Origin of the sequence: Sphingomonas metalli, assembly GCF_014641735.1 — a bacterium.
GTDB lineage: Bacteria > Pseudomonadota > Alphaproteobacteria > Sphingomonadales > Sphingomonadaceae > Sphingomonas > Sphingomonas metalli.
The window spans coordinates 222,939-278,723 of record NZ_BMIH01000004.1 but is presented as its reverse complement, the minus strand read 5'-3'; the positions used below and the strand labels follow the sequence as shown (position 1 = coordinate 278,723).

Below are 55,785 nucleotides of genomic sequence, written 5' to 3'. Positions count from 1 at the left end.
AGGCACATGCGCGCCTTTTCCGCATCGCCGTCGACGGCGACCAGCAACGTCCAGTTACGGCCGTCGCAATCATGCGGCGCGCAGCCATGCGCCGCGACCCGATCGCCGCGCGCGAAGATCGGCGCCTGCGTCGCCTCGCGCCCGGTCATCTCGCGACGGATCTTCTCCTCGGGCACCAGATCGATCAGCGCATTGGCCACCTCGGTCCGGTCGTAGAAGGTAACGCCGTCGACCGCGTCGCGCGGATAGCGGCCGGCATAGGCGCTGAGCGGCGTCGCGTTGCGCTGCCCCGGCATCGGGTCGGGCGCCTGGGTGACGGGCGGGACGAAGCCGCTCGCCGCCACCGCCCGCGCCTCTTCCTCGCGATCGGGCGTGCGGTGGCAGGCGCCCAGCCCCGCCATTCCGGTGATCATCACGCCCATCAGCACCAGCCGCGCCCGGATCATCGCATAACCCCTTCACCCATCGGAACGCCCGATCGGGCCAAGGGGTTGCCGAACCATGGCCCATGACCTCTCCCGCTTCGTCGCCGCGCAGGCGACGAGCTACGACACCGCGCTCGCCGAGCTGCGCGCGGGCCGCAAGCGCAGCCACTGGATGTGGTGGATCTTCCCCCAGATCGCCGGTCTCGGCCGCAGCGAGACCGCCCGCCACTACGCCCTCGCCTCCGCCGACGAGGCGCGGGCCTACCTCGCCCACCCGCTGCTGGCGTCAAGGCTGCACGCAGCCGCTGGCGCGGTCCTCGCCGCGCCCGGCAGCGCCGAAGACGTCATGGGACCGATCGACGCGATCAAGCTGCGCTCCTCCATGACCCTGTTCGCCGCAGTCGCGGACGACCCCGCGCCGTTCCGGGCGGTGCTCGACCGGTTTTATGGCGGTGAGGATGATCCAGAGACGGTTGGGCGGTTGTAGGCTGGTGGCCGTGTTGCGGTGGCTTCCTTAGGGTGGAGGCCCGTCTAAGCTCGGTAGCCGTCAGAAAGATCGTACACGTTTCAGCCGTACCAGTCGGCAACAGCACGCAAAAAAATTCACCTTCCGAAAATTGAGTGATTGCGATTGCGTGGGGGAGGCGAATCCAAATCGCCGTCCCGGCACATCGCTGCAAGGCAATCCAGTGATCGCTCCATCATATCACGAACGATTTGCAGGGTCTCACAGGTGCCGCCTTGCGCGAGAAGAACACCAACCTGATGAGCATGGGCGAGTTTGCCGCGACGAATACGTTCGAGGTTGATTCGCAGAGTAGCGAACGACACGCGCTTTCCATCCCAGAGGATATGATCTTCGGCACCGACAGTGATGAGATGGAACGTCTGAAGCTCTTCAAGGTGCCTGGCCCACGTGGACGGGGCAGAAGCGCAAGGTGGGCCTTTCACCTCGCGCCTAATGGCTGTCCTTGCACCCACTGATGCCGCTGTACTGCCGCATCCGATCGCGACTGCAAGTAAGACGCATCGCTTCGCCAGCCTCATAAGCGGACTTTGCACTTGATCGCCAATACGGCAACCTCCGCTTTTCGCAGAAGCAGGCACCTCCGACAGGTTTCCTGCCAAGAATTAGTGCAAAACCTCAGAACAATCAGTCGGATCATCCCCGTTCGACCCGGCGCAGCCCATCGACAGGAATTTTCCCCAAGGTGGCGCGGCCGCGCTTTGGCTCACGCACAAGCCGCGATAGGAGGTCGCGCCCTCCCCCGACCGAAAGCCTGCCCCATGTCCGTCCACACCGCCCGCCTCGCCGCCCTTCGCGAGCGGCTTCGTGCCGATGGGCTGGACGGCTTCGTCGTGCCGCTGACCGACGAGCATATGAGCGAATATGTAGGCAGCTATGCGCAGCGGCTCGCCTGGCTGACCGGGTTCGAGGGGTCGGCCGGCACCGCGGTGGTGCTGGCGGAGCGCGCCGCGATCTTCACCGACGGGCGCTATACGCTGCAGGTGCGCGAGCAGGTGTCGGGCGAGGACTGGGACTATGTGCCCGTGCCGCAAGTACCTGTCGCCGCATGGCTTGGCGACCATGCCCCTGCGGGCGCGCGAATCGGCTATGACCCGTGGCTCCATACCGCGGCCTGGGTGGACGAGGTGCGCGCCGCGCTGTCGGCGCGCGAGGCGGCGCTGGTGCCGGTCGCCGCCAATCCGGTCGACGCGATCTGGGCCGACCGCCCGGCCCCCTCGCCCGCACGGCTGACCGTCCAGCCCGATGCGCTCGCCGGCGCCTCCTCGCCCGAGAAGCGCGCGACGATCGGCGACTGGCTGGGCAAGCAGGGCGCCGACGCGCTGGTCCTCTCGGCGCTCGACTCGATCGCGTGGCTGCTCAACATCCGCGGCACCGATGTCGCGCACACGCCGGTCGCGCTCGCCTTCGCCATCGTCCATGCCGATGGCGCGACCGACCTGTTCGTCGCGCCCGACAAGGTCGATGCGACCGTGCGCCAGCATCTCGGCAACGCCGTCCGCGTGCGCGACCGGGCGGATTTCGCCGCGGCGCTGGGCGACTTCGCCGGGCAGCGGGTGGCGGTCGATCCCGCCGGCTCGGTCGCCGCCATCGCCGATGCGCTGGTCGCGGGCGGGGCGAAGCTGCTGCCGGCGCGCGATCCGGTGCTGCTCGCCAAGGCGATCAAGAACCCGGTCGAGATCGCCGGCCACCGCGCCGCCTCCGCCCGCGACGGCGCGGCGCTGTGCCGCTTCCTGCGCTGGGCGGAAGAGACCTGCCCCGCCGGCACCGAGACCGAACTCTCCGCCGCGGCGCGCCTCCTCGCCTTCCGGCAGGAGGGCGGTCGGCTGCTCGACACCAGCTTCGCCACCATTTCCGCCACCGGCGCGCATGGCGCCAGCCCCCACTATCACGTCACCGAGGCATCCGACGCCCCGATCCGGCCGGGCGACCTCTATCTGATCGATTCGGGCGGCCAATATGCCGACGGCACCACCGACGTGACCCGCGTGATTCCGATCGGCGCGCCGACGCCCGAGATGCGCGACCGCTTCACCCGCGTACTCAAGGGGCATATCGCCATCGCCACCGCCGTCTTCCCCGATGGCACGCCGGGCGCGCAGATCGACGGCTTCGCCCGCCGCCCGCTCTGGGAGGCGGGGCTCGATTACGGCCATGGCACCGGCCACGGCGTCGGCGCCTATCTGTCGGTGCACGAGGGGCCGCAGCGGATCGCAGCGCCCAACTATCCCGGCGGCCAGTCGCTCGAGCCGCTGCGGGCGGGCATGATGCTGTCCAACGAGCCCGGCTATTACAAGCCCGGCGAATACGGCATCCGCATCGAGAATCTCGTGTTGGTCGAGCCGCGCACGATCCCCGGCGGCGATCCGGACCGGGCGATGCTCGGCTTCGAGACGCTGACCTTCGCGCCGATCGAGCGCGAAATGATCGATCCGGCCCTATTGACGGACGACGAGCTATCCTGGATCAATGGCTACCATGCCGCGGTGACGAAGATCATCGGGCCGGAGCTGGATGAGGATGATCGGGCATGGCTCATGCGAAAATGTTCGGCCGTTACGCGTTGACCGCCGCGACGCTGATCGGCGGCTTCACCTTCGCCTCGCTCAGCGCCTGGCAGGCGCTGGGCTGGTGTCAGCACACGATGTTGCGCTGATCGTCGGTTTCGTCGGGTCTTCGTCCGCAGGCCCGGCGGCGTCCGGGCCGGTCGGCGTCGCCGCTCCGGCCGCATCGCGCGCCTGCGCCTTGCGACGATGCAGATTGGCCCTGAGCGCCGCCGCCAGCCGCGCCGCCTTGTCGTCGTCCTTGCCCATGGCCAAAGCCTAGCGCCTGCAACAGAAGCTTGACAATCCGCCCGCCCTCCGCTCTAGGCGCGCTTCCGTCCGCGGACGAGTGCTGCCGTAGCTCAGTGGTAGAGCGCATCCTTGGTAAGGCTGAGGTCGTGAGTTCAATCCTCACCGGCAGCACCATTTTCTCCTGACGGAACGCCGCCGCGGCCGGTCAGGCGCTCGACCAGGAAATCGACGAAGACCCGCACCCGTGCCGGCGTCGCCGCGCCGCCGACGAACAGCGCGTGGATCGGCTCGTGATCCTGCGGGTTGAACGCCTCCAGCAGCGGCACCAGCGCGCCGCTGGCGAGATCGTCCTCTACGGCGAACCGCTCGACCCGCGCGATGCCGACGCCCGCGCGGGCGAGCTGCGCCAGCGACTCGCCGTTGTTCGCCTCGATCGATCCCGTCACCGCGAGCGCGCGGTCCCGCCCGTCTTCGCGGAACGGCCAGCCGGGCTCGGCGCGGCGGAAGTTGAAGCTCAGGCAGTTATGGCCCAGCAGGTCGTCCGGCACGTGCGGCGTCCCCTTCCGGGCGAGATAGGCGGGCGCGGCGACGACTACCCGCCCGGTCTCGCCCAGCTTGCGCGCGGTGAGCGGACTGTCGGCGAGCTGCCCGAAGCGGATGGCGACATCCGCCTGGCCGCCGAGCACGTCGACGCTCCGGTCCGACAGGTTCAGGTCGACGACGATGCCCGGATAGCGGGCGGTGAAATCGCCGAGCAGCGGCACGATGGCGATCCGGCCATGCGCCAGCGCGGCGGTGATGCGCAGCCGCCCCCGGGGACTCGCCTGATCGGCGATGGCATCCTCCACCTCGGCCATGTCGGCCAGGATGCGGCGGGCGGCGCGCAGATAGGCCTGCCCCTCCGCGGTCAGCGCGAGCGCCCGCGTCGTGCGGAGCAGCAGCCGCACGCCGAGCCGCGCCTCGATCCGGACGACGATCCGGCTGACCGCCGACGGCGTCAGCCCGAGTGCGCGGGCGGCGGCGGACAGGCTGCCATGGTCGGCCACCGCGGCGAAGACCGCCATCTCTCCGGAGCGCCCGGCATCGTTCATCTGTGATCTCCGAGCAAAGCTGCTGGTCCCATTCTGCGGCTACACGGCGGCGGCGCAAGCCATCATCTCACGCGGCGCAACAACGAAAGGCGGCCGTATGCGCGTCCATCCACCCCTTCTGGCGCTGGCGATCGGCGCATTCGGCATCGGCGTGACCGAGTTCGCGCCGATGGGCATGCTGCCCGACATCGCCGGCGACCTCGGCGTGTCGATCCCGGCGGCGGGGCTGCTGGTCAGCGCCTATGCGATGGGCGTGCTGATCGGCGCGCCCTTGATGACGCTGACCACCGGCCGCATCGACCGGCGGACGCTGCTGATCGCGCTGATGGGCATCTTCACCCTCGGCAATGCGCTGGCGGCTTTGTCCGACGGATATTGGATGCTGCTGGCGGCGCGGGTCGTCACCTCGTTCAACCATGGCGCCTTTTTCGGCGTCGGATCGGTGGTGGCCGCCAGCCTCGTGCCGCCGGAGAAGCGCGCGGCCGCAGTTGCCGCGATGTTCACCGGCCTCACCGTCGCGACGATCGGCGGCGTGCCGCTGGCGACCTGGGCCGGCGAGGCGCTCGGCTGGCGCACCGCCTTTGCCGGGATCGCCGGCGTCGGCGCGGTGGCGATGCTGTCGCTGCGTCTCGCCCTGCCGGCACTGCCCCCGGCGGCGGGCAGCGACCTGCGCGCCGAGCTGCGCGTGCTGGCGCGCGGGCCGGTGCTGATGGCGCTCGCGCTGACCACCATCGGCTTCGGCGGCGTGTTCACCGTTTTCACCTATATCGTCCCGATCCTGCGCGACGTGACGCACGGCTCCACCGGCTACGTCACCGCGATGCTGATGCTGTTCGGCGTCGGGGCGACGATCGGCAACGCCCTGGGCGGGCGGCTCGCCGACCGTTCGGTGGACCGGGCCTTGCGGACGATGCTGTCGGTGCTGGTCGCCACGCTCCTCGCCTTCACGCTGGTGATGCCCTGGCCGGCCCCGGCCGCGGCCGCCATCCTGATCTGGGGCATGGCCAGCTTCGCGATCGTGCCGCCCTTGCAGATGCGCGTGATGGATTCGGCGTCGGACGCGCCGAACCTCGCCTCGGCGATGAACATCGGCGCGTTCAACCTCGGCAACGCCATCGGCGCGGCGCTGGGCGGCGGGGTGATCGGCGCCGGTCTGGCGCTGCCGCTCGTATCGCTCGCCGGAGCGGCGATGACGGCGCTCGCGCTGCTGATGATCGTGGCGCTCCGGCACCGACCCCGCGCCGCGACCTGCAAGGCCTGACCCGGCGGGACAGCGGGCACCGATCCGCCCTCGCCTCCGCCCTCGCCCCGTGCCATGGACCGGCACAGACAGCGCGCTTGCCGACTGCCTTCAATTGTCCTACTTATTAGGCAAAGGAGAGGGTGTTGGTATCGGGTACGGACGGGCGCGGGGCGGAAGCCGGCGCCTATATCGCCATCGACTGGGGAACGACGAACCGCCGCGCCTATCTGGTCGCGGCGGACGGAAGCGCGATCGACACGATGCGCGACGATCGCGGCGTCCTCGCCGTCGCCGCCGGCGACTATCCGGCCGAACTCGCCGCCATCCGCGCCCGCTATGGCGACCTGCCGGTGATCGCCGCCGGCATGGTCGGCTCGACCCGCGGCTGGCGCGAGGCGCCCTATGTCCCCGCCCCCGCCGACGCGGCGTCGCTCGCCGCGGCGCTGCTCGTCATCCCGGAGGAGCGGTGCGCGATCGTGCCGGGCCTGTCCCTTCTCGCCGGCCCCCGCGCCGATGTGATGCGCGGCGAGGAGGTGCAGGTGCTGGGCGCGGTGGCGGCGGGGCTCGCCCCGGCCGATGCGCTCTTCTGCCAGCCCGGCACGCACAACAAATGGGTCCGCACCGAGGGCGGGCGGATCACCGGTTTCGCCACGGCGATGACCGGCGAGCTGTTCGCGCTGGTCCGCGATCACGGCATCCTCGCCGGCATGCTCGACGGCCCGGTGGCCGATGGCGAGGCGTTCCGCGCGGGCGTCCGCCGCGGCGCCGGCGCGGCCGACCTGCCGGTCGCCCTGTTCGAGGTGCGCGCCGCGGTCCTGCTCGGCCGCCTCGCAGCCCGGGACGCCGCCGCCCATGCCAGCGGCCTGCTGATCGGCGCCGATGTCGGCGCGCAGGCGCTGGGGGGCGAGACGGTGCAGCTTCTCGCCGACGGCACGCTCGCCGCGCTCTATACGGCCGCGATCGAGACGCTGGGCGGCGCGGCACGCCGCATCGACAGTCACGCCGCCTTCCTGGCCGGCATCCATCAGCTTCAGGAGCTTCGTTCTTGACCGACCTTGCCGCGCGGTTCGCCGCCGCCTTCCAAGCCTGTCCCCTGGTCGCGATCCTGCGCGGCCTCACCCCCCCGGAAGCGGAGCCGGTCGGCGATGCGCTGGTGGAGGCGGGCTTCACCCTGATCGAGGTGCCGCTCAACTCGCCCGATCCCTATGACAGCATCGCCCGGCTGGTCCGCCGCCACGGCGACCGCGCGCTGATCGGCGCCGGCACCGTGCTGCGCCCCGAACAGGTCGCCGAGGTGCAGGCGGCCGGCGGCACGCTGGTCGTCTCCCCCAATACCGACACGCGCGTGATCGCGGCGGCCGTCGCCGCGGGGCTGATCGCGATGCCCGGCTATTTCACGCCCAGCGAGGGCTTTGCCGCGCTCGCCGCCGGCGCCCACGCGCTCAAGCTCTTTCCCGCGGACGGCACCACCACCGCGATGCTCAAGGCGCAGCGCGCCGTGCTGCCCAGGGAGACGAAGGTCCTCGCGGTCGGCGGCGTCGCGCCCGACACGATCGCGACCTGGCGCCAGGCGGGGGCGGACGGCTTCGGGCTCGGCTCGAACCTCTACAAGCCCGGCAAATCCGCCGCCGACGTCGCGCGCGACGCGGCCGCCTTCGTCGCGGCGGTGCGGGCATGAGCGCGCCGATCCGTCTCGCCGTGATCGGCATGGGCAAGATCGCGCACGACCAGCATCTGCCCGCCATCGCCGCCGATCCCGATTTCCAGCTCGTCGCCACGGTCAGCCGCCATGGCGGGCCGGTCGACGACCTGCCCTTCTTCCCCAATATCGAGGCGCTGATCGAAAGCGGCCTGGCGGTCGACGCGGTCGCGCTCTGCACCCCGCCCCAGGTCCGCCGCGCGATCGCCGCGACGGCGCTGGCCCAGGGCTGGCACGTCTTCCTCGAAAAGCCGCCCGGCGCGACGCTGGCCGAGGTGGTGACGCTGGAGGAGGCGGCGCGCGCGACAGGCGCCAGCCTGTTCGCCAGCTGGCACTCGCGCTACGCCAAGGGCGTCGAGCCCGCCCGGGCCTGGCTCGCCGACCGCCGGATCGATTCCGCGACGGTGACCTGGCGCGAGGACGTGCGCGTCTGGCATCCGGGGCAGGAATGGATCTGGGCGGCGGGCGGCTTCGGCGTGTTCGATCCCGGCATCAACGCGCTGTCGATCGTCACCCGCATCCTGCCGCGCCCCTTCTTCCTGACCGAAGCGGCGCTCGACGTGCCGTCGAACCGGCAGGCGCCGATCGCCGCGCGGCTCCAGTTCCGCGACACGGCCGGCGTCGCCATCGCCGCCGATTTCGACTTCCGCCAGGAAGGCCCCCAGCATTGGGACATCGTGGTCGAGACCGACCGCGGCCCGCTGCGCCTCGCCGATGGCGGCGCGACGCTGACCCTGCCGGATGGCTCGGTGCCGACCGCGGCCGAGGGGCTGCACGGCGAATATCCCGGTCTCTACGCCCGCTTCGCTGCGGTGATCCGGGCGGGCACCAGCGATGTCGACGTCGCGCCGCTGCGCCATGTCGCCGACGCCTTCCTGCTCGGCCATCGCAACCTCGTCGAACCGTTCGTCGAATGAGCGACCCCGCGCGCGACCTGCCGACCGAGGCGCGGCGCCGCCCCGCCCATGCGCAGGTCGCGCGCGAAATGGGGATCGCGATCGTCACCGGCCGCTATCCCCCCGGCTCCAACCTGCCGGGCGAGCACGAGATCGCCGCCCGGCGCGGCATCGCGCGCAGCGTCGTCCGCGAGGCGCTGCGCATGCTCGGTGCCAAGGGCCTGCTCGAAAGCAAGCCGCGCGCGGGCACGCGGGTGCGCGATCGGGCCGAGTGGAACCTGCTCGACCCCGATCTCCTCGCCTGGATGTTCGAGGGCGAGCCCCCCGCCGACTTCGTCCGCAGCCTGTTCCAGCTGCGCCTGATCGTCGAGCCCGCCGCCGCCGAGCTCGCCGCGGTCACCCGCACCCCCGCGCAGCTCGCCGCGATGGACGAGGCGCTCGATCAGATGGCGCTGCACGGCCTGGCGACGCCCGAGGGGCAGGCGGCGGACCAGCGCTTCCATCATCTCGTCCTGCACGCGACGCAGAACGAGCTGCTGGTCAGCCTGGCGGTGACGATCGGCTCGGCGGTGCGCTGGACGACGATCTACAAATACCGCAATTCCCGCCACCCACGCGATCCGATGCCCGAGCATCGCCTGCTCTACGACGCGATCGCCGCGCAGGATCCCGCCGCGGCGCGGGCGGCGACGGTGACGCTCATCACCGAAGCCGAAGCCGCCACCGCCGCCATCGTCGCGCAGATGGCGGAGGGTGCGGGCTGAGCCCCCCTTCCGTCATCCCCGCGCAGGCGGGGATCCAGACACGCTGACGGTGCGGCTCCTTCGAGACGTCGGAGGTTCTGGATTCCCGCCTTCGCGGGAATGACGGTCGAGGGAAGGAACAGGCCCCCCTCATCCCGTTCGTGCTGAGCTTGGCGAAGCACGGGGCCGGAGCATCGAAATCCCCGCTCCCGCCCACTCCAGCCTTGTCCGACAATAGCCCAGCCTCTATCTCGCGAGCCGAACGCCGGTCCGCCGGCTCTCCACGGAAAAGAGGAATCCCATGATCGACGGCGCGATACTGATCGGTGCGGAGCTGCGCCAGGCGGAGACCCGCTTCACCTCGGTCGATCCGGCCACGGGCGAGACGCTCAAGCCGAACGTCTCCTCCGCCGGCCCGGCCGATGTCGCCGATGCCTGCGCGCTCGCCGCCGCCGCCGCGCCCGCCTATGCCGCGACCGACCCCGAGACGCGCGCCGCCTTTCTCGAAAGGATCGCCGACGCGATCGCCGCGATCGGCGACCCGCTCATCGCCCGTGCGATGCAGGAGACCGGGCTGCCGCGCGCGCGGCTGGAGGGCGAGCGGGGCCGCACCGTCGGCCAGCTGCGCCTGTTCGCGCAGGTCGTCCGCCAGGGCGACTGGCTCGACGCGACGATCGACCCCGCGCTGCCCGATCGCCAGCCGCTGCCGCGCCCCGACCTGCGCCGCCTGAACCTGCCGGTCGGCCCGGTCGCGGTGTTCGGCGCGTCCAACTTCCCGCTCGCCTTCTCGGTCGCGGGCGGCGACACCGCCTCGGCGCTCGCCGCCGGCTGCCCGGTGGTGGTGAAGGGCCACCCCGCCCATCCCGGCACCGGCGAGCTCGTCGCCCGCGCGGTGCGCGATGCGGTCGCCGCGGCCGGCCTGCCCGCCGGCGTCTTCTCCTATCTGCCGGGCGAGACCAACGCGCTGGGCGAGGCGCTGGTCGCCGATCCGCGGATCAAGGCGGTGGGCTTCACCGGCTCGCGTGGCGGCGGCCTTGCGCTGATGCGCATCGCTGCGGGCCGCGAGGAGCCGATCCCGGTCTATGCCGAGATGTCGAGCATCAACCCGGTCATCCTCTTCCCCGCCGCGCTCGCCGCCCGGGGCGAGGCGCTGGCGCCCGCCTTCGTCCAGTCGCTGACCATGGGCGCGGGCCAGTTCTGCACCAATCCGGGCCTCGTCCTCGGCGTCGCCTCGCCCGAACTCGACCGCTTCGTCGAGGCGGCGGGCAAGGCGCTGTCCGAATCGCAGCCCGCGACGATGCTGAGCCCCGGCATCCATGCCAGCTTCGAGAAGGGCGTGGACGCGCTCGCCGGCCACAATGCCGTCACCCAGGTCGCGCGCGGCCAGGTGGGTGAGGGCGTCAACCAGGCGGTCGGCGCGCTGTTCGTCACCGACGCCTCCGCCTTCCTCGCCGACCGGGCGCTGGGCCATGAGGTGTTCGGCTCCTCCTCGATCGTGATCCGCTGCCGCGATCTCGCCGAGATCGGCACCGTCATCGCCAGCCTCGAGGGCCAGCTGACCGCCACGATCCAGATCGACGATGCCGATGCGGACGCGGTGCGCGGCCTGCTCCCGATCCTCGCCGAGCGGGTCGGCCGCATCCTCGCCAATGGCTGGCCGACCGGCGTCGAGGTCAGCCACGCCATGGTCCATGGCGGCCCCTTCCCCGCGACCAGCGACGGCCGCACCACCTCGGTCGGCACCGCCGCGATCTACCGCTTCCTGCGCCCGGTCTGCTTCCAGAACATTCCGGAAGGGCTGCTGCCGGAGGCGATCAGCGACGCCAATCCGTGGAGCATCGCCCGCCGGGTCGACGGCAAGCGCGAGGCCTCGACGCGCTGATCGGCGCGGGCTGACGATGACGAAGGGGGCGGTCCTGCGGGGCCGCCCTTTTTGTTTGGACGGCTGCATTAGGCAGGCGTCGCCAGCCACGTTCAAGGCCGGTCTTGGACCGTGGTCCATCCTGACTGAACCGTCCTCCCAGCGAAGGCGGAACCTCCGCGAAAGCCCGAGCCATCAACCTTCTCGTCCACCCCGGCGCAGGCCGGGGTCCAGCTGGGTGAAGCTTTGCAATAGCTTACCGCCGTCCCCCAACTGGACCCCGGCCTTCGCCGGGGTGGACCAGAAGCTTTTGCAAAGGTCCCGCGAAGACTGGGATCTACCCGTTATCGGGCGAGGCAAGAGCCGCAAATGGCTCCAGCCTGCGCTCGGGCGACGAACGCAGGTCAGCACCTCGCTGCCCATCCACGTACGCCACCCCAAAAGAAAGGGGCCGCCGTCTCCGGCAGCCCCTCTTCCCTCAAACCCGGAACCACCCGTCAGTGGTTATCCCGCGGCAACCCCTGCGTCTGGGCGATACGCTGATACTTCTCCGCGCCCTCCAGGATCGCGCCGGTCGCCATCTGGCCGACCACCGCGCGCTGGATCTCCTGCCACGGCGTCTGCGAGGCGGGGTAGCGATAGCCGCCTTCGGCCTCCAGCTTGCGGCGGCGCTCGGCGAGCTCCGCGTCGGAGATCAGCACGTTCGCCGATCCCGTATTGAGGTCGATCCGCACCCGGTCGCCGGTTTGCAGCAGCGCCAGCCCGCCCATCGCCGCCGCTTCGGGGCTGGCGTTGAGGATCGAGGGGCTGCCGCTGGTGCCCGACTGGCGGCCGTCGCCGATGCACGGCAGCGAGTGGACGCCCTCGGTGATCAGATAGGCGGGCGGGCGCATGTTCACGACCTCGGCCGCGCCGGGATAGCCGATCGGGCCGGCGCCGCGCATGAACAGCAGCGTCGCGGGCGTGATGCCGGTCGCCGGATCGTCGATCCGGTGGTGATAGTCCTCCGGCCCGTCGAACACGACCGCGGGTCCCTCGAACGCATTCAGGTCGTCGGGGTTGGACAGGTAGCGCTCGCGGAACTCCTCGGAGATCACGCTGGTCTTCATCACCGCGGCGTCGAACAGATTGCCCTTGAGGACGATGAAGCCCGCCTCTTCCTTGAGCGGCTGGTCGAAGGGGCGGATGACCTTCTCGTCCTCGATCGTCGCATCGCGGCAATTGTCGCCCATGGTGCGGCCGTTGACGGTGATCGCGTCCTCATGGATCAGCCCCTGGCCGATCAGCTGCGCGACCACCGCGGGCACGCCGCCGGCGCGGTAGTAATCCTCGCCCAGATACTCGCCCGCGGGCTGGAGATTGACGAGCAGCGGGATCTTGTGCCCCTCCGTCTCCCAATCCTCGACCGGCAGCTCGACGCCGATATGCCGCGCGATCGCGGCGAGGTGGATCGGCGCGTTGGTCGAGCCGCCGATCGCCGAATTGACCTTGATCGCGTTGTGGAACGCCTCGCGGGTCAGGATGTCGGAGGGCTTGAGGTCCTCCGCCACCATCTCGACGATGCGCTTGCCGGTGAGATAGGCGACTTCCTGCCGGTCGCGATAGGGCGCCGGGATCGCCGCCGAGCCGGGCAGCGACATGCCCAGCGCCTCGGCCAGCGAGTTCATCGTCGTCGCCGTGCCCATCGTGTTGCAATAGCCGGTCGACGGCGCCGAGGAGGCGACCAGGCGGATGAACTCCGCATCGTCGATCTCGCCCGCCGCCAGCATCTGGCGCGCCTTCCACACGATCGTGCCCGATCCGGTGCGCTCGCCCTTGTGCCAGCCGTTGAGCATCGGCCCGACCGACAGCGCGATCGCCGGGATGTTCACCGTCGCCGCCGCCATCAGGCAGGCGGGCGTCGTCTTGTCGCAGCCGATCGTCAGCACCACGCCGTCGATCGGATAGCCGTAGAGCGATTCGACCAGCCCCAGATAGGCGAGGTTGCGGTCCAGCCCCGCGGTCGGCCGCTTGCCCGTCTCCTGGATCGGGTGGACCGGGAATTCGATCGCGATCCCGCCCGCCTCGCGGATGCCCTCGCGCAGCCGCTCCGCCAGCACCAGATGGTGGCGGTTGCAGGGCGACAGGTCGCTGCCGGTCTGCGCGATGCCGATGATCGGCTTGCCCGAGCGCAGTTCGTCCAGCGACAGACCGAAGTTCAGATAGCGCTCCAGATAGAGCGCGGTCATGTCGATATTGTCGGGATTGTCGAACCAGGCGCGGCTGCGCAGCTTGCCCTGGGCGGGGTCGGTCGTCATCGAGAAAGGCTCCGGTCAGCGCGCCACGGAGACGCGGTAGATCATGCGGTGGTGATAGGGCTTGCCCGGATCGACCCGGGCGGAGCCGAAGGCGGGGGTGTTGGGCGTGTTCGGGAACACCTGCGGCTCCAGCGCGAAGCCGTCGCCCATGCGATAGACATGGCCCTGCTTGCCCGCGATCGTGCCGTCGAGGAAGTTGCCCGAATAGAATTGCACGCCCGGCTCGGTCGACAGCACCTCGAGCACGCGGCCCGAGGCGGGATCCTCGACCCGCGCCGCCAGCTGCGGCTCGCCGGTGCGGCCCTTGTCGAGCACGAAATTATGGTCGTAGCCGCGCCCGATCACGATCTGCGGATCGCGCCCGTCGCGCACGCTCTCGCCGATCGTGCGTCCGCGGGTGAAGTCGAACACCGTGCCCGCCACCTGCTTCAGCTCGCCGGTCGGGATCAGCGCGGCGTCGACCGGGGTGTAGCGCGCCGCCGGGATGGTCAGCACCTGGTCGTAGATGCCGCCCGCCGAGCCTTCGCCCGCCAGGTTGAACAGCGCATGGTTGGTCAGGTTGACGATCGTCGACGCATCGGTCTTCGCGTCCATGTCGATCGTCAGCGCGCCCTTGTCGTCGAGCGCATAGGTGACGGTGACGTCGAGCTTGCCCGGATAGCCCTGGTCGCCCGCCGGGCTGGTCAGCGTCATCGCGACGCTCGCCTGCGCGCCCTGCTTGACCGAGGTGATCTTCCAGATCGCCTTGTCGAAGCCCTTGGCGCCGCCATGCAGCGAGTTGGTCTTGTCGTTGAGCGGCAGCTGGTAGCTCTTGCCGTCGATCGCGAACCTGCCGCCGGCAATGCGATTGGCGTAGCGGCCCACCGTCTGGCCCCAGAAGTTCGGCTTGGTGACGTAGCTGACCGCGTCGTCATGGCCGAGGCAGATATCGGCGAACTGGCCGCTGCGATCGGGCGCCGACAGCGTCTGGAGCGTCGCGCCATAGGTCAGGATCTTCGCCGACACGCCGTTCGCGCCGGTCAGCGTCACCACCTCGACCGCGCTGCCATCGGGCAGCGTGCCCGCCGCCTCGCGCTTGGCGGTCGCCGCGAAGGCGGGATCGATCGCCAGCAGAGCAAACGCCACGCCCGTGAACCCCAGAAAACCTTTCCGCATTCGAATGCCTTCCTCTCCCGGCGTGCGTGCACCCCTTTGGGAGCATTGACGCCCATCGTTCGGGCTATATAGTCAGACAAATCATGGGGACGCAAGCGATGTCGCACCCAATGCGTCCAATGGGGAGAGGGTAATGCCAGGACCGATCGGTTCCTTCGACACCGGCACCGCGCCGGCCAGCGGCACGGGCAGCGGCGCGTCCTATACCAAGGCGCTAACGCTGCTTGCCAGCCTGTTTTTCATGTGGGGTTTCATCACGGTCATCAACAACACGCTGCTGCCGCACCTGCGCAGCGTGTTCGACCTCAACTACACGCAGACGACGCTGATCGAGAGCGTGTGGTTCATCGCCTATTTCTTCGCCTCGATCCCCTCGGCCAAGCTGATCGAGCGGGTCGGCTACCAGAAGTCGCTGGTCATCGGCCTCGTCATCATGGCGCTCGGCGCGCTCGGCATGACGCTGGCGGCCAGCCTGCCCTCCTATGGCGTGACGCTGGTCATGCTGTTCGTCATCGCCAGCGGCATCACCCTGCTCCAGGTCGCCGCCAACCCCTATGTCGCCGTGGTCGGCCCGCCGGAGACGGCCTCGTCGCGGCTCAACCTCGTCCAGGCGATGAACTCGGCGGGCACGATGCTCGCACCGCTGTTCGGCGCCTATCTGATCCTCGGCCGCTCCAAGGGCGGCACGGCGGAGGCGGGCGTGGTGCTGACCCCGGCGGAGCGACTCGCCGACGCGCAATCGGTGGTGCTGCCCTATGTCCTCGTCGCGGTGGTGCTGGTGGTGCTGGCGATCGTCATCGCCCGCTTCCCGCTGCCCGCCATGGGCCAGGCGACCAGCCGCGCCGCCAAGGCGGACCGCAAGAACCACAGCCTGTGGAAGCACCGCAACCTCGTCTTCGGCATCCCGGCGATCTTCATCTACCTGATCGCGGAGATCGGCGTCGCCAACCTGTTCGTGAACTTCGTCAGCCAGCCCGACATCGCCAATCTGACGCACGAGCAGGCAGGCAAGTATCTGACGCTGCTGTGGGGCGGGATGATGGTCGGCCGCTTCGCCGGCTCCGCGATCATGCAGAAGATCCCCGCCGAGACGGTGCTCGCCGCCTTCTCGATCGGCGCCTTCATCGTCATGATCGTCACCGTCTTCGCCACCGGCCCGGCGGCGATGTGGTCGCTGATCCTGGTCGGCCTGTTCCACTCGATCATGTTCCCGACGATCTTCACCCTCGGCATCAAGGGGCTCGGGCCGCTGACCGAGGAAGGCTCGGGCCTGCTGATCATGGCGATCGCCGGCGGCGCGCTGGTGGTGGTGCAGGGCAAGATCGCCGACACCTATGGCCTGCAGACCTCGTTCCTGCTGACCGCGGCGTGCGAGCTCTACATCCTGTTCTACGCACTCTGGGGGGCCAAGACGACCAACGCCCTCCCCGAACCCGCGGCGACCCAGCCGGCGGAATGACCGTGGCGCCGTCCTGCCGACAGGCGGGACGGCGACCGGCGGTGGTCGGACACCGCCTCCTTCACACCAGCCGTCATCCCCGCGAAGGCGCGGATCCAGACACGCTGACGCCGCGAGAGAGCCGGGACGTCAGAGGTTATGGGTCCCCGCCTTCGCGGGGATGACGTTTGTGGGTAGAGTGGCGCTACACCTGCCGATTTTCCGCGGCAGCCTTGAGGGCTGACGCGAAGGCGCGAAGGCGCGAAGGCGCGAAGATGGTCGGCTCAAGTACGCCCCTCCCGCGCCTCCTTCTGCCATGACCGGGTAGCGCCAGACGGAACACCTCCGCGCCTCCGCGCCTCCGCGCGAACGAATCCATCGCTGCCGGTGTAGAGCCGCCGCCGAGGGACGCGCCTCGCCTCGGGCGAAAACGCGGCGACAACAGCCGGCACAGCTTCGCGCCTTCGCGCCTTCGCGCGCGCCCCTCTACCGCGGCCGGCCCGCAACGAGCGGCGGCTGGAGCGATCCCCGCTTCAGGCAGACCGCAGGGACCCCGGCCTTCGCCGGGGTGACGCTTGCGGCGGAGACAGGAGACCGGACAAGCAGCCCCGCCCCGTCACTCCCCGATCAGATGCCGCACGATCGCCTCGGCCGCCGCGTCCGCGCTCATCGCGGTCGTGTCGATGCGGATCTCGGGATCTTGCGGCGGCTCGTACGGGCTGTCGATCCCGGTGAAGTTCTTCAGCTGCCCCGACCGCGCCTTGGCGTAGAGCCCCTTCACGTCCCGCGCTTCCGCCTCGGCGAGCGGGGTGTCGATATGGATCTCCACGAACTCGCCCGGCGCCATCATCGCGCGCACCATCTCGCGCTCCGCCCGGAACGGCGAGATGAAGGCGGTGATCACGATCAGCCCCGCATCGGTCATCAGCTTCGCCACCTCGCCCACCCGGCGGATATTCTCGATCCGGTCGGCATCGGTGAAGCCCAGGTCGCGGTTCAGCCCATGGCGGACATTGTCGCCGTCAAGCAGGAAGGTGTGCCGGTTCATCCGCGCCAGCTTCTTCTCGACGAGGTTGGCGATGGTCGACTTGCCCGCCCCCGACAGGCCGGTCAGCCACAGCACCGCCGGCCGCTGGTTCTTGAGCGCGGCGTGATGCGCGCGGGTGATGTCGACCGGCTGCCAATGGACGTTCTGCGCTCGGCGCAACGCGAAATGCAGCATCCCCGCCGCCACGGTCGCATTGGTCAGCTTGTCGATCAGGATGAAGCCGCCCAGCTCGCGATCCTCGACATAGGGCCGGTGGACCAGCGGGCGATCGGTCGCCAGCGTCGCCACGCCGATCGCGTTGAGGTCGAGCGTCTTGGCGGCAAGATGCTCCATCGTGTTGACGTTGACGACATATTTGGGCGCTTGCACCGTCGCCGAGACGGTCTGCGTCGCCAGCTTCAGCCAGTATGCGCGGCCGGGCAGCATCGGCTCGTCCGCCATCCAGACGATCGTCGCCTCGAACTGGTCGGCGACCGGCGGCGGATCGCCCGCGGCCGCGATCACGTCGCCGCGGCTGCAATCCACCTCGTCGGCCAGCGTCAGCGTCACCGACTGGCCTGCCACCGCCTGATCGAGGTCGCCGCCCAGCGTCACGATCCGCGCGATCGTCGAGGTCCGGCCGGAGGGGAGGATGCGCACCGCGTCGCCCGGCGCCACCCGCCCGCTCGCGATCGTGCCGGCGAAGCCGCGAAAGTCGAGATCGGGGCGGTTGACCCATTGCACCGGCATCCCGAACGGCCGCGCCTGCGCCGCCGCCTGGTCGACGTCCACCGTCTCCAGATGGTCGATCAGCGTCGGCCCGTCATACCAGTCCATCGCCGCCGAGCGGCTTGCGACATTGTCGCCCTTGAAGCCGGAGATCGGAATGGCGGTGAAGGCCTCGATCCCGATCGAGGCGGCGAAGGCGCGATAATCGGCGACGATCGCGTCGAACGTGGCCTGGTCGTAACCGACCAGATCCATTTTGTTCACCGCCAGCACGATGTGACGGATGCCGACCAGCTGCGCGAGGTAGGAGTGCCGCCGGGTCTGGGTCAGCACGCCCTTGCGCGCATCGATCAGGATCACGGCGAGGTCGGCGGTCGAGGCGCCGGTCACCATGTTGCGCGTGTACTGCTCGTGCCCCGGCGTATCGGCGACGATGAACTTGCGCGTCTCGGTCGCGAAGAAGCGATAGGCGACGTCGATCGTGATCCCCTGCTCGCGCTCGGCGGCGAGGCCGTCGACCAGCAGCGCGAAGTCGATCTCGCCCCCTTGCGTGCCGACCCGCTTCGAATCGCTCTCCAGCTGGCTCAGCTGATCCTCGAAGATCATCTTCGAATCGTAGAGCAGCCGCCCGATCAGCGTCGACTTGCCGTCATCCACCGACCCGCAGGTGATGAAGCGCAGCAGCGTCTTGCGCCGGTGCCGCTCGAGATAGGTCGCGATATCCTCGGCGATGAGGGCGTCGGGGGTGTAGCTCACCACTCAGCTCCTCCCCGCTCGCGGGGAGGGGGACCGCGCCGCGCAGCGGCGTGGTGGAGGGGGACGGCCACGCAGCGCAACGCCTGGGGAGAAGCCCCTCCACCATGCTGCGCATGGTCCCCCTCCCCGCGGAGCGGGGAGGATCGCAATTGCCCGCTCATCAGAAATACCCCTCCTGCTTCTTCTTCTCCATCCCCGCGCCGCCGGCGTCCTTGTCGATCGCGCGGCCCTGGCGTTCGGAGGTGGTGGTCAGCAGCATCTCGCGGATCACCGCGTTGAGGTCCGCCGCCTCGCTCTCGACCGCGCCGGTCAGCGGATAGCAGCCGAGCGTGCGGAAGCGGATCGAGCGCTCCACCGGCACCTCGCCGGGTTCAAGCCGGAACCGGTCGTCATCGACCATCAGCAGCATGCCGTCGCGCTCCACCGTCGGGCGCGGCGCGGCGAAATAGAGCGGCACGATCGGGATCGCCTCCAGCTGGATATACTGCCAGATGTCGAGCTCGGTCCAGTTGCTGATCGGGAAGACGCGGATGCTCTCCCCCTTGGCCTTCATCGCATTGTAGAGGTGCCACAGCTCCGGCCGCTGGTTCTTCGGGTCCCAGCGATGGCTCGCCGAGCGGAAGGAGAAGACGCGCTCCTTCGCCCGGCTCTTCTCCTCGTCGCGCCGCGCGCCGCCGAAGGCGACGTCGAAGCCGTGAAGGTCCAGCGCCTGCTTCAGTCCCTCGGTCTTCCACAGATCGGTGTGGAGCGCGCCATGGTCGAACGGGTTGATCCCGCGCGCCTCCGCATCGGGATTGCGGTGGACGATCAGCTCCATGCCGCTCTCTGACGCCATGCGGTCGCGAAGCGCGTACATCGCCCGGAACTTCCACGTCGTGTCGACATGGAGCAGCGGAAAGGGCGGCGGCGCGGGGTAGAAGGCCTTGCGCGCCAGATGCAGCATCACCGCCGAATCCTTGCCCACCGAATAGAGCATCACCGGCTTCTCGGCCTCGGCGACGACCTCGCGCAGGATATGGATCGACTCGGCCTCGAGCCGCTCGAGATGGGTCAGGTCGGTCATTCGCTCTCGTCGGTAGGGCGCGTATCGGCGGTCAGGAAGGGGCGGAGCGGCAGCGACGGATGCCCGCCGCTGGCGACGAAGCCGGGATTGAAGAAGCGCGGCTTGGCATAGGTCAGCGGATGCCCGTCGAGGCACAATGTATGTCCGCCCGCCGCGCGCAGCACCGCGTCGCCCGCCGCGGTATCCCATTCCATCGTCGGGCCGGGGCGCGGATAGACGTCGGCCTCGCCGCCCGCGATCAGCGCGAATTTAAGGCTGGAGCCGACCGACACCCGCTCCGCGCAGCCGCTCGCCTTCAGCCACGCCTCGGTCGCGGGGGTGCAGTGCGACTTGGAGGCGACCGCCACCGGCACGCCGCGGCAGCTGCGCACCTTCAGCGCCACGCGCTCGCCCAGCACGCCGTCGTGCAGGTGGGCCCGCCACGCGACGCCCCGCGCCACGTCGCCGCACCACAGCCGCCCGCGGGCCGGGGCATAGACGATCCCCGCGATCGGCGCCCCGCGCTCGACCAGCGCGACGTTGACGGTGAAGTCGTCGCCGCCGCGCACATATTCGCGGGTGCCGTCGAGCGGATCGACCAGGAAGAAGCGCGCATCGACCTCGGGCACCCGCCCTGCCGACGCCTCTTCCTCCGCCACCACCGGGATGCCCGGCGCCAGCCGCGCCAGCGCCGCGAGCAGGATCGCCTCCGCCGCGCGGTCGGCGGCGGTGACGGGCGACTCGTCGGCCTTGATCTCGGTGGCGACCCCCGCGTCGCGATAGGCGAGCGTCCGCGCCCCGGCATCGAGCACCGGTCCGATCATCACCTCTATGTCGAAGCCCGCGGCCTCGGCCATCGTCTGCCCTTGCCCATCGAATGATTCGGGCCAGCATATAGGAACGCCACGCCGCCCGCGCGCGGAGGAGATGATTGGCCGGTGCCAAGAAAAACCAACGGTGGGGCAAGCGTACTTCCCACATCCGTTCGCACTGAGCTTGTCGAAGCCTGTCCTGAGCGCCTGCCTTACAGGCAGTCGAAGGGTGCCGTTCTTCTTCGCGACAGGAGCGCCAGCGGCGAGGAAGAAGAACAGTGCTTCGACAAGCTCAGCACGAACGGAAGATAGAACAATCCCCCCTCCCCTTCAGGGGAGGGGCCGGGGGTGGGGCGCTTCCACAGGCGGTACATTCGGGGAGACGCCCCACCCCAACCCCTCCCCTGAAGGGGAGGGACTTGCTCGCCCCCTATTCCGCCCCCGGCCCCAGCGACGGATCCAGATCCCGCGGCCGCACGAACCGGGTCAGCGTCGCCGCGCCCGCCGTCGCCGCGCTCCATCCATCCGGCAGCGTCAGCTCCGCCAGCGCGCCGGTCGGATACTTCGCCTCCACCACATCGCGCAGCGCGCCGCTGTCGCCCGCCGCGCCGTCGGCGACGAGCATCAGCACCAGCTCCTCCAGCCCGGGATTGTGCCCGACCAGCAGCACCCGCTGCGCATCGGCCGGCAGTTCGCGCACCAGATCGAGCAGCGTCGCCGCGCTGGCCAGATAGATGGCCCGCTCCCACACCGCGCCCAGCGACCGGCCATAGCCGTCCTCCACCGCGCCCAGCGTCTCGGCCACCCGCACCGCGGGCGAGGCGACGACATGATCGAAGGCGAAGCCGCCGTCGCGCAGGTGGCGGCCCATGGTCAGCGCGGCGCGCCGACCCTTCGGGTTGAGCGGCCGGTCGAAGTCGCGCGCCACCCCGTCGTCCCAGCCGGACTTGGCGTGGCGCAGCAGCGTCAGCGTCTTCATGGCTCTCCGTCGGGACTGATCGGGATCAAGCGGGCCGCGCCCTCATGCCCGATCGCGGACGCCAGGGAAAGCCGCCCCGCGACCCGCGCCACCGCCTCGTCCAGCGTCACCCGCGCGATCGGCACACCGGCCGGAAAAGCGGTGAGCAGGCGCGACGGCATCGCCGCCGACAGCATCACGAACGCGCCGCGATCGTCCGCCCGCCGGATCAGCCGCCCGAACGCCTGCGCCAGCCGCGCGCGCACGATCCGGTCGTCATAGCCCGCACCCCCCGCCGCCAGCTTGCGCGCGGCGTGGAGCACGGTCGGCTTGGGCCAGGGCACCCCCTCCATCACCACCAGCCGCAGCGATTCGCCCGGCACGTCCACCCCGTCGCGCAGCGCATCGGTGCCGAGCAGGCTGGCGACCGGATCGTCGCGGAAGATGTCGACCAGCGTGCCCGTATCGATCGGGTCGACATGCTGGGCGTGGAGCGGCAGCCCCTCGCGCGCCAGCCGGTCGGCGATCCGGCCGTGCACCGCGCGCAGCCGCCGGATCGCGGTGAACAGCCCCAGCGTGCCCCCGCCCGCTGCCACGATCAGCCGCGCATAGGCATTGGCGAGCGCGCCCATGTCGCCGCGCGGCACGTCGGTGACGACCAGCACCTCGGCCCGGTTCGGATAGTCGAAGGGGCTGGCGGCGGCGAAATGCATCGGCGCGCGGGCGAGATGCACCGCCCCCGTGCGCGCCTCGGCGATATCCCAGCCCTCGGTTTCGCCGTGGCCGCCATTGGTCAGCGTCGCCGACGTCACGAGCGCGCCGTGCGCCGGCTTCAGCACCACCTCGGCGAAGGGCCGGGTCGGGTCGAGCCAGCGGCGGTGCAGCCCGACATCATATTCGCGCCCCTCGACCCGGTCGACCGCCAGCCAGTCGACCGTCTCGGGATCGGCCGGGCCGCCGACGCGCGCCAGCAGCGCCAGCCACGCCCCCACCGTCTCCGCGCGCCAGGCGAGCGAGGCGATCGCCCCCTCCACCCGCGCCCGCGCCGGCGCGTCGAGCCAGTCGGGTGCCTCGGCCAGCACCGCCTCCAGCCGCCGCCCCAGCGCCGCGAGCGGGCGGAGCAGCGCGTCGAGCGCGTGCGCCGCGGGCGCCGCCGCCTCGATCAGCTCCGGCGTCGGCTCGGCCAGCTCGGTCTCGAGGCCATAGCCGGCATCGCCCGGCTGCTCGGCCCGCGCATAGGTCAGGCCCCGCACGGCGGCGAGCAGCGTCTCGACCGGGCCGAACGGCGCACCCTCCGCCAGCCGCCCCAGCCAGCCGTCGGAGGCGAGCGCCTGCGCCGCCTGCACCGCATCGCCGATCGCGCGCGCGCCGCCCTCGTCATAGCTGGCGACGTCGGACAGGCGCGCCGCCAGCCCCCGCCGCCGCCCGCGCCCGCCCGCCTCCGGCCCCAGCACCCAGCGCCTGAGCTCGATCGTCTCCGCCCCGGTCAACGCCACGCCGAACATCGCGTCGGCGGCGTCGAACAGGTGATGCCCCTCGTCGAACACATAGCGGGTCGGCCGGGTCTGCGTCTCCCGCCCGCGCGCGGCGTTGACCATCACCAGCGCATGGTTGGCGATGACGATGTCCGCCTGCGCCGAGGCCCGCGCCGCCCGCTCGATGAAGCATGTGCGATAGTGCGGGCAGCCGGCATAGACGCACTCGCCGCGCCGGTCGGTCAGCGCCGCCGGGCCATTGCGGCGGAACAGGGTGGTCAGCCAGCCCGGCAGGTCGCCGCCGACCATGTCGCCATCCTGGGTGAAGGCCGCCCAGCGCGCCACCAGCTGCGCCAGCACCGCCGCGCGCCCGGCGAAACCGCCCTGCAACGCGTCTTCGAGGTTGAGCAGGCACAGGTAATTCTCGCGCCCCTTGCGCGTCACCACCCGCTCCTGTCGCACGGCGGGATCGGGGAACATTCGCTGCGTTTCGGCGGCGAGCTGGCGTTGCAGCGCCTTGGTATAGGTGGAGATCCACACCGCCCCGCCCGCCCGCTCGGCCCACAGCACGGCCGGCGCGAGATAGCCCAGAGTCTTGCCGATCCCCGTCCCCGCCTCGGCCAGCACCATGTTGGGCGCGTCGCGCAGCGCGCGCGGGGCGAAGGCGGCGCTCGCGGCCACCGCATAGGCGCGCTGCCCGGGCCGCTCCTCCGCGCCGCCGCCGGTCAGCCGCGCCAGCCGCGCCTCCGCCTCTCCCGGCGCGATCTCGACCGTGCGCGGGGCGGGGCGCGGCGCGGCCTCCTCCCATTCGGGCAGCTTGGAGAAGAGCCAGCGCTCGTCGCTGCGCGGGCGCGGGATGCGCGGGCCGATCACCGGCGCCCAGGGCCAGCGCAGCCGCCCCAGCGCCTGCGCCGAGGCCCAGGCCCCTTCCCGCTCGCGCCAGTCGCCGTCGGGCACCGCGAGCAGCGCCGCCGCCGCCTCCAGCAGGAACGCCGCGACATCCTCGTCGCGGGTCGGCGGCGACAGGTCGACCGCGCGCGCCATCCCCGCCGGCGTCGGCACCGCGAACCGGGCGGGGTGGAGAAAGGCGAACAGCTCCAGCAGGTCGAGCCCCGACAGCTCGGCATAACCCAGCCTTTGCCCGACCAGCGGCGCATTAAGCAGGATCACCGGCGTCTCCGCCGCAATCCGGATCGCCTCCCCCCGCCCCACCGGCCGCGTCCCGCCCTCCATCGTGGCAATCCAGATGCCGCCATGGCTGGCGTGGAGGGCGGGATAGGCGATCACCCCCCTATCTAGGGCGGAACGGGGCAGGAACGCCATGCCGGCGCGGCAAAAATCGGATGCCGGCTGTGGCGGGTTGTGATCTACTTCTACGATACGTCATCCCAGCGAAGGCTGGGATCTCCCGCGACCAGCGCGGGGCAAGAGCCGCACAAGGCCACAGCCTGCGCTGGGGCGACGCTTGGGGGTCATGGGAGCGGACTCACAGCCGCGGCCATCTGCAAATCCGCTTGATCTCGCGCCGCCCCCGGCGCTTGATGCTCACAAAGGGCAATCGGGGAGGGGGCATGTCATGCGGCACGGCTGGCTGATCGTCGCGGGCATCGCACTTGGCACCCCGGCGCAGGCCCAGCTCACCGCGCCGGTGAAGAACGGCGACCAGACGATCGAGGTCATCGGCACCCGCTCGCGCGGCCGCGGGCCCGACGTGCCGATGAGCGACTGGCGCATGGCGGAGACCCCGCACGTCGTCGTCTTCAGCCAGACCGACGAGGCGGTGCTGAGCCAGACCGCGCACAGCCTCGAGACCCTCCACTTCCTCCTGTCGACGCTGTTCGGCCGGGTCGATGCGCCCGACCCGACGATCAAGGTCGCGGTGACGATGATCGGCGACGCCGCCGCGTTCGAGCAGCTGCGCCTCACCGACCTGCGCTGGCAGTACGGTCCCTTTCCCAAGGCCTTCTCGAAGACGATCTATTACGACCCGCGCGAGGAAGGTTCGGTGATCGCCGCCACCCGCGAGGGCGTGAACCTCGTCCTGCAGCCCTCGACCGGCCGGCCGACCAGCCGCAATTGCGGCGACGACAGTCCGCTCTGGGACAATTTCCCGGTGGTGCGCGCGACCAATCCCGAATCGCCGGCCGACCCGGCCGAGTATCTCTCGCAATTCTCCGTCAACGAGATCGCCGTCTGCCAATCGGCCCAGTCGCGCCTCTACGCCGCCTTCGCGCAGAACTATATGATGACCTATTACCCGGCCGCCTATCCGCGCTGGTTCCTGCAAGGCTTCGGAGAGATCTTCGCGACGATGGTCGCGGGCGACGACCGGGTCGAATACGGCCACATCCCCACCGGTTTCGGCAAGGTCCTCGATCGCTACGGCGATTTTCCCGTCGCCCAGGTGCTCGACGGCCGCTACCTCTCGGGCCGGGGGCGCGCCTGGACGCCCTTCCACGCCTGGCGGCTCGTCCACTTCCTCTACTTTTCCGACGTCTGGAAGCCGCGGCTGCTCGCCTATCTCGACGCGATGGCCAAGGGCGCCGACCCGCAGGATGCCGCCCGCGCGCTGGGCGACACGGCCGCGCTGCAACGCGCCCTTCTCACCTATCGCGGCCGCAAGGTGGAGGGCGAGCGGATGACCTTTCCTCCCGAACGCTCGCCTGCGCCGACCATCCGCCGCCTGACCCGCGCCGAGGCCGGGCTGATCCGCGGCCGGCTCGAACTCGGCGCGCGGATCGCGGTGCCCGACGCGCCGGGGGCGGCGCGCGACGCGGCGCTCGCCCGCCGCGCCGCGTGGCTCGACCGGCTGCGCGACAATGCGGTACGCTTCCCCGACCAGGTCGAGAACCAGCTGCTCTTCGCCGAAGCCGAATGCCGCGCGGACCATCCCGCGCCCTGCCTCGCCGCCGCGGACCGCGTGCTCGCGCGAACGCCCACCGACACGAGCGCGCTGGTCTGGAAGGGCACGGCGATGACCCGCCTCGCGCTGGAGGCGCCCGCGGCCGAGCGGCCGGCCCGGCTGACCGAGGCGAAGCGCGTCATCGTTCAGGCCAATCGCCTCGACCCGGAGGGCATCCTGCCGCTGATCGCCTATTACGACCATGCCGTCGCCGCCGGCGCGGTTCCGGACCGCGCGGTCGACGGGCTCGCCAAGGTCGTCCTCTCGGCCCCGGCCGCGCCGGCGGGCCGGCTCAAGCTCGGCCGCGAATATGTCCGCCACGACCTGCCGGACGAGGCTCGCGTCACCCTGCTGCCGGTCGCGCGGGGACCCTTCGTCACCCCGGAGCAACCCGAGGCGGTCGCGCTGCTGAAGAAGGCGGGTCGGTCGCGATAGGGGCGGATGACCTCATGTCGCTCCGTTCGTGCTGAGCGAAGTCGAAGCACAGGTGACCCTCAGGCCCTTCGACTACGCTCAGGGCGAAGGGCTGGTGGTGGGTCGGCCTGAAGTCATCGTGTTCTGGAAATTACCCGATCCGTCGCCCCAGCGAAGGCTGGGGCCTCGATCGCCTCCTGCCGCGTGCTCTCACCGGGAGATCCCGGCCTCCGCCGGGATGACGGCGATTTTTTGTCCCCGGCCTCAGCCGATCCCCGCCCCGTCGATCGCCAGGTTCGGCAGAGTTGCGCTACGCAACTCGTCTTGCAGCGAAAATTCCCGCATCTCGCGATAGGCGCCATCGATCGGCCGCCAGAATTGATGCACCCGCCCCGCCTCGCCATCGACCACCCACAGCTCCGGGATGCCGCCCTGCGCATAGAGGTCGCGCTTGGTCGTCAGGTCGAACCGCAGCGTCGCGAAGGACACCTCGATCACCAGCGCCACATCCTTGCCGTCGATGTAGAAATCGTCCTCGGCGATGCGGGCGATGACGAGGTCGGGTTCGGGCGCATTGTGCGGCGGCAGGGTGATGGTCGGGGTCGTCACCATCATCAGCGGCGACCCGATCGCCTCCAGCGCCGCCGTTCCCCGCACCATCAGGCGTGAGGTGAGGACCGCGTGGCGGCTCCGCAGGGGACTCATTTCGGTGATTACCCCCTCGATCAATTCGGCCCGACGAACATGATCCAGCGCCCCCGCCCGGTGGAGCACCGCGAAGTCGTCCACCGTCAGCTTGACCGGCCGCGGTTCTGCGAAGGAGACCAGCTCTTCCATGGCGCCGACCATAGCATTTGCGCTTCATCGCCCAAAGCGCCAGATGCGTCCCACCATGACCGACCCCGCTGCTTCCGACCTGCGCGCCGCCGCGCTCGACTCCAAGGCCTGGCCCTATGAGGAGGCGCGCAAGCTGCTCGCGCGCTATCCGGACGGCAAGCCTGGCGGCGCGCCGATCCTGTTCGAGACCGGCTACGGCCCCTCGGGCCTGCCGCATATCGGCACCTTCAACGAGGTGCTGCGCACCACCATGGTCCGCAACGCCTTCCACGCCCTGTCCGACCAGCCGACCCGGCTGATCGCCTTCAGCGACGACATGGACGGGCTGCGCAAGGTGCCCGACAACGTCCCGAACGGCGACATGCTGCGCGAACATCTCGGCAAGCCGCTGACGCAGATCCCCGATCCCTTCGGCACGCACGACAGCTTCGCCGCGCATAACAATGCCCGCCTGCGCAGCTTCCTCGACCAGTATGGCTTCGACTATGAGTTCGCCTCGTCGACCGACTATTACACGTCGGGCCGGTTCGACGACGCGCTGCGCCTCGTCCTTCAGCATTTCGACGCGATCCAGGCGGTGATGCTGCCGACCCTCCGGGCCGAGCGTGCCGCCACCTACTCCTCCGTTCTGCCGATCTCGCCGACCAGCGGCGTCGTATTGCAGGTGCCGGTCGAGGTGATCGATGCGCAGGCCGGCACCATCGCCTTCACCGACGAGACCGGCGAGCGGGTCGAGCAGTCCGCGCTCGGCGGCCGGTCCAAGCTGCAATGGAAGGTCGACTGGGCGATGCGCTGGGTCGCGCTCGTCGTCGACTACGAGATGGCGGGCAAGGACCTGATCGACTCGGTCGTCCAGTCGGGCAAGATCGCCCGCGTCCTCGGCGCCCGCCCGCCCGAGGGCTTCAATTACGAGATGTTCCTCGACGAGCACGGCCAGAAGATCTCCAAGTCGAAGGGCAACGGCCTGTCGATCGAACAGTGGCTCACCTATGGCCCCGAGGAGAGCCTCGCCTTCTTCGCCTATCGCGAGCCGAAAAAGGCCAAGCAGCTCCATATGGGCGTCATCCCCCGCGCGGTGGACGAATATTGGCAGTTCCGCGGCAATTATGCCGGGCAGGATCTGAAGCAGAAGCTCGGCAATCCCGTCCACCACATCCATGACGGAAAGGTGCCCGACGAGTCGCTGCCGGTGACCTTCGGCCTGCTCCTCAATCTCGTCGGCGTGATGGGAGAGGCGAGCAAGGACCAGGTCTGGGGCTATCTCTCCAACTATGTCCCCGATGCCGATCCGGCCCGCTATCCCGCGCTCGACCGGCTGATCGGCCATGCCCTCGCCTATGCCCGGGATTTCGTGGCGCCGACGCTTCATCGCCGTGCCCCCGAAGGCGTGGAAATCGACGCCCTCCGGCGTCTCGACGCCGCGCTTGCCGCGCTGCCGGCCGATGCGAGCGCGGAGGATATCCAGAACATCGTCTACGAGATCGGCAAGACGGCCGGCTTCGCCGAGCTGCGCGACTGGTTCAAGGCGCTCTACGAAACGCTGCTCGGCTCGGCGCAGGGACCACGCATGGGCAGCTTCATCAAGCTCTACGGCATCGCCAACAGCCGCGCGCTGATCGCCGAGGCGCTCACCCGCGTCGGAGCGCCCGCGGCATGACCCGCCCCCGCCTGCCGTCCGCGCTCCGCCACTTCCTGGCGAGCGAGGCGGCGGGCGGGTTCGTGCTGATCGGCGCGGCGGCGCTGGCGATGCTGGCGGCGAACCTGCCGGCCACGCGCGACGCCTATGAGGCGCTGCTCCATTGGCGCACCGGCCCGGTGCTGAGCGGCCCGATCGGGCCGATGACCGTGCATCTGTGGGTCAACGACGCGCTGATGGCCGTCTTCTTCCTGCTCGTCGGGCTGGAGATCAAGCGCGAGCTGGTCGAGGGCGCGCTCGCGTCGCCGGCCCGGCGCACCCTGCCCTTCCTCGCCGCCGCCGCCGGCATGGCCGCGCCCGCCCTCGTCTTCCTGCTGGTGGCGGGGCGCGATCCGGCGCTGGTCCGCGGCTGGGCCATTCCCGCCGCGACCGACATCGCCTTCGCGGTGGGCGTGATGGCGCTGCTCGGCCCGCGCGTGCCGCCCGCGCTCAAGATCTTCCTCACCGCGATCGCGATCGTCGACGATATGGGCGCGGTCGCGATCATCGCGCTCGTCTACAGTCAGGGGCTTAACCTCGCCGCGCTCGCCGCCGCCGCAGGCTCGCTGGCGGGGATGGCCGCGATGAACCGGTTCGGGGTGCGCGCCCTCCTCCCCTATCTGGCCGGCTTCGCCATCCTGTGGGAGCTGATGCTCCTGTCGGGGGTCCATGCCACCGTCGCCGGGGTGCTCGCCGCGATGACCGTGCCGATGGCCGCCGAAGAAGCGCGCTCGCCGCTCCACCGCCTCGAACACGCCTTGGCCCCGTGGGTGGCCTGGCTGATCGTCCCGCTCTTCGCCTTCGCCAATGCCGGCGTCCCGCTGGCCGGGATCGGCCCGGACACGCTCGGCCGGCCGCTCGTCCTCGGCATCGCGCTCGGCCTGTTCCTCGGCAAGCAGGCTGGCATCCTCGGCGCCGTCTGGCTCGCCGAGCGCACCGGCCTGGCGCGGCGGCCGGGCGGCACCGGCTGGCGCGAGCTCCACGGCATCGCCCTCCTCGCCGGCATCGGCTTCACCATGAGCCTGTTCATCGGCCAGCTCGCCTTTCCCGGCGACCCCGCCCTGGCCGATCAGGTCAAGCTGGGGGTGCTGGCCGGCTCGATCCTGTCGGCGCTGGCCGGCTATGCGGTGCTGCGCAGCGCCCCACGCCGCGATTGACCGTCAACGCGGCGTTGACTATCAACATGCCCGTCGAGGCGATCAACCTTTCCTGACCGAGGGCCGCGCCCATGCCGCCGCATCTGGAAGCCGCCCTGCGCGAGCGTGCCGCCGACCTTCCCCTCGCCTTCATCGAGGAGGCGCTCGGCCGCTTCACCGGCGCGCAGCAGCGGCAATATCGGCCGCTGATCGAGGCGGCAAGGGTCGCCGCCGACGAGTCGCGCGCCACGCTCGCCCGCTGCGTCGAGGCCGGGCGCCGCGCCGGCCTGAGTTGGTCGGAGATCGGCGCGCTGCTCGGGATGAGCAAGCAGGCCGCGCAGCAGCGGTTCGGCGCCGGCAAGCGCGAGCCCGCCCCGTTCGGCACGATCGTCGTCACGCCCGGCACCGGCGCGGCCAGCGAGGAAGAGTTGATGGCCGAAGAGGGCGCCGCCGGCCGCGAGCTGATCGACGCCGATGCCACCCGACTCCTCTTCCGCCAGACCAGCCGGGCGTGGGAGCATCGCCGCACGGTCGGCGCGATCGACCCCGAGGAAGCCCGACAGGGCGGCTGGCAACCCGCCGCCCACTGGTTCCTCTTCCACTATTACAAGCGCCCGGCCCCGTAGAAGCGCAGCCACCACTCGCCAAAATCGTCGCCCCGGCGCAGGCTGGTGCGTCTCGCAGCTCTTGGCGCGCGCTTTGACCGGGAGATTCCAGCCTTCGCGGGGATGCGCCCGACGCTGTCCTATCCCGCCCGCGCCACCGCCTCGGCCGCCTCCATCGCCCGCAGCACATTGCCCTGCGCCAGCTTCGCCAGATCCGCCTCGCGCCAGCCCCGCCGCACCAGTTCGGCGAAGAGCCGGGGATAGCCGTCCACCCCTGCCATGCCCTCGGGCGCGGTGCCGCCGATCCCGTCATAGTCGCCGCCCAGGCCGACATGGTCGCGCCCGGCCACGCGGGCGACATGCTCGACCATGTCGGCGACCTCCGCCACCCCGACCCGCGGCATCGGATGCGCCCGGTCCCAGGTGGCGAGCGGCAGCGGCGCCTTCGGGCCGTACAGATTCGCCGGTACGCCCGTCGCCTTCGCCGCGGCGGTGCGCGCCATGTCCCAGTCGCGCCACGTCCGCGACAGGAAGGCGGGATAGAGGTTGACCATCACCACGCCGCCCCTGGCGCCGATCGCGCGGAGCAGGTCGTCGGGCAGGTTGCGGGGCACGTCCGCCACCGCCCGCGCGCCCGAATGGGAGGCGATCACCGGCGCCCGGGACGCCGCGATCGCCGCGGCCGCGGTCGCGTCGGAAACGTGGCTGACGTCGACCAGCATGCCGATCCGGTTCATCTCGGCCACCACCTGCCGCCCGAATGCCGTCAGGCCCTGGGCGCGGGCCGCATCGGTGCTCGAGTCCGCCCAGTCGAGGCTGCGGCCATGGGTCAGCGTCATATAGGCGGCGCCGAGCGCGCGATACTGGCGCAGCACCGCCAGCCGCCCGTCGATCTGGTGCCCGCCCTCCACGCCGATCAGCGAGGCGATCCGCCCCTCCCGCAGCGCCCGCCGGACCGCCGCCGCGCTGTCGGCGAGCACGAGATCGCGCGGATAGCGCGCGACCAGCCGGCGCACGATGTCGATCTGCTCCAGCGTCATCTCGACCGCGCGCGGCCCCTCGACATCCGCCGGGACCCAGACCGACCAGAATTGCCCGCCGACATGCCCGCGACGCAGCCGCGCCAGGTCGGTCTGGAGCGGATAGGGGAGCCGGTCGGTCCCGGCGGACAGGTCGAGCGACTCGACCGCGGCGTCGTGATGGTCGCGGATCTCCCAGGCGAGGTCGTTATGCCCGTCGATCACCGGATGCCGGGCCAGCACCGCCTCGGCGCGGCGCACCGCCGCGTCGCCGACGGGCGCGGGCGCGGCGGCGAGCAGGACCGGCAGGACGAGCGCCGGGACGAAGGAGCGGAGCAGTCGGGCCATATCCCGATCATGGACCATGGCGGCCGGGATCCGGCAAGCCCTTGGCGGGTATCGGGCGATTCGCGAACCGGCGCGGCATCGCGCTTGCGCGATTCGCCCGTTGACGACCGGAACGGCGATGGTTCGCACCGTCATAGTTTAGGACTTTGTGCCCAACCAATTAGTACCGATTTTCTATGGTATTGATCTACGCAAGCAAACACCCGTCTTAAGGGCAAGCTATACTGCGCCAATACGGGACCTTTCCTCTCGCACATGCAATATATGTTTATCCCCACGCGCTTCGATGTCACAGGAGCCGCGACACGCCGCTGACGGCGAATGTCCTTTTGGGGGAACGACCATGACCAAGTTCCAGCTGCTAGCGGCCGCCGCCGTCGCCACGCTCCTCACCGCCGGCCAGGCCTCGGCCGCCTCGATCCTCGACGTGAAGACGCTCCAGCTCTCGCAGAGCAGCGGTTCCTCGATCAGCGACAGCGACTTCGCCGCGCTGCGCGCCCAGACGGTCGCCAACGGCGTCTCCAGCACGATCGACATCCTGCCGACCGATTTCGGCGCGGCCGTCGCCAACTGGACCGCAACGCTGTTCACCGGCACGCTCAACGTCGCCGTCGACGGCTCGTACAAGTTCGACTTCATCCCGACCGTCCCGACGATCGGCGGCTATATCAGCATCGACAACACGCTGTTCTCGAAGGTGGTGATCAACACCAACGGCAGCGGCTCGTCGGGCTCGGGCGGCTCGCTCACCGCCGGCGCGCACACGTTCGAAGCCTTCGTCGTCAAGAAGGGCGGCAATGCCAGCGCCTTCACCGGCAAGGCGAGCGGCGCCAACGCGGCCTCGCTCCGCTTCTCGCCGCTGACCACCGCGGTGCCGGAGCCCGCCACCTGGGCGATGATGCTGGTCGGCTTCGCGATGGTCGGCGCCGCGAGCCGCTATCGTCGGCGCGCGGCGACCGTCACCTTCGCCTGATCCCGGATGGCCCCGCACGCGGGGCTGTCACCACAAAGATCGAAGGGGCCGTCGCACCGCGCGACGGCCCCTTCTTCTGTCCGGTTCGACCGGAAAGGCAACGCACGGACCGGCGGGAAGAGTCCGGCCCGTGCGGACCACCGGCGACAGGGGGGAGCGTCGCCGGGATGGCTGTGGCGGTCAGGCGAGCGCCAGACCGACGTCGACATTGCCGCGGGTAGCGTTCGAATAGGGGCAGACCTGGTGAGCGGCCTCGACCAGCCGCTGCGCGTCCGCGCGGTCGAGACCCGGCAGGTCGACGAGCAGGTCGGCGGTGATGCCGAAGCCGCCCTCGCTGCGCGGACCGATGCCGACCGTCGCGGTCACCTTGGCGTCCGCCGGCACCTTGAGCGAAAGCGACGGCGCGACCGCCTTCATCGCGCCGACGAAACAGGCCGAATAGCCCGCCGCGAACAGCTGTTCGGGATTGGCGCCTGTGCCGCCCGCCCCGCCCAGTTCACGCGGGGTCGACAGATCGACCGCCAGTCCGCCGCCGATCACCTCGGCGCGCCCGTCCCGGCCACCGGTGGCGAAGGCGCTGGTCTGATATTTGACATCGACAGCCATGACGAATTCCTTACTGCTGTAATGATTATCGCGAGAACGATCTAGACGGGCTAGAGATCCTTGTCCAGCGATTATTTATCGCGATATGAACCAGCATGGCCGACGCGCTTCCCCTCGACCGGCAGCTCTGCTTCTCGCTCTATGCCGCCAGCATCGCGATCAACCGCCTCTACAAGCCGATGCTCGACCGGCTCGGCCTCACCTATCCGCAATGGCTGGTGCTGGCGGCGCTGTGGGAGGAGGATGGCCGCACGATCGGCGGCATCGCCCAGCGCCTGTCGCTCGAATCGAGCACGGTGACGCCGCTGGTCAAGCGACTCGAGGCCGCCGGCTTCGTCTCCCGCACCCGCGACCGGGGCGACGAGCGCCTCGTCCGCGTCGCCCTCACCCCGCGCGGCCACGCGATGAGGACGGAGAGCGGCTGCCTCGGCGAAGCGCTGGTGGCCAAGGCCGGCCTGCCGATCCCCGCGCTGGAGTCGCTGCTGGCGGAAGTTACCGCGCTACGGACGGCGCTGGAGGGGTGAGAGACGCAGCCCGGAGCCGATCCACCTGGCCGAAATCGTCGCCCAGCGCAGGCTGGGGCCTCCCGCGGCTCTTGCTCCAGGCTGTAACCTTGAGATCCAGCCATCGCGCAAGTCGCGCCGACAGCGTCTTTCCATCGTCATCCCGGACGTGTTCCGGGATCCACGGTTCCGCAAATCCAACGGCGTGTGCGCGAGTGCCACGGTGGATGCCGGGACAAGCCCGGCATGACGCGATGGCGTGTGCAAACGTCTCCTCTAAGCCGGGATGACGATCCTTTCGGCTCACCGGACCCAAGCTGAGGGCTATAACGCACCACCGCCGCGCCGCCGCGCGAACGACCCTGCGTCCACCGGCCGGACGGAGCATCCCCCGCCCGGCCCCGACGCTCACAGCTTCTCGGTCAGCTCCGGCACCAGCTTGAACAGGTCGCCGACCAGCCCGATGTCCGCGACCTGGAAGATCGGCGCATCGTCGTCCTTGTTGATCGCGATGATGGCCTTCGAATCCTTCATGCCTGCCAGATGCTGGATCGCGCCGGAGATACCGACCGCGACATAGACTTCGGGCGCCACGATCTTGCCGGTCTGGCCGACCTGATAGTCGTTGGGCGCATAGCCCGCATCCACCGCCGCGCGGCTCGCGCCCACGCCCGCGCCCAGCTTGTCGGCGAGCGGATCGATCAGCGCGTGGAACTGCTCTTCCGAACCGAGCGCGCGCCCGCCCGAGACGATCACCTTGGCGCTGGTCAGCTCCGGCCGGGCATTCGCCGCGATCTCCGAATGGGTGAACGCGGACAGGCCCTTGTCCCCGGTCGACGTCACCGGCTCCACCGTCCCGCTGCCGCCCTCGGCCGCCGCCTTGTCGAAGGCGGTGCCGCGGATCGTCAGCACCAGCTTGGGGTCCGAGGTCTGCACCGTGGCGATCGCGTTGCCCGCATAGATCGGCCGGGTGAAGGTGTCCGGCCCCTCGACCGACAGCACCTCGGAGATCTGCATCACGTCGAGCAGCGCGGCGACGCGCGGCGCGATGTTCTTGCCGGTCGTGGTGGCGGGGGCGACGAAGGCGTCGTGATGCCCCATCAGTTCGACCACGAGAGGCGCGACATTCTCCGCCAGCGCATGCGCATAGGCGGCATCGTCGGCGACATGGACCTTGCCCGCCCCCGCGATCTTCGCCGCCGCCTCGGCCACCGCGCCCACATTCTGGCCGGCGACCAGAAGATGCACCTCGCCCAGCTTCGCCGCGGCGGTCACCGCGGAGAGGGTGGCGTCCTTGACGGCCTGGCCGTCATGCTCGACCCATACGAGAGTCTTCATCACTGTTTTCCTTTCCGCCTCCCCGTTCGTGCCGAGGAGGCATTGAGCCTGTCGAAATGCCGTCTCGAAGCACCTGTCCTTCGAGACGAGGCTTCGCCAGGCTCAGCCTCTCCTCAGGACGAACGGCGGGGGAGCGCTCTTACTTCGCCACACCCATCGCCTTCAGCTTCATCACCAGCTCGTCGACGTCCGCCACCTTGACGCCCGCCTGCCGCTTGGCCGGCTCGGCGACCTTCAGCGTCTTGATCCGCGGGGCGACGTCGACACCGAAATCGGCCGCGGTCTTCTGCGCCAGCGGCTTGGACTTGGCCTTCATGATGTTGGGCAGCGAGGCATAGCGCGGCTCGTTGAGGCGCAGATCGGTGGTCACGATCGCGGGCAGCTTCAGCGTGTCCGTCTCCAGCCCGCCATCGACCTCGCGCGTCACCACCGCACTCTCGCCGGCGATCTCGACCTTGCTGGCGAAGGTGCCCTGCGCCCAGCCGAGCAGCCCGGCCAGCATCTGGCCGGTCTGGTTGTTGTCGTCGTCGATCGCCTGCTTGCCGAGGATCACCAGCCCGGGCTGCTCCTCCTCGACGATCTTGGCGAGCAGCTTGGCGACGCCCAGCGGCTCGACCCGGTCCTCGGCGGTCACGAGGATGCCGCGATCGGCGCCCATGGCGAGCGCGGTGCGGATCGTCTCCTGCGCCTTCGGCTCGCCGATCGAGACGACGACGATCTCGGTCGCCGCGCCCTTCTCCTTCAAGCGGATGGCTTCCTCGACCGCGATCTCGTCGAACGGGTTCATGCTCATCTTGACGTTGGCCAGGTCGACGCCCGACCCGTCCGCCTTCACCCGGGGCTTCACATTATAGTCAAGCACCCGCTTGACCGGCACCAGCACCTTCATCGGGGCTCCTCTCGATCCACAATTCGGTTCGCGCCTCCACTAAGCGCGGACCGGCCATTTTCGCAAGTCCGGTATGGTGGCGAGGCTGTCGACACCCCGCCCTTCCTGTCTCTGTCCCGTCACCCCGGCGAAGGCCGGGGTCCAGCTGCAAAGGTGGTGGCGACGAAGCATCACCCGTCGTCACGTGGCTTCGCCCTCTGGACCCCGGCCTTCGCCGGGGTGACGGAGAAGCCTTTATCCCAGCGGAAAACGAAAAAGGGCCCGGACGTTTCCGCCCGAGCCCCATTCCTTCACGCACCGGAAGGCCGGGTCAGGCCGCCTTCTGCACCTCGGCGACGATCTTCTTGGCGGCGTCGCCCAGATCGTTGGCGGGGACGATGGCGAGGCCCGAATTGGCCAGGATGTCCTTGCCCTGCTGCACGTTGGTGCCCTCCAGCCGGACGACCAGCGGCACCGACAGGTTCACTTCCTTGGCGGCCGCGACAATGCCCTCGGCGATGATGTCGCAGCGCATGATGCCGCCGAAGATGTTGACCAGGATGCCCTTCACCGCCGGATCGGAGAGGATGATCTTGAACGCCGCGGTCACCTTCTCCTTGTTGGCGCCGCCGCCCACGTCGAGGAAGTTGGCCGGGAACATGCCGTTCAGCTTGATGATGTCCATCGTCGCCATGGCGAGGCCGGCGCCGTTGACCATGCAGCCGATATCGCCGTCGAGCTTGATATAGGCCAGGTCGTACTTCGACGCCTCCAGCTCGGCCGGATCCTCCTCGGTCTCGTCGCGCAGCTCGGCGAGATCCTTGTGGCGGAACATCGCATTGCCGTCGAAGCCGACCTTGGCGTCGAGCACCATCAGCTTGTCGTCGTCGGTCACCGCGAGCGGATTGATCTCGATCTGGCTGGCATCGGTGCCGAGGAAGGCGGCATAGACCTTGGCGGCGAGGCTCTGCGCCTGCTTGGCGAGGTCGCCGGTCAGGCCCAGCGCCTTGGCGACGGCGCGGCCGTGATGCGGCTGGAAGCCGGTCGCCGGATCGACGGCGAAGGTGTGGATCTTCTCGGGCGTCGAATGCGCGACCTCCTCGATGTCCATCCCGCCTTCGGTCGAGACGACGAAGGCGACGCGGCCGGTGGCGCGATCGACCAGCAGCGCGAGGTAGAATTCCTTGGCGATGTCGACGCCGTCGGTCACGTACAGGCGGTTGACCTGCTTGCCCGCCTCGCCGGTCTGGATCGTTACCAGCGTATTGCCGAGCATCTCGGTGGCGGCGTGGCGCACCTCGTCCTCGGTCTTCGCCAGCCGCACGCCGCCCTTCGCCTCGGCGGGCAGTTCCTTGAACTTGCCCTTGCCGCGGCCGCCGGCATGGATCTGCGCCTTCACGACATAGAGCGGCCCGGGCAGCTTCTTCGAAGCCTCGACCGCTTCGTCGACGCTCATCGCGGCAAAGCCGGCCGGAACGGGAACGCCGTACTTTGCCAGCAATTCCTTCGCCTGATATTCGTGGATGTTCATGGGCGGCCTCGCCTTATGATGCTATCGGGGACTGGAAGTGCCCTTTGCACAGGCGGGCACGCGAATCCACCCTGCACCCGCAAAGGTGGATGAATCGTTGTTGCGAATGCAATGCAATAGATGGAAGCAGCATGTCCTGGCCGATCGGCGCCCTGATCTTCACCCTGACCGTGATCGGCATGGAGGCCTTCGCCTATGCCGCGCACCGCTGGATCATGCATGGCCCCGGCTGGTTCCTGCACGAAAGCCACCACCGCCCGCGCACCGGCCATTGGGAGCTCAACGACCTCTATGCCGCGATCTTCGCGGTGCCGTCGTTCCTGCTGATCTTCGGCGCGCTCCAGCTCGGCTGGTGGCCCGGCTTCGCCTGGATCGGCGCGGGGATCGCCGCCTATGGCGCGATCTATTTCGGCTTCCACGACATCATCGTCCACCAGCGCATCCCCACCCGCTACCTGCCGCGCTCGCGCTACATGAAGCGGATCGTCCAGGCGCATCGCCTCCATCACGTGGTCGAGACCAAGGACGGCAATGTCAGCTTCGGCTTCCTCGTCGCGCCGCGCCCCGAGTCGCTCAAGGCCGAGCTGAAGCGCCGTTCGCGTGCCGGCGTCCGCGCACCTGCGGCAGAGCGCCGGGCGGAGCAGACAACCGGGCGTTAACGGCCGCGCGCCTAGGGTGCGGCGTCATGGACCCTGTCACCGCCTCTCCCACCGCCGAAGGCGAGCGCCGCGACGCGCTCCGCCGCCCCGTCCGCATGCGCGCGCACCTGCGCGATCGCGAACAGGCGCGCTTCGACCTCGACGTCACCGACCTGTCCGCCACCGGCTTCCGGGCCGAGACCGCGACGCCGCTGGAGCCGGGCATGGCCGTCTGGCTCACCCTGCCCGGCCTCGCCCCGCTCGAGGCGAGCGTCGCCTGGCGCGACCGCTTCCACTATGCCTGCACCTTCGCCCGACCGCTCGACGATACGGTCCACGCGCACCTGCTGGGGTTGGGCCGGGGCTGAGCCGGGCGCGCGTCGACGCAGCGACGACTCGGTCGTCCGGGCAAGTGCCGGATCCCCTAAAAAATTCCGCGTCATGCCGGACTTGTTCCGGCATCCACCGCGTCACAAACCCATCAGCCGGTGATGATGCGGAACCGTGGATCCCGGAACGAGTCCGGGATGACGTGTACACGACGCAGATGGTGCACCGTTCTCGCAATTCCCGCCAAAGCCGGGATTTCCCAATGACGGAACGCAACAAGCGCCGCGACTGACCGCGGCCCGCGCCAGGGCGGCGACCTCAGGCCAATCCAAGCGTCCTGACCGGCTTCCTCAACCGTCCGCCATCTCCGCCCGCCGGTTCAGCCCGCCCGCGGCCAGCTTCGTCAGCGCCTCGTCGGTCGCCTTCTCCTCCGCCAGCGTCTCGCGCAGGATCTGCGCGGCCTCGTCGCGGCCGAGCTGCTCGGCCCAGGCGATCAGCGTGCCGTAACGGCTGATCTCGTAATGCTCGACCGCCTGCGCCGCCGCGGTGAGCGCCGCGTCGAGCACCGCCTTGTCGGCGATGTCGCCCGCGACCTCGTTGGCCTCCTTGATGATCCCGTCGATCGCCGGGCAGGTCACGCCCTTGGCGGCCAGCCCCTCCAGCGCGAACACCTGTTCCAGCCGGGCGATCTGCCCCTCGGTCTCGCGCAGATGCGTCTCGAACCCGCCGCGCAGTTCGGGCGCCGTCGCCTTGTCGATCATCTTGGGCAGAGCCTTGGTGATCTGCTGCTCCGCATAATAGACGTCCTGCAGTTGATGCACGTAGAGATCGTGCAGCGTCGCAATGTCCTTGGAGAACAGGCCCATGGCGTTTCCCTCCGCAAAGATGGACTGGTCACCACGCGCAGCGTTCGGGTCGCGCGTGGTGTTCGAGATCAACGAACCAGGCCTTTAGGAAGTTTCAGAACAAAGATCCGGAATTTACCTCTTCATTCTGATTCCGGTTCTTCATTTCGATCAAGCTTCAACCTTGCTTAACGGCCTGCGCACATGCCGGGCGCATGGAACATGGATCGATGCATCAACCCGCAAGGCCCCACTCCGCTCCCGCCCGGAGCGGCCGGGAGGGGCGGATCAATCCGGTCCTGCTGATCGGCAAGGTGATCCGCGGCGATGGCGGCGTCGGCGCGTGCATCGTCCACGACCTTGCGCCGGGCGGCCTGGTCGCGCGCTTTGCCGCCGCGCCGTCGGTCGGCGAGACGCTGATGATCGAGATTCGCGGCATGAGCGCGATGGTCGGCACCGTCCGCTGGGTCAACGGGGTCAAGGCGGGGGTCGCCTTCGCCAGCGAGCAGCCGATCGACGCCGCCCTCCACCCCTCGCACGACCCGGGCGAGCTGGCGCGGCCGCCGCGCTTCGCCGTTCGGACGCTGGTGGCGCTGCGCATCCGCGAGGGGCGCTACCCGGCCGAGCTGGTCGACATCTCCGCCGGCGGCGCCAAGCTGCTCCTCGATGCCGGCGTCAATATCGGCGATGTCGGGCAGCTGACCCTGCCCGGGCCGCCCGCCACCGTCTTCGGGCGCGTCCGCTGGGAGCATCAGGGGCTGTGCGGCTTCCAGTTCTGCGAGTCCCTGCCGCTCCCCCTGCTCACCCGCATCCTGGAGCGCTGAGCGGCGGCCGCGCCGGGCTCAGCCCGCCGCCACCCAGTCCGCCACCGACTGGCTGTCCAGCCCGCGCGTGTCGGCGGCCATGCTCTTCGCCATGATCTCCAGCGCCCAGTTCGTGCGGCGCGCGTCGAAGCTCGCCACCCCTTCGGGCGGCACCCACAGGTCATATTCGCGCATATGCGCGTCCGCCGCGGTGAACAGCACGCAGATATCGGCGGCGATCCCGGTCAGGATCAGCCGGCTCGCGCCCAGCCGCGGCAGCAGCACCGGCAGGTTGGTCGCGTAGAAGCCGGAGAATTGCGGCTTGATGACGAAATAATCCTGCTCCCGCGGCGCCAGCAGGTCGACGATCCGCCGCGCGACCGGATTGGCGCCGCGCACTTCCTCGATCAGGGCCGAACGGTCCGAATGCCACTTGCCGCCATTGTCGTTGACGTAGATGGCCGGCACCCCGCACGCATCCGCCGCATCGCGCAGCCGCCGGATCGCCTGCGCCGCCTCTTCGGCCGCCGCGATGATGTCCGGCGCATCCTCGAAATCGAGCCGGTTGATCATGTCGATGATGACCAGCGCCGTGCCGCCCGCCGCAGGTTCGGTAATCGTTGCGTCCATCGGGGGAGGGTAGCGATGATGCGGAGGCGGCGCGTTGACGCAGGTTGGGTGGGACTGGTGTATCGAGAAAGCCCGCGTGAGGGCGGCGATCACTTCGGGCCGTGGCGCGCAGCTCACAGGGAGAGGACATGCGCCTTCAATATGTCGACGGTCTCCGTCAGACCGGCCGCTTCCATATCCAGCAAGAGGATGTCAGCCGTCTTCTCCGGCCTTCGGAAGCGGTCCCGCATCTTTCGAACGGCAGCCACGGCCCGTCCTGGATCAAGGGCGATGGTGTCGGCGATGAAGTGATCGGCCGACTTCGCCTCCAGGTTCAGGCGGCCCATGATGTCGGCGGGAAAGTCCCGCAGATTTTCCGTCACGATGGTCGCCGCCTGCGTTTTGAGCGCCGCAGCCAGGACGTGCGCATCGCGGGGATCAGGGAGCCCGGTGCAAGACGGCAGGAACATGTCGTAGTCCGACACGCCGGCATCCTCGAACGCCTCCTCCATCGCCCTGCGTGCCCGGTGCCCGCGAGCGGCAGCGTCCACGACCTGCTTGGCGGTCAATATGCCAGTGATCGCAGCTTCCGTCTCGTCCATCACCCTGTCGGACCAGCGGACCCGGAAGAATTCGGCCTCGGCAAGGGTCAGCAGCAGGTTGCGCTTCAGCGCACTTGCCAGGGTGCAGGCGTCGATGAAGGCCGTGTACCTATTCGCGAACACGCCTAGAGATACTCGGCATCCATCTCGGCAAGCGCCGACAGTGCCGCGTCGCGCTTCCCATCCCGCGCCCGCTTATAGGCGAACAGATCCTCGGCTTTGATGCGACGATGACGCCCCACCATTTCGAATGGAATGTCCCTCCTCTCCAGCAGGGAGATGAGGAAGGGGCGGGACACGTTCAGGATATCTGCCGCTTGCTGGGTCGTCAGCATCTGACTGACAGGCACCAGCGTGACAGCATCACCGCTGCCAACGTGCCGCAGCAACTCCATCAGCAATTTGGACAGGCCAGGCGACAGCGTGATCTCGGTCGGCGTTTTATCGCCGTCCAGGACTCTCAGCGTCGCACCACCCGACGCTTGCGATGCGAGGACCTGACGTAGCTGATTGGCTGCTGCCATTTCCGTCGCGGAAGGCAGCCGACTGCCGAGCAGCTCGGCAAAGGCTGGCAGGGTCATAGCGGGAGCCTCCGTTGCTCCGACGTATAAGGCATATTCGCAATAAACGCAATTAGCGCAATAAACGCAACGATGTTCCGTCTCGGGCGGCGGCTAGTGTCTTCTCGAAGCGGAAGATGCCGGTGAATACCGGGTCGCCACGACGCTACAGCTCACAAATCGCATGGAATTGCACGCATCTTGGAGGGTACGGCTGATCCATGGTGAGACGTTCGATGCCCGAAACGTCTTCGTCATCGGCGGCCACGGGATCAAAAGGATCCGGATGGCTCGGCCGGCTCATGACTGGTGCGGTCGAGAAGACTCGAACTTCCACGGCCTTTCGGCCACAACGACCTCAACGTTGCGCGTCTACCAGTTCCGCCACGACCGCACGTGCCATTACCGCCGAAGGACCCGGCGGCCGGTAGGCGAGCGCCCCTAGCAGGTCGATCGCCCCCCTGCAACGGCTTGTTTCAGCTCCCCTCGCCGGCGAAGCTCAGCTCCAGCCGCTTGGAGTTGGCGGGAACGTCGAGCTTCGCCGAATTGAAGTCGATCGACGCGCCCGGCGCCAGCGTCCGCCGCTCGGGCGTGATCGTCCAGCTATAGACCAGCCGGCCGTCCGCATCGCGCAGCTCGGCGCGGATGTCGGGCACGCGCTGCCGCTCGGACGAAGGATTGGTCACCTGGCCGCTGACCGCGAACAGTTCCGACCCGTTCTCCAGCTCGCGCCGCTCGATCGGATTGTCGCGCAGGCGCAGCGGCGTCTCGCTGCCCGGCAGCTCCAGCCCCATGCGCGAGGCGAGGCCCGGCGCGCCCGTCCACAGGATCGCGCCCACCCCCGCCAGCATCAGCAGCCCGGCGAGCAGCGCCAGCGCGGTCCAGCGCCGGGCCGGATTGCGCCGCGCGCGCACCGGCGGGCGATAGGCATAGGCGTCGGGATCGGCGGCAAAGGCTTCCGCCGCGGCATAGGAGCCGGTCGCATAGCCGGGCCCCGCGATCGGCATCCCCGCCGCGGCCGCCGGCGACGGCATGGCGGCAGGATTGGGGATGACCGGCGCCGGCATCGGGGCCGCGACGGGTTCGGGAGGAGCGCTCCATCCCTCCTCCTCGTCGCGCGCATAGGCCGGTTCGGGCGCCGCGACCGGCGCAGGGGGCGTAGGGGGCGGGGGCGGGGGCGGTGGCGGCGGCGGTGCCTGTGGAGGCGGGGGCGGCGGCGCGACCGGGCGGGCCAGATCGAGGATCGCCGGCTCCTGGAACCAGCTGTGCCGGCAATTGGCGCAGCGCACCGTCCGGCCCTCGACCCCGATCGCGCTGTCGGGCACCAGATAGCGGGTGCGGCATTCGGGACATTCGAGGATCATGGACGGGCGCGCTTCACCAGCGGCCGGTACTGGCCGTGGGAAGCGGATGTGCCACGCACCGCCCGGATGTTGCAAGCACCAAGCGCCGCGGCTTGATGCGCGGCGCCGCCTGATGCAAAGGCTTGGCTACCGATGGCGACGATCGTGCAGTTCGAGAATGTCGGCCTGCGCTACGGCTCGGGCCCCGAAACGCTGAGCGACGTCAGCTTCTCGCTGCAGTCGGGCACCTTCTATTTCCTCACCGGCGCCAGCGGCGCGGGCAAGACCTCGCTCCTGCGGCTGATCTATCTCGCCCAGCGGCCCAGCCGCGGGATCATCCGGCTGTTCGGCGAGGATGCGGTGGTGCTGCCGCGTGCGCGGATGCCCGGCTTTCGCCGCCGGATCGGCGTGGTGTTCCAGGACTTCCGCCTCGTGCCGCACCTGACCGCGGCGGAGAATGTCGCGCTTCCCCTGCGCATCGCCGGCCTGCCCGCGGGCGAGATCGACACCGCGGTGCGCGAGATGCTGGCCTGGGTCGGCCTCGGCCCGCGCGCCGATGCGCGGCCCGCGACGCTGTCGGGCGGGGAGCAGCAGCGCGTCGCCATCGCCCGCGCGGTGATTAACCGGCCCGACATCCTCGTCGCCGACGAACCGACCGGCAACGTCGATCCCGACATGGCCGACCGGCTGATGCATCTGTTCGGCTCGCTCGGCAATCTCGGCACCACCGTGGTCGTGGCGACCCACGACCTCCATCTCCTCACCCGCGTGCCGGGGGCGCGGATGATGCAGCTCGACGACGGCCGGCTGCTCGACCCGACCGGCATCCTGCGCAATCCCCCGCCGCAATCCCCCTCGCCGCCGCTGGTGACGGCATGAGGCCGCGGCGCAAGCCCGCCCCGCTGCTCGAGGGGTCGCGCGGGCGGCGCGCGATGATCGCGGTGCTGGCGATCCTCGTCTTCCTCACCGTGCTCGCCGCCGCCATGGGGCTCGGCACCCGCGCCGCGGAGCGACAGCTCGGCCGTCAGCTCGCCGGGCGGCTGACCGTGCAGGTGATCGACGGCGAGCCCGCCCGCCGCGACGCCGCCGCCGCGCGCGTCCTCGCCGGCCTGCGCGCCAGCCCCGACGTGGCGCAGGCCGCGCCGGTCGATCCGGCGGAGATCGCGCGGCTGCTCCAGCCCTGGCTGGGGAGCGACGGCGCCGATGCCGGCCTGCCCGTGCCCGCGCTGATCGATGTCGACCTCGCCAGCCCCGACGACGTCACCGCCGCCCGCGTCGCCGCGCTGGCGCGGCGGGCGGCGCCATCGGTCCGGGTGGACCGGCAACAGGGCTGGATGTCGCCGGTCACCGGCCTGTTGCAGACGCTGGCGCTGATCGCCGCCGCGGTCGTCGCGCTGCTCGCCGCCGCCACCGCCGCGGTGGTGATGCTCGCCGCGCGCGCCGGCCTGGAGACGCACCGTGCGACGATCGAGGTGATGCACATGCTCGGCTCGACCGACGTCCAGCTCGCCCGGCTGTTCCAGCGGCGCATCGCGCTCGATGCGACCTTTGGCGGCCTGGCCGGCGCCGGCGCGGCCGCGGCGCTCGCCGCGCTGGTCGGCACGCGCCTGTCCGCGCTGCGGTCCGAACTGGCGAGCGCGGGGCTGCTCGGGCCGACCGAATGGAGTATCCTGGCGCTCGTGCCGCTCGCCTTCATCCTGCTCGCGACCTGGTCCGCGCGCGTCGCGGTGACGCGGGCGCTCAAGCGGGTGCTGTGATGCTGCGGCTGCTGTCGACCCTGCTGGTCGCCTGGTGCCTGGGCTTCGCCGCCTTCATGCTCCTGCTGCCGCCGCCGCTGGAGGGGACGACGACCGACGCGATCGTGGTGCCGACCGGCGGGGCGGGGCGGATCGACCGCGGGCTGCAGCTGCTGCGCGACCGCCAGGCCAAGCGGATGCTCGTCACCGGCGTCGCCCCCGGGGTGCGCCCGCGCGACCTGGCCCGCATGTACGGAACGCCGCGCGCGCTGTTCGACTGCTGCGTCGATCTCGGCGCCGATGCGGTCGACACCCGCTCCAACGCCGAGGAGACCGCGGCCTGGGTCCGCCGCCACGACTATCGCACGGTGCGGCTCGTCACCTCCGACTGGCATCTGCCGCGCGCGCGGATGGAGCTCAGCGCCACCCTCGGCCCGCGCGTGCTGGTGCTGGGCGATGGCGTGCCCGGCAATGTGCGCCTTGCGACATTAGTGAACGAATACAATAAGTTGATCCTGCGCCGCGTGGCCCTGTGGGTGGGCTGGGGGCAATGATCGTCCTCCTCCGCAACATCGTCTTCGCGATCGTCTTCTATGGCCTGTCGGTGCCGATCGTGCTGACCGCGCCGGTCAGCGCGCTGTTCGGCCGCCGCGCGGTGATGCGCCACGCCACCGCCTGGACGCTGTTCCACCGCTGGGCGGTGCGCCACCTGCTCGGCATCCGTGTGCGCGTAGAAGGCGAGCGCCCTGCCGGCCCCGCCTTCTACGCCGCCAAGCATCAGGCGATGTGGGAGACGCTGGAATTGCAGGCGATGCTCGACGCCCCCGCGATGGTCCTCAAGCGCGAGCTGGCCGACATCCCCGCCTGGGGCTGGGCCGCGCGCCGCTATGGCGCGATCGTCGTCGATCGCGATGCCGCCGCGGCGGCGCTGCGCGGGATGATGCGCGACGCGGAGGCGGCGAAGGCCGAGGGCCGCTCGATCCTGATCTTTCCGGAGGGGACGCGCGTCCAGCCCGGCGAAACCCCGCCGCTGAAGCCGGGCTTCGCCGGCCTTTACCGGCTGCTCGACATGCCGACCGTCGCGGTGGCGACCGATATCGGCCGCCTCTGGCCGCGCAAGGGCTTGAAGCGCCCCGGCACCGCCACCCTCCGCTTCGCCCCCGCCATCCCTCCCGGCCTGCCGCGGCGACAGGCGGAGGCGGCGATCCATGCCGGCATGAACGCGCTGGAGGAACAGGACGGGCGTGGCGACGCGCCGCTTTGAGACGTCCGTCATCCCCGCGGAGGCGACACCTTTGCGGAAGCCCATTTCCCGTGATCCCCGCGAAGGCTGCGATGACGGACAGTCGGCAGCACGCCAACCGCTAGCGCTGAACGATCGCGCACGAACCCGTTCGTGCCGAGCGAAGTCGAAGCACGGTCACGTCTCAGGCCCTCGACTGCGCTCAGGGCGAACGGTCAGGGATGGGTCGACGCAAATCATCATGCTCCAAAGGTCCCAGCCTGCGCAGGGGTAACGCTTTGGAAGCGCCGCCCCATTCCCTCTCCCTCCCGTCCCGCTATCATCGCGCGCATGGCCCCGACCCTGCGCACCGACCGCCTGATCCTCTCCGCCCACCGGCCCGAAGACCTCGACTCCCTCGTCGCGATCTGGAGCGACCCCGCCGTCTACCGCCATATCGGCGGCAAGCCGCGTACCCGCGAGGAGGTGTGGCTCCAGCTCCTCCGCCACACCGGCCAGTGGACGCTGTTCGGCCGCGGGCTGTGGGTCGTCCGCGATGCCGCGACCGGCGACCTGCTCGGCGAGGCCGGGCTGATGGACACCCGCCGCGACTTTTCCTTTTCCCTGCCCGACCGGCCCGAAGCCGCCTGGATCCTCGGCCCCGCCGCGCACGGTCGCGGGCTGGCGCGAGAGGCGATGGGCGCGGTGCACGACTGGGCGGCGGCGCAGGGCATGACCCGCACCTTCTGCATCATCGGCGCGGAGAATGCCGCCTCGATCCGGCTCGCCGGGCGACTCGGCTACGAGCATGAGGCGGAGGGGCAGTATCACGAACGGCCGACCGTGGTGATGCTGCGCGGATAGCCACGCCCGCCTCCACCCCACCCCGTTCGTGCTGAGCGTGTCGAAGCACTGTTCTTCTCTCGCGCTCCGAAGTGAGAAGAACAGCCCCCTTCGACGGCCTGCCAAGGCAGGCGCTCAGGACAGGCTTCGACACGCTCAGGTCGAACGGAACGCGGGATCGATCGCCCTCCAACCGTCGCCCCAGCGAAGGCTGGGGCCTTTATCGACCGAAGCGCACCATCCGGAAGATCCCAGCCTTCGCTGGGATGACGGCTTCCCCTACACCCCGATCAGCGCGATCTGCCGCCCGTAATCCGCCTCCCCCCGATGCGTCGCCCGGCGAAAGCTGTAGAACCGCGCCTCGTCCGCATAGGTGTCGAGCCCCAGGGTCTCGACCTGGCCCACCCCCGCCGCCGCCAGCCGGTGCGCGACATAGGCTTCGAGATCGAAGCGGTGATGCCCCGGCCGGCCGTCGGCGAAGAAGCGCTCGTTCGCCGGGTCCTCCGCTACAAAGCGCGCGAGGAAGGCATCGTCCACCTCATAGCTGCGCCGCGCGATACAGGGCCCGATCGCCGCCACGATCCGCTCCGGCTTCGCCCCCAGCCGGACCATCGCCTCGACGGTGCGATCGGTGACGCCTGCCACCGCGCCCTTCCACCCGGCATGCGCCGCACCGACCACTCCCGCCTCGCGGTCGGCGAGCAGCACCGGCGCGCAGTCGGCGGTCAGGATGCCGAGCAGGATGCCCGGCCGCTCGGTCACCATCGCGTCGCCGCGCGGGCGGGCGGCATCGTCGATCGCGGTCAGCACCCGCACCACATCGGCCGAATGGATCTGGTAGAGCGTGGCGAGCGACGCCCCCGGCAGCACCGCCGCCACCGCGCGCCGGCGATTTTCCGCCAGCTCCGGCCCGATCGTGTCCTGCCCGCGCCGCCCGAGGTCCAGCCCCGCGGTGACGCCCGTCGACACGCCGCCACGCCGGCCGAGAAAGCCGTGCGCCACCCCCTCCAGCCCGCGGGCGCGGATCACCTCCACCGCGTCTTCGCCGTTCACAGCGCCAGCCGCATGATATGGTCCTCGTCGCGATGGGTGCCGACCATGAAGTCGTAGGAGCCGACCTCCACGAAGCCGTAGCGCGCGTAGAAGCGCCGCGCCCGGTGATTGTCGACGAACACCGACAGATAGAGCTCTTCCGCCCCCCGCGCCCGCGCGGTGGAGAGCACCCAGTCCATCAGCGCCTGCGCCGCGCCGCTGCCCTGCCACGGCCTGAGGATATAGAATTGCCGCAGCTCCGCCGCCGGACCGTTCGGGGTGAAGGGCAGCGAGGGCGGCCCCAGCTTGGCATAGGCCACCGCCCGCCCCTCCGCCTCGCCCAGCCGCACGGCGAAGGCGGGGTCGCCAAGTTGCGCCGCCCAACTCGTCGCGCGGTGATTCTCCAGGAATGCGGCGAGATCGGCCGGGTCGTAGAGATGCCCGAAGGTCTCGGTGAAGCTCTCCGCCCCCAGCCGCGCCAGCGCCGCCGCATCCGCCACCTCGGCATCGCGAAAGGCGATCATGCGAACCCCGCCGGCTGCGGCCAGCCAGGCGCGGTCACCGCCAGCGCCTTGAACAGCGTACCCATGCCCGTCACCAGCCGCTGCCGGTCGGCGACGATCGCCTCCGCCCGCTCCGGCGCATGGCGGGCGAGCGCCGCGGCGCGCGCGTCGATTCCCAGCTTTACCAGCCACTCGCCCTGCTCGACCGGGCCCCACACCGTCGCACCCCCTGCCTGCGCCGCGGCGGCGAGCGTGGTGAAGTCGACATGCGCGGTCAGGTCGTGTTCGCCCGGCGACTCGAAGGGATTGGCATGGCCATGCGCGCGCACCGCCTGCAGCGTCTCGCCGGTCAGCGGCCCCTCATGCCCGTAATCGATCGCGACCAGCCCCCCGCCCTGCCGCGCGATCCGGGCGGCAAGGTCGCGCATCACCGCCACCTGCGCGGGCGAAATCTCCAGCACCGCACCCGGCTCGGCCTCGCGCAACCCCGGCGGGATCACCGCCTCGGGCACCGCCGGCCCCGCGATCGGCAGGAACAGCGTATCCTGGCAGGCGACCAGCCGCTCGCGCCACGCACCCGCGCCCCGCACCAGCTGGCGGATCGGCAGCGCGTCGAAGAACTCGTTGGCGACGACGATCAGCGGCGCGTCGTCCGGCAGGCTCGCGACCGACTCGTGGAACCGCGCGTCCGCCACCCGCTCGGCCTGCGCCGCGCGCAGCACCGGGCTCGTCTCGACGAAATGGACCGGCGGCGACCAGCCCGCCTTCGCCATCGCCCGCCGCGCATCCGCCGCTAGCGTGCCGCGGCCGGGACCCAGCTCCACCCAATGCGCTGGCGGCCGCCCCGCCCGGTCCCACAGATCGGCGCACCACAGCCCGACCAGCTCGCCGAACATCTGGCTGATCTCCGGCGCCGTCACGAAGTCGCCACCCGCGCCCAGCGGATCGCGCGTCGCATAATAATGCGCGTTCGCCGCCGCCATGAACTGCGACAGCGGGATCGGCCCCGCCAGCGCGATCGCCCGCGCCAGCCGCTCGGGCAGCGCCTCGTCGGTCATGCGCCTCTCCCGGCCGGCACTAGGCGGCGCTCTCCGTCCCCGCGATCGGTTCCACCCGCACCCGCCGCTTCGGCGCGGTCAGGATCAGGTACAGCCCGCCCGCGATCATCGGCACGCACAGCCACTGGCCCATGTGCAGCCCGGTCGCCTCGGCAAAGGCGCGCAGCTGCTGGTCCGGCTCGCGGAAGAATTCGACGGTGAAGCGCGCCAGCCCATAGCCGAGCAGGAAGGTGCCGGTCAGTCGCCCCGGCTCGTAGCGCGCCTTGGTCCGCCAGAAGGCGAAGGCCATCAGCGCGAACAGCAGGATGCCCTCCAGCCCCGCCTCGTAGAGCTGGCTGGGATGCCGCGCCGGGTCGGGCAGGCCGAAGGGGACGGTGCGCGGGAAGACGATCGCCCAGGGCACGTCCGCCGGCTTGCCCCACAATTCGCCGTTCACGAAATTGGCCAGCCGTCCGAAGAACAGGCCGAACGGCACGCAGGCCGCGACATAGTCGTGGATGCGCAGCCAGTTCAGCCCGTTCTTGCGCGCAAAGACGATGATCCCCAGCGAGGTGCCGATCACCCCGCCATGGAAGCTCATCCCGCCGTCCCACAGCCGCAGGATCGACAGCGGGTGGAGCAGCATCTCGGGCGCGTAGAACAGCACATAGCCGATCCGTCCGCCCAGGATGATCCCCAGCGTCGCGTAGAAGACCAGATCGTCGGCATGGCGCCGCGCCATCGGCGCGCCCGGCTGGGCGAGCAGCTTGAGCAGATACCACCAGCCGATGACGATCCCGGCGATATAGGCCAGGCTGTACCAGCGCAGGGTGAACCAGCCGATCGAGAAGACATCCGGGTGCAGCCCCAGATCCTCGAAGCGGATATGTCCCGCCGCGGCGGCGGCAGCGAAGTGGATCAAGGCTTTTCCCCCGTCATCGCCGCCTGCATAGTGGCGGCCAACGATAGAACCAAGTGTGGAGAGCAGGATGCGTACCGAGCTTGATCGGCGTATGGACGAAACCATCGCCCGGCTGACCGCGCCGGGCGGGATGCTGGAGACGGCGACGGTCGCGCGGGGCGGCGTCGCCCTGCCGGTGATCGCCACCGCGCCGCCCAGCCTCGCCCAATATTTCGCGCATTACTGCACCGTGCATCGCGACGTCGAATTCCTCGTCTCGGGCGCGGAGCGGCTGACCTATGGCGAGACCTATGCCGCTGCGGAGCGGCTGGCGCGGGCGCTGGTCGGGCGCGGCATCGGCCGCGGCGACCGGGTCGGAGTTGCGGCGCGCAACTCGCCCGCCTGGATCGTCACCTATATGGCGACGCTGATGGCGGGCGGCGTCGCCACCCTGCTCAACGGCTGGTGGCAGGCGGACGAGCTGCAGGCGGCGCTCGCCGATGTCGATTGCGCGCTGATCGTCGCCGACGCCCCGCGCGCCCAGCGGCTGGCGAAGATCGAGGGGCTGAGGACGCCCGTCGTCACGCTCGACGACACGCTGCCGGTGATGGAGGCGATCGCGCCGCTGCTCGGCGGGGCGGAGGGGCCGCTGCCCGAGCTGACCGGCGACGATCTCGCCACCATCCTCTTCACCTCGGGCTCGACCGGCGTGTCCAAGGGCGCGCTGTCCGATCATCGCGCGGTGGTGGCGGGCACGTTCAGCTTCCTCGCGCAGACGCTGACCATGCTCGGCATCGTCACCGCCGACGGCAATCCGCCCCAGGGCCAGCCCTGCACGCTGCTCACCATCCCGCTCTTCCACGTCACCGCCGAGGTGCCGGTCTTCCTCCAGAGCTTCGCCATGGGCCGCCGCCTCGTGCTGATGCCTAAATGGGATACGCTGGAGGCGATGCGCCTGATCGAGCGCGAGCGCGTCACCTATTTCATCGGCGTGCCGCTGATGAGCTTCGAGATCCTCAACCATCCCGACCGCGCCAGCTTCGACCTGTCGAGCGTCACCGATTTCGGCGCGGGCGGCGCGCCGCGCCCGGTCGAGCATGTGCTGCGCATCGATCAGGAGATGGGCGGCTCGGCCCCGCTGATCGGCTATGGCCTGACCGAGACCAATGCGGTCGGCACCGGCAATTGGCGCTCCAACTATGTCAACAAGCCCGCCAGCTGCGGCCGCGCCTCGCCGCCGCTGGTCGAGATCGCGATCCTCGACGATGCCGGGAACCGGCTGCCCCAGGGCGCGCGGGGCGAGGTGGCGATCCGCACCGTCGCCAATATCCGCGGCTACTGGAACCGGCCGGAGGCGACCGCCGCCGCCTTCACCGCCGACGGCTTCTTCCGCTCGGGCGATATCGGCTATCTCGATCCCGAGGGCTATCTGTTCATCGTCGACCGCAAGAAGGACATCATCATCCGCGGCGGCGAGAACATCAGCTGCCAGGAGGTGGAGGCCGCGCTCTACCTCCATCCCGCGGTGCGCGAGGCGGCGGTGTTCGGCCTCGCCGACGAACGGCTGGGCGAGGTGCCGGCCGCGGTCGTCTGGTGCGGCGGCGAGCCGGTTACGGCGGAGGCGCTCTGCCGCTTCCTCGCCGAGCATATCGCCGCCTTCAAGATCCCCGCCCGCATCTGGATCGCCGACGCGCCGCTGCCGCGGCTGGGGACCGAGAAGATCGACAAGGTCGGCCTCAAGGCGCGCTACCGGGCGGTGGCGCTGGCGGCGTAGGATCGAGGAGTAATGCGTCGGCCAGCAAACCAGCCGTCATCCCCGCGCAGGCGGGGATCCAGACGCGCGGGAGCTTGCCGCATCACTCGCAACGTCAGAAAATATAAATCCCCCGCCTTCGCCAGACCTCTGCGGAAGTCTTTCGTCCACCCCGGCGCAGGCCGGGGTCCAGTTGGGAAACGGCGGTAAGTCATTGCAAGGCTTCACCCAGCTGGACCCCGGCCTGCGCCGGGGTGGACGAGGGGCGTGGACCGATCGGACCTTCGCAGAGGTCTCGCCTGCGCGGGAATGACGATTTGGTCGCATCACCCCCCATCCTTCCCCACAGGGTAGGTGGCGTGCGCAGCGTAACGGATGGGGAGGACACGGCGCACTCCCCGATCAGCGTCGGCCACCTTTGAAAGCGGAAGAAGAGAGTTCACGCGGAGGCGCGGAGAGCGCGAAGATGTCGCGCCCGCCGCAAGGGCCGCTCGTCCTCCGCCGGATAACTCGAACGGCCTCGCCCGCGGCAAGCGCGACCCCTCCGCGCCTCCGCGCCTCCGCGCGAACCACTCTTCTCCCCGAACCACCCGGCAGCCCCACCATTCCCCCCGCCGCCGATCTGGCCTAACCCTCCCCCATCCGAGGAGAATACCCATGGCCGACCCCACCGAAGCCGATCTGTCCGGCATCCCCGCGCCCCAGGCGCCGCGCAGCGATCCGGAGACGATCGGCGGCCGCAAGCTCAAGCCGTCGACGCTGATGATGGGCCACGGCTTCGATCCGACCCTGTCCGAAGGCTCGCTGAAGCCGCCGATCTTCCTCACCTCGACCTTCGTCTTCCCCAATGCCGCGGCGGGCAAGCGGCATTTCGAGGGCGTCACCGGCAAGCGGCCCGGCGGGGCCGAGGGCCTCGTCTATTCGCGGTTCAACGGCCCCAATCAGGAGATCCTCGAGGATCGCCTCGCGATCTGGGAAGAGGCGGAGGATGCGCTCGCCTTCTCCAGCGGCATGTCGGCGATCGCGACGCTGTTCCTTTCGATGGTCCGCCCCGGCGACACGATCGTCCATTCCGGCCCGCTCTATGCCGCGACCGAGACGCTGATCGCCAAGGTGCTCGGCCGGTTCGGCGTCCACTGGCTCGACTTCCCCGCCGGCGCGACCCGCGAGGAGATCGACGCGGTGCTGGCCAAGGCCGCGACCGGCCGCGTCGCGCTCATCTATCTCGAATCGCCCGCCAACCCGACCAACGCGCTGGTCGATATCGCAGCGGTCGCCGCCAGCCGCGACGCGATCTTCGCGAATGCCGCCGAGCAGCCGCCGATCGCGATCGACAACACCTTCCTGGGGCCCCTCTGGCAGCAGCCGCTCCGCCACGGCGCCGATATCGTCGTCTATTCGCTGACCAAATATGCCGGCGGCCATTCCGACCTCGTCGCCGGCGGGCTGCTCGGCAAGAAGGCGCTGATCGACACGGTGCGGTCGATGCGCAACACGATCGGCACGATCTGCGACCCCAACACGGCCTGGATGCTGCTCCGCTCGCTCGAGACGCTCGAATTGCGGATGAGCCGCGCGGGCGAGAATGCGGCCAAGGTCTGCGCCTTCCTGCGCGACCATCCCAAGGTCGAGCGGATGGGCTATCTCGGCTTCATCGAGGATGCGCGGCAGAAGGACATCTACGACCGCCACTGCACCGGCGCCGGCTCCACCTTCTCGCTCTATCTCAAGGGCGGCGAGGCGGAGGCGTTCCGCTTCCTCGACGCGCTGCGCATCGCCAAGCTCGCCGTGTCGCTCGGCGGCACCGAGACGCTGGCGAGCCACCCGGCCGGCATGACGCACCTGTCGGTGCCCGATGCGCGCAAGGCGGCGCTGGGGATCACCGACAATCTCGTCCGCATCTCGATCGGGGTCGAGGATGCCGACGACCTGATCGCCGATTTCGACCAGGCGCTGTCGGCGATCTGATGCCGGTCTTCACCCCCGTCACCGATGCGGAGTTCGCCGCCGCGATCGCCGACCTCGCCGCGCAGATCGGCGGCGAGGGCTGGGCCGACCTCATCGTCGGCATCGGCCGCGGCGGGCTGGTGCCGGCGGTGTACCTGTCGCACGCCACCGGCCTGCCGATGGTCTCGCTCGACGGGTCGGGCGGGCAGGCGCCCGACCTCGCCACGCTCGCCGGGCGGCTGAAGGGGCGGCGCGCGGTGATCGTCGACGACATCAACGATTCGGGCCGCACCATCGCCCGGCTCCGCGCGGGGCTGGCGGAGGCGGGAGCCGGCGAGGTGCGGTTCGCGGTGCTGATCGACAACAGCGCCTCTGCGGAACAGGTCGACTACCGCCACCGCGTGATCGACCGGCGGACGGTGAAGGACTGGTTCGTCTTCCCGTGGGAAGCCGTGGCCTCCGCCACCGCGATCGAGGCCGACGCCGCGGAAGTTCCCGACCGGATCGGGTGAGGAGGGGATGCTGTTTGAAGCCCGCCTCTTCCGCGAAGCACGTTACCCTCTCCCCCGTTCGTGCTGAGCTTGCCGAAACAGTGCTCTGCCTGAAGCGCCGGCGCTCGGGGCAAGAAGAACGGTGCTTCGACTTCGCTCGGCACGAACGGGGCAGGAGGGTTCTCTGCACGCTATCGTAGCAAAAGCCCTGCCCCACGAATTCCGTCATCCCCGCGAAGGCGGGGATCCAGACGCGCGGGAGCCTTCCGCATTGCCCGCAACGTCGGAGCTTCCGGATTCCTGCCTTCGCGGAATTGACGACCGATAATGGAAGGAGGCCCCGAAGGAGGAACGAGACCATCCCCTCGCCTATCGCGCCCTCACCGTCCGATCCGTCACCCGCCCCAGCGCCGGCGGCACCACCGTCGCGCCGGCGGACAGATAGGCGCGCAACGCATCGACGTCGACCGGCCCCTCCGCCACGTCGTGTCCCGCTGTCAGCGTCGAGAAGCCGTCGCCGCCCAGTGACAGGAAATTGCTCACCGCCACGCGATAATGAGCCGCCTCCGCCAGCGGTCGCCCGCCGATCCGGATGTCCGACACGCGCGCCCCCGCCGGCCGGTTCGCATCATAGGCATAGCGGATGCCGGCGACCGCGAGCAGGATTTTGCGCTCGAACTGCTGCTCCAGCGCCGCGCGCAGTTCCGCGCCGCTATAGTCCCGCACCGTCAGCATGTTGCCGAACGGCTGGGTGGCGTAGATGTCGCCATAGCTCAGTTGCCCGCCCGGACCGGGGATCAGCCCGGTGCGGATCCCGCCGGGGTTCATCAGCGCGGCAACCGCGCCCGCCGGCCGCGTCGCGGCGAG

At 70.1% G+C, this 55,785-nt stretch carries 53 protein-coding genes and 2 tRNA genes (2 of these 55 running past the window's edge); 29 read left to right on the top strand and 26 right to left on the bottom strand.

The window, feature by feature from the left end; all coding sequences use genetic code 11:
- Positions 1-446 carry the 5' portion of an Ivy family c-type lysozyme inhibitor gene (locus tag IEX18_RS15625; protein WP_188659787.1) on the bottom strand. 97 nt of this gene lie to the left of the window's left edge, so 446 of the gene's 543 nt are visible here — the first part of the coding sequence; it begins with the start codon at positions 444-446; the stop codon falls past the left edge of the window.
- A 55-nt stretch (positions 447-501) separates the two neighbouring features.
- On the opposite strand from IEX18_RS15625, the gene IEX18_RS15620 reads away from it, so the two are divergent.
- From IEX18_RS15620 to IEX18_RS15605, 5 genes are all read left to right on the top strand, one after another.
- Positions 502-912, top strand: coding sequence for a DUF1810 domain-containing protein (locus IEX18_RS15620; protein WP_188659785.1), 411 nt, complete (start codon positions 502-504; stop codon positions 910-912).
- 254 nt (positions 913-1,166) lie between these two features.
- The gene (locus IEX18_RS15615) at positions 1,167-1,409 is read left to right on the top strand and encodes a hypothetical protein (RefSeq protein ID WP_188659782.1); all 243 of its coding nucleotides are present in this window, start codon (positions 1,167-1,169) and stop codon (positions 1,407-1,409) included.
- Between the two features lie 303 nt (positions 1,410-1,712).
- A complete protein-coding gene (locus tag IEX18_RS15610) occupies positions 1,713-3,518 on the top strand; it encodes an aminopeptidase P family protein (RefSeq protein ID WP_188659778.1) in 1,806 nt (601 codons plus the stop codon).
- Complete coding sequence (locus IEX18_RS18770; protein WP_268234952.1) at positions 3,482-3,607, top strand: hypothetical protein; 126 nt, start codon at positions 3,482-3,484, stop codon at positions 3,605-3,607. Before IEX18_RS15610 ends, IEX18_RS18770 begins: the two co-directional genes overlap by 37 nt.
- A 238-nt stretch (positions 3,608-3,845) precedes the next feature.
- Positions 3,846-3,920, top strand: a tRNA-Thr gene (locus tag IEX18_RS15605).
- Here IEX18_RS15605 and IEX18_RS15600 read toward each other — a convergent pair.
- On the bottom strand, positions 3,899-4,837 hold the full coding sequence (locus tag IEX18_RS15600; protein WP_188659774.1) for a LysR family transcriptional regulator: 939 nt from the start codon (positions 4,835-4,837) through the stop codon (positions 3,899-3,901). The genes IEX18_RS15605 and IEX18_RS15600 overlap by 22 nt on opposite strands.
- A gap of 97 nt (positions 4,838-4,934) precedes the next feature.
- On the opposite strand from IEX18_RS15600, the gene IEX18_RS15595 reads away from it, so the two are divergent.
- The 6 genes from IEX18_RS15595 to IEX18_RS15570 all read left to right on the top strand — a co-directional run bounded on the left by IEX18_RS15595 (position 4,935) and on the right by IEX18_RS15570 (position 11,300).
- Positions 4,935-6,098 carry an MFS transporter gene (locus IEX18_RS15595; RefSeq protein ID WP_188659771.1) on the top strand — a complete coding sequence of 388 codons (1,164 nt, stop codon included), beginning with the start codon at positions 4,935-4,937 and terminating at the stop codon, positions 6,096-6,098.
- 125 nt (positions 6,099-6,223) lie between these two features.
- Positions 6,224-7,129 carry a 2-dehydro-3-deoxygalactonokinase gene (locus IEX18_RS15590; RefSeq protein WP_188659768.1) on the top strand — a complete coding sequence of 302 codons (906 nt, stop codon included), beginning with the start codon at positions 6,224-6,226 and terminating at the stop codon, positions 7,127-7,129.
- Positions 7,126-7,758, top strand: coding sequence for a 2-dehydro-3-deoxy-6-phosphogalactonate aldolase (locus IEX18_RS15585; protein WP_188659765.1), 633 nt, complete (start codon positions 7,126-7,128; stop codon positions 7,756-7,758). Before IEX18_RS15590 ends, IEX18_RS15585 begins: the two co-directional genes overlap by 4 nt.
- A complete protein-coding gene (locus IEX18_RS15580; RefSeq protein WP_188659762.1) occupies positions 7,755-8,696 on the top strand; it encodes a Gfo/Idh/MocA family protein in 942 nt (313 codons plus the stop codon). The genes IEX18_RS15585 and IEX18_RS15580 overlap by 4 nt, the downstream gene beginning before the upstream one ends.
- A complete protein-coding gene (locus IEX18_RS15575; protein WP_229664628.1) occupies positions 8,693-9,439 on the top strand; it encodes a FadR/GntR family transcriptional regulator in 747 nt (248 codons plus the stop codon). The genes IEX18_RS15580 and IEX18_RS15575 overlap by 4 nt, the downstream gene beginning before the upstream one ends.
- 280 nt (positions 9,440-9,719) lie before the next feature.
- Entirely contained in the window at positions 9,720-11,300 is a 1,581-nt protein-coding gene (locus IEX18_RS15570) for an aldehyde dehydrogenase (NADP(+)) (protein ID WP_188659758.1), read from the top strand.
- Between the two features lie 476 nt (positions 11,301-11,776).
- On the opposite strand, the gene IEX18_RS15565 is transcribed toward IEX18_RS15570, so the two are convergent.
- The gene (locus tag IEX18_RS15565) at positions 11,777-13,576 is read right to left on the bottom strand and encodes an IlvD/Edd family dehydratase (protein ID WP_188659755.1); all 1,800 of its coding nucleotides are present in this window, start codon (positions 13,574-13,576) and stop codon (positions 11,777-11,779) included.
- A gap of 15 nt (positions 13,577-13,591) precedes the next feature.
- On the bottom strand, positions 13,592-14,731 hold the full coding sequence (locus tag IEX18_RS15560) for an aldose epimerase family protein (protein ID WP_188659751.1): 1,140 nt from the start codon (positions 14,729-14,731) through the stop codon (positions 13,592-13,594).
- Positions 14,732-14,864: 133 nt separating this feature from the next.
- On the opposite strand from IEX18_RS15560, the gene IEX18_RS15555 reads away from it, so the two are divergent.
- Complete coding sequence (locus tag IEX18_RS15555; protein ID WP_188659748.1) at positions 14,865-16,190, top strand: sugar MFS transporter; 1,326 nt, start codon at positions 14,865-14,867, stop codon at positions 16,188-16,190.
- Positions 16,191-16,785: 595 nt separating this feature from the next.
- On the opposite strand, the gene cysN is transcribed toward IEX18_RS15555, so the two are convergent.
- The 5 genes from cysN to IEX18_RS15530 form a co-directional block, all read right to left on the bottom strand.
- Positions 16,786-18,681, bottom strand: a complete 1,896-nt coding sequence (gene cysN / locus IEX18_RS15550) for a sulfate adenylyltransferase subunit CysN (protein WP_229664627.1) — start codon at positions 18,679-18,681, stop codon at positions 16,786-16,788.
- A gap of 160 nt (positions 18,682-18,841) precedes the next feature.
- A complete protein-coding gene (gene cysD, locus IEX18_RS15545) occupies positions 18,842-19,744 on the bottom strand; it encodes a sulfate adenylyltransferase subunit CysD (protein ID WP_188659741.1) in 903 nt (300 codons plus the stop codon).
- Positions 19,741-20,580: a 3'(2'),5'-bisphosphate nucleotidase CysQ gene (gene cysQ, locus IEX18_RS15540; protein ID WP_188659738.1), complete on the bottom strand. Its 840-nt coding sequence runs from the start codon at positions 20,578-20,580 to the stop codon at positions 19,741-19,743. Before cysQ ends, cysD begins: the two co-directional genes overlap by 4 nt.
- A gap of 385 nt (positions 20,581-20,965) precedes the next feature.
- Positions 20,966-21,514, bottom strand: a complete 549-nt coding sequence (locus IEX18_RS15535; protein WP_188659735.1) for a SixA phosphatase family protein — start codon at positions 21,512-21,514, stop codon at positions 20,966-20,968.
- Complete coding sequence (locus IEX18_RS15530; protein WP_188659732.1) at positions 21,511-24,291, bottom strand: ATP-dependent DNA helicase; 2,781 nt, start codon at positions 24,289-24,291, stop codon at positions 21,511-21,513. The genes IEX18_RS15535 and IEX18_RS15530 overlap by 4 nt, the downstream gene beginning before the upstream one ends.
- Before the next feature lie 253 nt (positions 24,292-24,544).
- Between IEX18_RS15530 and IEX18_RS15525 the strand changes: the two genes are divergently transcribed.
- A complete protein-coding gene (locus IEX18_RS15525; RefSeq protein ID WP_188659729.1) occupies positions 24,545-26,305 on the top strand; it encodes a hypothetical protein in 1,761 nt (586 codons plus the stop codon).
- A 243-nt stretch (positions 26,306-26,548) separates the two neighbouring features.
- Here IEX18_RS15525 and IEX18_RS15520 read toward each other — a convergent pair whose 3' ends face one another.
- Complete coding sequence (locus IEX18_RS15520) at positions 26,549-27,121, bottom strand: Uma2 family endonuclease (RefSeq protein ID WP_188659725.1); 573 nt, start codon at positions 27,119-27,121, stop codon at positions 26,549-26,551.
- Between the two features lie 55 nt (positions 27,122-27,176).
- Here IEX18_RS15520 and IEX18_RS15515 point away from each other — a divergent pair, with 55 nt between their 5' ends.
- The 3 genes from IEX18_RS15515 (at position 27,177) to IEX18_RS15505 (ending at position 30,558) form a co-directional block, all read left to right on the top strand.
- On the top strand, positions 27,177-28,778 hold the full coding sequence (locus tag IEX18_RS15515) for a lysine--tRNA ligase (protein WP_188659723.1): 1,602 nt from the start codon (positions 27,177-27,179) through the stop codon (positions 28,776-28,778).
- Positions 28,775-29,953, top strand: a complete 1,179-nt coding sequence (gene nhaA, locus IEX18_RS15510) for a Na+/H+ antiporter NhaA (protein ID WP_188659718.1) — start codon at positions 28,775-28,777, stop codon at positions 29,951-29,953. The genes IEX18_RS15515 and nhaA overlap by 4 nt, the downstream gene beginning before the upstream one ends.
- 71 nt (positions 29,954-30,024) lie before the next feature.
- Positions 30,025-30,558 carry a hypothetical protein gene (locus tag IEX18_RS15505; RefSeq protein WP_188659715.1) on the top strand — a complete coding sequence of 178 codons (534 nt, stop codon included), beginning with the start codon at positions 30,025-30,027 and terminating at the stop codon, positions 30,556-30,558.
- Between the two features lie 119 nt (positions 30,559-30,677).
- Here the strand turns inward: IEX18_RS15505 and IEX18_RS15500 are convergent, their stop codons facing one another.
- On the bottom strand, positions 30,678-31,904 hold the full coding sequence (locus tag IEX18_RS15500) for a dipeptidase (protein ID WP_188659712.1): 1,227 nt from the start codon (positions 31,902-31,904) through the stop codon (positions 30,678-30,680).
- A 343-nt stretch (positions 31,905-32,247) separates the two neighbouring features.
- On the opposite strand from IEX18_RS15500, the gene IEX18_RS15495 reads away from it, so the two are divergent.
- Complete coding sequence (locus IEX18_RS15495; protein WP_229664626.1) at positions 32,248-32,877, top strand: PEPxxWA-CTERM sorting domain-containing protein; 630 nt, start codon at positions 32,248-32,250, stop codon at positions 32,875-32,877.
- Positions 32,878-33,057: 180 nt separating this feature from the next.
- On the opposite strand, the gene IEX18_RS15490 is transcribed toward IEX18_RS15495, so the two are convergent.
- Positions 33,058-33,483 (bottom strand): organic hydroperoxide resistance protein, encoded by a 426-nt coding sequence (locus tag IEX18_RS15490; protein ID WP_188659709.1) that lies wholly within the window; start codon positions 33,481-33,483, stop codon positions 33,058-33,060.
- Between the two features lie 95 nt (positions 33,484-33,578).
- Between IEX18_RS15490 and IEX18_RS15485 the strand changes: the two genes are divergently transcribed.
- Positions 33,579-34,007: a MarR family winged helix-turn-helix transcriptional regulator gene (locus IEX18_RS15485; protein WP_188659706.1), complete on the top strand. Its 429-nt coding sequence runs from the start codon at positions 33,579-33,581 to the stop codon at positions 34,005-34,007.
- 387 nt (positions 34,008-34,394) lie between these two features.
- Here the strand turns inward: IEX18_RS15485 and IEX18_RS15480 are convergent, their stop codons facing one another.
- From IEX18_RS15480 to sucC, 3 genes are all read right to left on the bottom strand, one after another.
- The gene (locus IEX18_RS15480) at positions 34,395-35,324 is read right to left on the bottom strand and encodes an electron transfer flavoprotein subunit alpha/FixB family protein (protein ID WP_188659703.1); all 930 of its coding nucleotides are present in this window, start codon (positions 35,322-35,324) and stop codon (positions 34,395-34,397) included.
- 139 nt (positions 35,325-35,463) lie between these two features.
- Positions 35,464-36,213, bottom strand: a complete 750-nt coding sequence (locus tag IEX18_RS15475; RefSeq protein ID WP_188659700.1) for an electron transfer flavoprotein subunit beta/FixA family protein — start codon at positions 36,211-36,213, stop codon at positions 35,464-35,466.
- A 310-nt stretch (positions 36,214-36,523) separates the two neighbouring features.
- Positions 36,524-37,723 carry an ADP-forming succinate--CoA ligase subunit beta gene (gene sucC / locus IEX18_RS15470; protein WP_188659697.1) on the bottom strand — a complete coding sequence of 400 codons (1,200 nt, stop codon included), beginning with the start codon at positions 37,721-37,723 and terminating at the stop codon, positions 36,524-36,526.
- A gap of 131 nt (positions 37,724-37,854) precedes the next feature.
- Here sucC and IEX18_RS15465 point away from each other — a divergent pair, with 131 nt between their 5' ends.
- Both IEX18_RS15465 and IEX18_RS15460 read left to right on the top strand, forming a co-directional pair.
- Complete coding sequence (locus IEX18_RS15465) at positions 37,855-38,382, top strand: sterol desaturase family protein (protein WP_188659694.1); 528 nt, start codon at positions 37,855-37,857, stop codon at positions 38,380-38,382.
- A 26-nt stretch (positions 38,383-38,408) separates the two neighbouring features.
- Positions 38,409-38,729, top strand: a complete 321-nt coding sequence (locus IEX18_RS15460) for a PilZ domain-containing protein (RefSeq protein ID WP_188659677.1) — start codon at positions 38,409-38,411, stop codon at positions 38,727-38,729.
- Positions 38,730-39,041: 312 nt separating this feature from the next.
- On the opposite strand, the gene IEX18_RS15455 is transcribed toward IEX18_RS15460, so the two are convergent.
- Entirely contained in the window at positions 39,042-39,557 is a 516-nt protein-coding gene (locus IEX18_RS15455) for a YciE/YciF ferroxidase family protein (protein ID WP_188659657.1), read from the bottom strand.
- A gap of 209 nt (positions 39,558-39,766) precedes the next feature.
- On the opposite strand from IEX18_RS15455, the gene IEX18_RS15450 reads away from it, so the two are divergent.
- A complete protein-coding gene (locus IEX18_RS15450; RefSeq protein WP_188659655.1) occupies positions 39,767-40,360 on the top strand; it encodes a PilZ domain-containing protein in 594 nt (197 codons plus the stop codon).
- Between the two features lie 18 nt (positions 40,361-40,378).
- Here the strand turns inward: IEX18_RS15450 and IEX18_RS15445 are convergent, their stop codons facing one another.
- From IEX18_RS15445 to IEX18_RS15425, 5 genes are all read right to left on the bottom strand, one after another.
- Positions 40,379-40,969: a cysteine hydrolase family protein gene (locus IEX18_RS15445; protein WP_188659652.1), complete on the bottom strand. Its 591-nt coding sequence runs from the start codon at positions 40,967-40,969 to the stop codon at positions 40,379-40,381.
- 113 nt (positions 40,970-41,082) lie between these two features.
- A complete protein-coding gene (locus IEX18_RS15440; RefSeq protein WP_188659649.1) occupies positions 41,083-41,673 on the bottom strand; it encodes a PIN domain-containing protein in 591 nt (196 codons plus the stop codon).
- A 2-nt stretch (positions 41,674-41,675) separates the two neighbouring features.
- Positions 41,676-42,131: a helix-turn-helix domain-containing protein gene (locus tag IEX18_RS15435; RefSeq protein WP_188659646.1), complete on the bottom strand. Its 456-nt coding sequence runs from the start codon at positions 42,129-42,131 to the stop codon at positions 41,676-41,678.
- A gap of 286 nt (positions 42,132-42,417) precedes the next feature.
- A tRNA-Leu gene (locus IEX18_RS15430) sits at positions 42,418-42,504 on the bottom strand.
- A gap of 82 nt (positions 42,505-42,586) precedes the next feature.
- Complete coding sequence (locus IEX18_RS15425; RefSeq protein WP_188659644.1) at positions 42,587-43,474, bottom strand: MJ0042-type zinc finger domain-containing protein; 888 nt, start codon at positions 43,472-43,474, stop codon at positions 42,587-42,589.
- A 132-nt stretch (positions 43,475-43,606) separates the two neighbouring features.
- On the opposite strand from IEX18_RS15425, the gene ftsE reads away from it, so the two are divergent.
- From ftsE to IEX18_RS15400, 5 genes are all read left to right on the top strand, one after another.
- Complete coding sequence (gene ftsE, locus IEX18_RS15420; protein WP_188659642.1) at positions 43,607-44,332, top strand: cell division ATP-binding protein FtsE; 726 nt, start codon at positions 43,607-43,609, stop codon at positions 44,330-44,332.
- On the top strand, positions 44,329-45,210 hold the full coding sequence (locus IEX18_RS15415; protein WP_188659640.1) for a cell division protein FtsX: 882 nt from the start codon (positions 44,329-44,331) through the stop codon (positions 45,208-45,210). The genes ftsE and IEX18_RS15415 overlap by 4 nt, the downstream gene beginning before the upstream one ends.
- Positions 45,207-45,743 carry a YdcF family protein gene (locus IEX18_RS15410; protein WP_188659637.1) on the top strand — a complete coding sequence of 179 codons (537 nt, stop codon included), beginning with the start codon at positions 45,207-45,209 and terminating at the stop codon, positions 45,741-45,743. Before IEX18_RS15415 ends, IEX18_RS15410 begins: the two co-directional genes overlap by 4 nt.
- Positions 45,743-46,453: a lysophospholipid acyltransferase family protein gene (locus IEX18_RS15405; protein WP_188660102.1), complete on the top strand. Its 711-nt coding sequence runs from the start codon at positions 45,743-45,745 to the stop codon at positions 46,451-46,453. The genes IEX18_RS15410 and IEX18_RS15405 overlap by 1 nt, the downstream gene beginning before the upstream one ends.
- Before the next feature lie 309 nt (positions 46,454-46,762).
- Positions 46,763-47,275 carry a GNAT family N-acetyltransferase gene (locus IEX18_RS15400; RefSeq protein ID WP_188659635.1) on the top strand — a complete coding sequence of 171 codons (513 nt, stop codon included), beginning with the start codon at positions 46,763-46,765 and terminating at the stop codon, positions 47,273-47,275.
- 258 nt (positions 47,276-47,533) lie between these two features.
- On the opposite strand, the gene pgeF is transcribed toward IEX18_RS15400, so the two are convergent.
- From pgeF to lgt, 4 genes are read right to left on the bottom strand one after another with little or no spacing between them, the layout of a single operon-like run.
- The gene (pgeF, locus tag IEX18_RS15395) at positions 47,534-48,307 is read right to left on the bottom strand and encodes a peptidoglycan editing factor PgeF (RefSeq protein WP_229664625.1); all 774 of its coding nucleotides are present in this window, start codon (positions 48,305-48,307) and stop codon (positions 47,534-47,536) included.
- The gene (locus IEX18_RS15390; protein ID WP_188659634.1) at positions 48,304-48,810 is read right to left on the bottom strand and encodes a GNAT family N-acetyltransferase; all 507 of its coding nucleotides are present in this window, start codon (positions 48,808-48,810) and stop codon (positions 48,304-48,306) included. Before IEX18_RS15390 ends, pgeF begins: the two co-directional genes overlap by 4 nt.
- Positions 48,807-49,847, bottom strand: a complete 1,041-nt coding sequence (locus IEX18_RS15385; RefSeq protein ID WP_229664624.1) for a class I SAM-dependent methyltransferase — start codon at positions 49,845-49,847, stop codon at positions 48,807-48,809. Before IEX18_RS15385 ends, IEX18_RS15390 begins: the two co-directional genes overlap by 4 nt.
- Before the next feature lie 19 nt (positions 49,848-49,866).
- Positions 49,867-50,748: a prolipoprotein diacylglyceryl transferase gene (gene lgt, locus IEX18_RS15380; protein ID WP_229664623.1), complete on the bottom strand. Its 882-nt coding sequence runs from the start codon at positions 50,746-50,748 to the stop codon at positions 49,867-49,869.
- Positions 50,749-50,815: 67 nt separating this feature from the next.
- Between lgt and IEX18_RS15375 the strand changes: the two genes are divergently transcribed.
- The 3 genes from IEX18_RS15375 (at position 50,816) to IEX18_RS15365 (ending at position 54,939) form a co-directional block, all read left to right on the top strand.
- Positions 50,816-52,501 carry a class I adenylate-forming enzyme family protein gene (locus IEX18_RS15375; protein ID WP_188659632.1) on the top strand — a complete coding sequence of 562 codons (1,686 nt, stop codon included), beginning with the start codon at positions 50,816-50,818 and terminating at the stop codon, positions 52,499-52,501.
- A 636-nt stretch (positions 52,502-53,137) separates the two neighbouring features.
- Positions 53,138-54,448, top strand: coding sequence for a cystathionine gamma-synthase family protein (locus tag IEX18_RS15370; protein WP_188659631.1), 1,311 nt, complete (start codon positions 53,138-53,140; stop codon positions 54,446-54,448).
- Positions 54,448-54,939 carry a phosphoribosyltransferase gene (locus IEX18_RS15365; RefSeq protein ID WP_188659630.1) on the top strand — a complete coding sequence of 164 codons (492 nt, stop codon included), beginning with the start codon at positions 54,448-54,450 and terminating at the stop codon, positions 54,937-54,939. Before IEX18_RS15370 ends, IEX18_RS15365 begins: the two co-directional genes overlap by 1 nt.
- 348 nt (positions 54,940-55,287) lie before the next feature.
- Here IEX18_RS15365 and IEX18_RS15360 read toward each other — a convergent pair whose 3' ends face one another.
- Positions 55,288-55,785, bottom strand: the end of a protein-coding gene (locus IEX18_RS15360) for a bifunctional metallophosphatase/5'-nucleotidase (protein WP_188659629.1). Its footprint extends 1,260 nt past the window's final position; the window shows 498 of its 1,758 coding nt (coding positions 1,261-1,758); its start codon lies beyond the right edge, outside the window; it ends in the stop codon at positions 55,288-55,290.

Coding starts and splice junctions, on each gene's coding strand:
- IEX18_RS15620 (WP_188659785.1), top strand. CDS start 502: ATGGCCCATGACCTCTCCCGCTTCGTCGCCGCGCAGGCGACGAGCTAC.
- IEX18_RS15610 (WP_188659778.1), top strand. CDS start 1,713: ATGTCCGTCCACACCGCCCGCCTCGCCGCCCTTCGCGAGCGGCTTCGT.
- IEX18_RS18770 (WP_268234952.1), top strand. CDS start 3,482: ATGGCTCATGCGAAAATGTTCGGCCGTTACGCGTTGACCGCCGCGACG.
- IEX18_RS15600 (WP_188659774.1), bottom strand. CDS start 4,837: ATGAACGATGCCGGGCGCTCCGGAGAGATGGCGGTCTTCGCCGCGGTG.
- IEX18_RS15595 (WP_188659771.1), top strand. CDS start 4,935: ATGCGCGTCCATCCACCCCTTCTGGCGCTGGCGATCGGCGCATTCGGC.
- IEX18_RS15580 (WP_188659762.1), top strand. CDS start 7,755: ATGAGCGCGCCGATCCGTCTCGCCGTGATCGGCATGGGCAAGATCGCG.
- IEX18_RS15575 (WP_229664628.1), top strand. CDS start 8,693: ATGAGCGACCCCGCGCGCGACCTGCCGACCGAGGCGCGGCGCCGCCCC.
- IEX18_RS15570 (WP_188659758.1), top strand. CDS start 9,720: ATGATCGACGGCGCGATACTGATCGGTGCGGAGCTGCGCCAGGCGGAG.
- IEX18_RS15565 (WP_188659755.1), bottom strand. CDS start 13,576: ATGACGACCGACCCCGCCCAGGGCAAGCTGCGCAGCCGCGCCTGGTTC.
- IEX18_RS15560 (WP_188659751.1), bottom strand. CDS start 14,731: ATGCGGAAAGGTTTTCTGGGGTTCACGGGCGTGGCGTTTGCTCTGCTG.
- IEX18_RS15555 (WP_188659748.1), top strand. CDS start 14,865: ATGCCAGGACCGATCGGTTCCTTCGACACCGGCACCGCGCCGGCCAGC.
- cysD (WP_188659741.1), bottom strand. CDS start 19,744: ATGACCGACCTGACCCATCTCGAGCGGCTCGAGGCCGAGTCGATCCAT.
- cysQ (WP_188659738.1), bottom strand. CDS start 20,580: ATGGCCGAGGCCGCGGGCTTCGACATAGAGGTGATGATCGGACCGGTG.
- IEX18_RS15535 (WP_188659735.1), bottom strand. CDS start 21,514: ATGAAGACGCTGACGCTGCTGCGCCACGCCAAGTCCGGCTGGGACGAC.
- IEX18_RS15530 (WP_188659732.1), bottom strand. CDS start 24,291: ATGGCGTTCCTGCCCCGTTCCGCCCTAGATAGGGGGGTGATCGCCTAT.
- IEX18_RS15525 (WP_188659729.1), top strand. CDS start 24,545: ATGCGGCACGGCTGGCTGATCGTCGCGGGCATCGCACTTGGCACCCCG.
- IEX18_RS15520 (WP_188659725.1), bottom strand. CDS start 27,121: ATGGAAGAGCTGGTCTCCTTCGCAGAACCGCGGCCGGTCAAGCTGACG.
- IEX18_RS15515 (WP_188659723.1), top strand. CDS start 27,177: ATGACCGACCCCGCTGCTTCCGACCTGCGCGCCGCCGCGCTCGACTCC.
- nhaA (WP_188659718.1), top strand. CDS start 28,775: ATGACCCGCCCCCGCCTGCCGTCCGCGCTCCGCCACTTCCTGGCGAGC.
- IEX18_RS15505 (WP_188659715.1), top strand. CDS start 30,025: ATGCCGCCGCATCTGGAAGCCGCCCTGCGCGAGCGTGCCGCCGACCTT.
- IEX18_RS15500 (WP_188659712.1), bottom strand. CDS start 31,904: ATGGCCCGACTGCTCCGCTCCTTCGTCCCGGCGCTCGTCCTGCCGGTC.
- IEX18_RS15495 (WP_229664626.1), top strand. CDS start 32,248: ATGACCAAGTTCCAGCTGCTAGCGGCCGCCGCCGTCGCCACGCTCCTC.
- IEX18_RS15490 (WP_188659709.1), bottom strand. CDS start 33,483: ATGGCTGTCGATGTCAAATATCAGACCAGCGCCTTCGCCACCGGTGGC.
- IEX18_RS15485 (WP_188659706.1), top strand. CDS start 33,579: ATGGCCGACGCGCTTCCCCTCGACCGGCAGCTCTGCTTCTCGCTCTAT.
- IEX18_RS15480 (WP_188659703.1), bottom strand. CDS start 35,324: ATGAAGACTCTCGTATGGGTCGAGCATGACGGCCAGGCCGTCAAGGAC.
- IEX18_RS15475 (WP_188659700.1), bottom strand. CDS start 36,213: ATGAAGGTGCTGGTGCCGGTCAAGCGGGTGCTTGACTATAATGTGAAG.
- sucC (WP_188659697.1), bottom strand. CDS start 37,723: ATGAACATCCACGAATATCAGGCGAAGGAATTGCTGGCAAAGTACGGC.
- IEX18_RS15465 (WP_188659694.1), top strand. CDS start 37,855: ATGTCCTGGCCGATCGGCGCCCTGATCTTCACCCTGACCGTGATCGGC.
- IEX18_RS15460 (WP_188659677.1), top strand. CDS start 38,409: ATGGACCCTGTCACCGCCTCTCCCACCGCCGAAGGCGAGCGCCGCGAC.
- IEX18_RS15455 (WP_188659657.1), bottom strand. CDS start 39,557: ATGGGCCTGTTCTCCAAGGACATTGCGACGCTGCACGATCTCTACGTG.
- IEX18_RS15450 (WP_188659655.1), top strand. CDS start 39,767: ATGCATCAACCCGCAAGGCCCCACTCCGCTCCCGCCCGGAGCGGCCGG.
- IEX18_RS15445 (WP_188659652.1), bottom strand. CDS start 40,969: ATGGACGCAACGATTACCGAACCTGCGGCGGGCGGCACGGCGCTGGTC.
- IEX18_RS15435 (WP_188659646.1), bottom strand. CDS start 42,131: ATGACCCTGCCAGCCTTTGCCGAGCTGCTCGGCAGTCGGCTGCCTTCC.
- IEX18_RS15425 (WP_188659644.1), bottom strand. CDS start 43,474: ATGATCCTCGAATGTCCCGAATGCCGCACCCGCTATCTGGTGCCCGAC.
- ftsE (WP_188659642.1), top strand. CDS start 43,607: ATGGCGACGATCGTGCAGTTCGAGAATGTCGGCCTGCGCTACGGCTCG.
- IEX18_RS15415 (WP_188659640.1), top strand. CDS start 44,329: ATGAGGCCGCGGCGCAAGCCCGCCCCGCTGCTCGAGGGGTCGCGCGGG.
- IEX18_RS15400 (WP_188659635.1), top strand. CDS start 46,763: ATGGCCCCGACCCTGCGCACCGACCGCCTGATCCTCTCCGCCCACCGG.
- IEX18_RS15390 (WP_188659634.1), bottom strand. CDS start 48,810: ATGATCGCCTTTCGCGATGCCGAGGTGGCGGATGCGGCGGCGCTGGCG.
- IEX18_RS15385 (WP_229664624.1), bottom strand. CDS start 49,847: ATGACCGACGAGGCGCTGCCCGAGCGGCTGGCGCGGGCGATCGCGCTG.
- IEX18_RS15375 (WP_188659632.1), top strand. CDS start 50,816: ATGCGTACCGAGCTTGATCGGCGTATGGACGAAACCATCGCCCGGCTG.
- IEX18_RS15370 (WP_188659631.1), top strand. CDS start 53,138: ATGGCCGACCCCACCGAAGCCGATCTGTCCGGCATCCCCGCGCCCCAG.
- IEX18_RS15365 (WP_188659630.1), top strand. CDS start 54,448: ATGCCGGTCTTCACCCCCGTCACCGATGCGGAGTTCGCCGCCGCGATC.